The organism is Erysipelatoclostridium sp. MSK.23.31, from assembly GCF_019125875.1.
Classification (GTDB): Bacteria; Bacillota_I; Bacilli_A; order Erysipelotrichales; family Coprobacillaceae; genus Thomasclavelia; species Thomasclavelia ramosa.
Map to the genome: position 1 here is coordinate 1 of NZ_JAHOCB010000003.1, position 57,671 is coordinate 57,671.

The 57,671-nt window shown below is 30.9% G+C and carries 66 protein-coding genes (1 of these 66 running past the window's edge); 46 read left to right on the plus strand and 20 right to left on the minus strand.

All coding sequences use genetic code 11. From position 1 onward, the window contains the following. Positions 1-392 precede the first annotated feature (392 nt). The 7 genes from KSU54_RS02405 to KSU54_RS02435 all read left to right on the plus strand — a co-directional run bounded on the left by KSU54_RS02405 (position 393) and on the right by KSU54_RS02435 (position 6,907). The gene (locus KSU54_RS02405; RefSeq protein WP_117792512.1) at positions 393-1,238 is read left to right on the plus strand and encodes an aldo/keto reductase; all 846 of its coding nucleotides are present in this window, start codon (positions 393-395) and stop codon (positions 1,236-1,238) included. An 80-nt stretch (positions 1,239-1,318) separates the two neighbouring features. Beyond that, positions 1,319-2,164 (plus strand): aldo/keto reductase, encoded by an 846-nt coding sequence (locus KSU54_RS02410; protein WP_117792514.1) that lies wholly within the window; start codon positions 1,319-1,321, stop codon positions 2,162-2,164. Between the two features lie 16 nt (positions 2,165-2,180). After that, a complete protein-coding gene (locus KSU54_RS02415) occupies positions 2,181-3,050 on the plus strand; it encodes an aldo/keto reductase (RefSeq protein WP_008792201.1) in 870 nt (289 codons plus the stop codon). 28 nt (positions 3,051-3,078) lie between these two features. Then, on the plus strand, positions 3,079-3,495 hold the full coding sequence (locus tag KSU54_RS02420; RefSeq protein ID WP_008792200.1) for a flavodoxin family protein: 417 nt from the start codon (positions 3,079-3,081) through the stop codon (positions 3,493-3,495). A gap of 17 nt (positions 3,496-3,512) precedes the next feature. After that, positions 3,513-4,487: an aldo/keto reductase gene (locus KSU54_RS02425; protein ID WP_008792199.1), complete on the plus strand. Its 975-nt coding sequence runs from the start codon at positions 3,513-3,515 to the stop codon at positions 4,485-4,487. Positions 4,488-4,489: 2 nt separating this feature from the next. After that, positions 4,490-5,362 carry an alpha/beta hydrolase gene (locus KSU54_RS02430; RefSeq protein WP_008792198.1) on the plus strand — a complete coding sequence of 291 codons (873 nt, stop codon included), beginning with the start codon at positions 4,490-4,492 and terminating at the stop codon, positions 5,360-5,362. Positions 5,363-5,500: 138 nt separating this feature from the next. Beyond that, complete coding sequence (locus KSU54_RS02435) at positions 5,501-6,907, plus strand: ROK family protein (protein WP_003538800.1); 1,407 nt, start codon at positions 5,501-5,503, stop codon at positions 6,905-6,907. A gap of 87 nt (positions 6,908-6,994) precedes the next feature. On the opposite strand, the gene KSU54_RS02440 is transcribed toward KSU54_RS02435, so the two are convergent. Then, complete coding sequence (locus KSU54_RS02440; RefSeq protein WP_009008695.1) at positions 6,995-7,393, minus strand: MerR family transcriptional regulator; 399 nt, start codon at positions 7,391-7,393, stop codon at positions 6,995-6,997. 114 nt (positions 7,394-7,507) lie between these two features. On the opposite strand from KSU54_RS02440, the gene KSU54_RS02445 reads away from it, so the two are divergent. Continuing rightward, complete coding sequence (locus tag KSU54_RS02445) at positions 7,508-8,125, plus strand: flavodoxin family protein (protein ID WP_003538789.1); 618 nt, start codon at positions 7,508-7,510, stop codon at positions 8,123-8,125. Positions 8,126-8,173: 48 nt separating this feature from the next. Here KSU54_RS02445 and KSU54_RS02450 read toward each other — a convergent pair whose 3' ends face one another. Then, positions 8,174-8,605, minus strand: coding sequence for a metal-dependent transcriptional regulator (locus KSU54_RS02450; protein WP_003538787.1), 432 nt, complete (start codon positions 8,603-8,605; stop codon positions 8,174-8,176). A gap of 99 nt (positions 8,606-8,704) precedes the next feature. Between KSU54_RS02450 and KSU54_RS02455 the strand changes: the two genes are divergently transcribed. The 9 genes from KSU54_RS02455 to KSU54_RS02495 all read left to right on the plus strand — a co-directional run bounded on the left by KSU54_RS02455 (position 8,705) and on the right by KSU54_RS02495 (position 16,803). After that, positions 8,705-8,962, plus strand: a complete 258-nt coding sequence (locus KSU54_RS02455) for a FeoA family protein (protein ID WP_003538785.1) — start codon at positions 8,705-8,707, stop codon at positions 8,960-8,962. Next, the gene (feoB, locus tag KSU54_RS02460) at positions 8,949-11,090 is read left to right on the plus strand and encodes a ferrous iron transport protein B (protein ID WP_009008696.1); all 2,142 of its coding nucleotides are present in this window, start codon (positions 8,949-8,951) and stop codon (positions 11,088-11,090) included. The genes KSU54_RS02455 and feoB overlap by 14 nt, the downstream gene beginning before the upstream one ends. 141 nt (positions 11,091-11,231) lie before the next feature. Further along, complete coding sequence (locus KSU54_RS02465) at positions 11,232-11,852, plus strand: SAP domain-containing protein (protein ID WP_009299531.1); 621 nt, start codon at positions 11,232-11,234, stop codon at positions 11,850-11,852. Beyond that, positions 11,849-12,262: a peptide deformylase gene (locus tag KSU54_RS02470; protein WP_009299532.1), complete on the plus strand. Its 414-nt coding sequence runs from the start codon at positions 11,849-11,851 to the stop codon at positions 12,260-12,262. Before KSU54_RS02465 ends, KSU54_RS02470 begins: the two co-directional genes overlap by 4 nt. A 66-nt stretch (positions 12,263-12,328) precedes the next feature. Beyond that, positions 12,329-12,487: a hypothetical protein gene (locus KSU54_RS02475; RefSeq protein ID WP_162147734.1), complete on the plus strand. Its 159-nt coding sequence runs from the start codon at positions 12,329-12,331 to the stop codon at positions 12,485-12,487. Positions 12,488-12,592: 105 nt separating this feature from the next. Further along, positions 12,593-13,048 carry a GNAT family N-acetyltransferase gene (locus tag KSU54_RS02480; protein ID WP_029481720.1) on the plus strand — a complete coding sequence of 152 codons (456 nt, stop codon included), beginning with the start codon at positions 12,593-12,595 and terminating at the stop codon, positions 13,046-13,048. Positions 13,049-13,428: 380 nt separating this feature from the next. After that, entirely contained in the window at positions 13,429-13,626 is a 198-nt protein-coding gene (locus KSU54_RS02485) for a PH domain-containing protein (protein ID WP_084506078.1), read from the plus strand. Positions 13,627-14,150: 524 nt separating this feature from the next. Beyond that, positions 14,151-14,825 (plus strand): PAQR family membrane homeostasis protein TrhA, encoded by a 675-nt coding sequence (gene trhA / locus KSU54_RS02490; protein WP_003538775.1) that lies wholly within the window; start codon positions 14,151-14,153, stop codon positions 14,823-14,825. A 1,126-nt stretch (positions 14,826-15,951) separates the two neighbouring features. Further along, positions 15,952-16,803, plus strand: coding sequence for a DMT family transporter (locus KSU54_RS02495; RefSeq protein ID WP_003538772.1), 852 nt, complete (start codon positions 15,952-15,954; stop codon positions 16,801-16,803). A 127-nt stretch (positions 16,804-16,930) separates the two neighbouring features. On the opposite strand, the gene KSU54_RS02500 is transcribed toward KSU54_RS02495, so the two are convergent. Both KSU54_RS02500 and KSU54_RS02505 read right to left on the minus strand, forming a co-directional pair. Continuing rightward, positions 16,931-17,533, minus strand: coding sequence for a Gfo/Idh/MocA family protein (locus tag KSU54_RS02500; protein WP_054322470.1), 603 nt, complete (start codon positions 17,531-17,533; stop codon positions 16,931-16,933). After that, complete coding sequence (locus KSU54_RS02505) at positions 17,533-17,883, minus strand: Gfo/Idh/MocA family protein (RefSeq protein ID WP_117792516.1); 351 nt, start codon at positions 17,881-17,883, stop codon at positions 17,533-17,535. The genes KSU54_RS02500 and KSU54_RS02505 overlap by 1 nt, the downstream gene beginning before the upstream one ends. Positions 17,884-17,985: 102 nt before the next feature. On the opposite strand from KSU54_RS02505, the gene KSU54_RS02510 reads away from it, so the two are divergent. Further along, positions 17,986-18,576, plus strand: a complete 591-nt coding sequence (locus KSU54_RS02510) for an HdeD family acid-resistance protein (protein ID WP_003538769.1) — start codon at positions 17,986-17,988, stop codon at positions 18,574-18,576. A gap of 150 nt (positions 18,577-18,726) precedes the next feature. Beyond that, positions 18,727-19,593 (plus strand): YwqG family protein, encoded by an 867-nt coding sequence (locus KSU54_RS02515; RefSeq protein ID WP_117792518.1) that lies wholly within the window; start codon positions 18,727-18,729, stop codon positions 19,591-19,593. On the opposite strand, the gene KSU54_RS02520 is transcribed toward KSU54_RS02515, so the two are convergent. Together KSU54_RS02520 and KSU54_RS02525 are read right to left on the minus strand one after the other, a co-directional pair. Further along, the gene (locus KSU54_RS02520) at positions 19,590-20,003 is read right to left on the minus strand and encodes a hypothetical protein (protein WP_003538767.1); all 414 of its coding nucleotides are present in this window, start codon (positions 20,001-20,003) and stop codon (positions 19,590-19,592) included. The genes KSU54_RS02515 and KSU54_RS02520 overlap by 4 nt on opposite strands. 11 nt (positions 20,004-20,014) lie before the next feature. Further along, positions 20,015-20,857 (minus strand): AraC family transcriptional regulator, encoded by an 843-nt coding sequence (locus KSU54_RS02525; protein WP_008792191.1) that lies wholly within the window; start codon positions 20,855-20,857, stop codon positions 20,015-20,017. Between the two features lie 261 nt (positions 20,858-21,118). Here KSU54_RS02525 and KSU54_RS02530 point away from each other — a divergent pair, with 261 nt between their 5' ends. The 7 genes from KSU54_RS02530 (at position 21,119) to KSU54_RS02560 (ending at position 29,248) form a co-directional block, all read left to right on the plus strand. Then, positions 21,119-21,466, plus strand: coding sequence for a cupin domain-containing protein (locus tag KSU54_RS02530; protein WP_217746660.1), 348 nt, complete (start codon positions 21,119-21,121; stop codon positions 21,464-21,466). A 21-nt stretch (positions 21,467-21,487) separates the two neighbouring features. Beyond that, on the plus strand, positions 21,488-22,072 hold the full coding sequence (locus KSU54_RS02535; RefSeq protein ID WP_008792190.1) for a histidine phosphatase family protein: 585 nt from the start codon (positions 21,488-21,490) through the stop codon (positions 22,070-22,072). 83 nt (positions 22,073-22,155) lie between these two features. Further along, positions 22,156-23,166 carry an aldo/keto reductase gene (locus KSU54_RS02540; RefSeq protein WP_022007732.1) on the plus strand — a complete coding sequence of 337 codons (1,011 nt, stop codon included), beginning with the start codon at positions 22,156-22,158 and terminating at the stop codon, positions 23,164-23,166. A 101-nt stretch (positions 23,167-23,267) separates the two neighbouring features. Next, positions 23,268-24,785, plus strand: coding sequence for a GGDEF domain-containing protein (locus KSU54_RS02545; protein WP_003538760.1), 1,518 nt, complete (start codon positions 23,268-23,270; stop codon positions 24,783-24,785). Positions 24,786-24,879: 94 nt separating this feature from the next. Continuing rightward, a complete protein-coding gene (locus tag KSU54_RS02550; protein ID WP_117792520.1) occupies positions 24,880-26,433 on the plus strand; it encodes an ABC-F family ATP-binding cassette domain-containing protein in 1,554 nt (517 codons plus the stop codon). Between the two features lie 84 nt (positions 26,434-26,517). Continuing rightward, positions 26,518-27,597 carry a glycosyltransferase gene (locus KSU54_RS02555; protein ID WP_009008706.1) on the plus strand — a complete coding sequence of 360 codons (1,080 nt, stop codon included), beginning with the start codon at positions 26,518-26,520 and terminating at the stop codon, positions 27,595-27,597. 256 nt (positions 27,598-27,853) lie between these two features. Next, positions 27,854-29,248: an exosporium glycoprotein BclB-related protein gene (locus tag KSU54_RS02560; protein ID WP_217749031.1), complete on the plus strand. Its 1,395-nt coding sequence runs from the start codon at positions 27,854-27,856 to the stop codon at positions 29,246-29,248. A gap of 536 nt (positions 29,249-29,784) precedes the next feature. Here the strand turns inward: KSU54_RS02560 and KSU54_RS02565 are convergent. After that, on the minus strand, positions 29,785-30,423 hold the full coding sequence (locus KSU54_RS02565; protein ID WP_009008709.1) for a bifunctional 4-hydroxy-2-oxoglutarate aldolase/2-dehydro-3-deoxy-phosphogluconate aldolase: 639 nt from the start codon (positions 30,421-30,423) through the stop codon (positions 29,785-29,787). 214 nt (positions 30,424-30,637) lie between these two features. On the opposite strand from KSU54_RS02565, the gene KSU54_RS02570 reads away from it, so the two are divergent. The 3 genes from KSU54_RS02570 (at position 30,638) to KSU54_RS02580 (ending at position 32,493) form a co-directional block, all read left to right on the plus strand. Beyond that, a complete protein-coding gene (locus KSU54_RS02570; RefSeq protein WP_117791970.1) occupies positions 30,638-31,231 on the plus strand; it encodes a recombinase family protein in 594 nt (197 codons plus the stop codon). A 322-nt stretch (positions 31,232-31,553) separates the two neighbouring features. Further along, positions 31,554-31,826: a hypothetical protein gene (locus KSU54_RS02575; RefSeq protein ID WP_009008711.1), complete on the plus strand. Its 273-nt coding sequence runs from the start codon at positions 31,554-31,556 to the stop codon at positions 31,824-31,826. Positions 31,827-32,271: 445 nt separating this feature from the next. Next, a complete protein-coding gene (locus tag KSU54_RS02580) occupies positions 32,272-32,493 on the plus strand; it encodes a hypothetical protein (protein WP_003538743.1) in 222 nt (73 codons plus the stop codon). A 40-nt stretch (positions 32,494-32,533) separates the two neighbouring features. Here KSU54_RS02580 and KSU54_RS02585 read toward each other — a convergent pair whose 3' ends face one another. Continuing rightward, a complete protein-coding gene (locus KSU54_RS02585) occupies positions 32,534-33,877 on the minus strand; it encodes an APC family permease (protein ID WP_117791971.1) in 1,344 nt (447 codons plus the stop codon). A 199-nt stretch (positions 33,878-34,076) separates the two neighbouring features. Here KSU54_RS02585 and KSU54_RS02590 point away from each other — a divergent pair, with 199 nt between their 5' ends. The 10 genes from KSU54_RS02590 to KSU54_RS02635 all read left to right on the plus strand — a co-directional run bounded on the left by KSU54_RS02590 (position 34,077) and on the right by KSU54_RS02635 (position 42,131). Then, positions 34,077-34,634: a DNA-3-methyladenine glycosylase I gene (locus tag KSU54_RS02590; RefSeq protein WP_009008714.1), complete on the plus strand. Its 558-nt coding sequence runs from the start codon at positions 34,077-34,079 to the stop codon at positions 34,632-34,634. A 52-nt stretch (positions 34,635-34,686) separates the two neighbouring features. Further along, on the plus strand, positions 34,687-35,415 hold the full coding sequence (locus KSU54_RS02595) for an arginase family protein (RefSeq protein WP_009008715.1): 729 nt from the start codon (positions 34,687-34,689) through the stop codon (positions 35,413-35,415). A gap of 9 nt (positions 35,416-35,424) precedes the next feature. Then, complete coding sequence (locus tag KSU54_RS02600; protein WP_003538735.1) at positions 35,425-35,997, plus strand: SOS response-associated peptidase; 573 nt, start codon at positions 35,425-35,427, stop codon at positions 35,995-35,997. 221 nt (positions 35,998-36,218) lie between these two features. Next, a complete protein-coding gene (locus tag KSU54_RS02605; protein ID WP_008792179.1) occupies positions 36,219-36,827 on the plus strand; it encodes a 4Fe-4S binding protein in 609 nt (202 codons plus the stop codon). Positions 36,828-36,830: 3 nt separating this feature from the next. Further along, on the plus strand, positions 36,831-38,372 hold the full coding sequence (locus KSU54_RS02610) for an ABC transporter permease/substrate-binding protein (protein ID WP_117791972.1): 1,542 nt from the start codon (positions 36,831-36,833) through the stop codon (positions 38,370-38,372). A 9-nt stretch (positions 38,373-38,381) separates the two neighbouring features. After that, entirely contained in the window at positions 38,382-39,125 is a 744-nt protein-coding gene (locus KSU54_RS02615; protein WP_022007453.1) for an ATP-binding cassette domain-containing protein, read from the plus strand. Between the two features lie 133 nt (positions 39,126-39,258). Beyond that, entirely contained in the window at positions 39,259-39,726 is a 468-nt protein-coding gene (locus KSU54_RS02620) for an RNA polymerase sigma factor (protein ID WP_009299539.1), read from the plus strand. Next, positions 39,719-40,918 (plus strand): hypothetical protein, encoded by a 1,200-nt coding sequence (locus KSU54_RS02625; protein WP_117791973.1) that lies wholly within the window; start codon positions 39,719-39,721, stop codon positions 40,916-40,918. Before KSU54_RS02620 ends, KSU54_RS02625 begins: the two co-directional genes overlap by 8 nt. Before the next feature lie 29 nt (positions 40,919-40,947). Beyond that, the gene (locus KSU54_RS02630) at positions 40,948-41,589 is read left to right on the plus strand and encodes an HAD-IA family hydrolase (RefSeq protein WP_003538729.1); all 642 of its coding nucleotides are present in this window, start codon (positions 40,948-40,950) and stop codon (positions 41,587-41,589) included. After that, the gene (locus KSU54_RS02635) at positions 41,589-42,131 is read left to right on the plus strand and encodes a GNAT family N-acetyltransferase (protein ID WP_217746578.1); all 543 of its coding nucleotides are present in this window, start codon (positions 41,589-41,591) and stop codon (positions 42,129-42,131) included. The genes KSU54_RS02630 and KSU54_RS02635 overlap by 1 nt, the downstream gene beginning before the upstream one ends. Here the strand turns inward: KSU54_RS02635 and KSU54_RS02640 are convergent. From KSU54_RS02640 to queD, 7 genes are all read right to left on the minus strand, one after another. Further along, on the minus strand, positions 42,088-43,188 hold the full coding sequence (locus KSU54_RS02640; protein ID WP_226814492.1) for a trans-sulfuration enzyme family protein: 1,101 nt from the start codon (positions 43,186-43,188) through the stop codon (positions 42,088-42,090). The two genes, KSU54_RS02635 and KSU54_RS02640, sit on opposite strands and share 44 nt — an antisense overlap. A 99-nt stretch (positions 43,189-43,287) precedes the next feature. Then, positions 43,288-44,313: a zinc-dependent alcohol dehydrogenase family protein gene (locus KSU54_RS02645; protein ID WP_009008719.1), complete on the minus strand. Its 1,026-nt coding sequence runs from the start codon at positions 44,311-44,313 to the stop codon at positions 43,288-43,290. 176 nt (positions 44,314-44,489) lie between these two features. After that, positions 44,490-44,966, minus strand: a complete 477-nt coding sequence (queF, locus tag KSU54_RS02650) for a preQ(1) synthase (RefSeq protein WP_003538725.1) — start codon at positions 44,964-44,966, stop codon at positions 44,490-44,492. A 2-nt stretch (positions 44,967-44,968) separates the two neighbouring features. Then, entirely contained in the window at positions 44,969-45,652 is a 684-nt protein-coding gene (gene queC / locus KSU54_RS02655) for a 7-cyano-7-deazaguanine synthase QueC (protein ID WP_009299541.1), read from the minus strand. A gap of 11 nt (positions 45,653-45,663) precedes the next feature. Next, positions 45,664-46,230: a GTP cyclohydrolase I FolE gene (gene folE / locus KSU54_RS02660; protein ID WP_008792172.1), complete on the minus strand. Its 567-nt coding sequence runs from the start codon at positions 46,228-46,230 to the stop codon at positions 45,664-45,666. A gap of 1 nt (position 46,231) precedes the next feature. Further along, the gene (queE, locus tag KSU54_RS02665) at positions 46,232-46,894 is read right to left on the minus strand and encodes a putative 7-carboxy-7-deazaguanine synthase QueE (RefSeq protein ID WP_022007458.1); all 663 of its coding nucleotides are present in this window, start codon (positions 46,892-46,894) and stop codon (positions 46,232-46,234) included. Further along, entirely contained in the window at positions 46,891-47,313 is a 423-nt protein-coding gene (gene queD / locus KSU54_RS02670; RefSeq protein WP_009008721.1) for a 6-carboxytetrahydropterin synthase QueD, read from the minus strand. Before queD ends, queE begins: the two co-directional genes overlap by 4 nt. A 274-nt stretch (positions 47,314-47,587) precedes the next feature. Between queD and KSU54_RS02675 the strand changes: the two genes are divergently transcribed. Continuing rightward, on the plus strand, positions 47,588-49,240 hold the full coding sequence (locus tag KSU54_RS02675) for a Na/Pi cotransporter family protein (RefSeq protein ID WP_003538720.1): 1,653 nt from the start codon (positions 47,588-47,590) through the stop codon (positions 49,238-49,240). A gap of 25 nt (positions 49,241-49,265) precedes the next feature. Here KSU54_RS02675 and KSU54_RS02680 read toward each other — a convergent pair whose 3' ends face one another. The 3 genes from KSU54_RS02680 to KSU54_RS02690 all read right to left on the minus strand — a co-directional run bounded on the left by KSU54_RS02680 (position 49,266) and on the right by KSU54_RS02690 (position 49,954). Then, positions 49,266-49,598: an AAA family ATPase gene (locus KSU54_RS02680; protein WP_167309564.1), complete on the minus strand. Its 333-nt coding sequence runs from the start codon at positions 49,596-49,598 to the stop codon at positions 49,266-49,268. Between the two features lie 84 nt (positions 49,599-49,682). Then, positions 49,683-49,823 (minus strand): hypothetical protein, encoded by a 141-nt coding sequence (locus tag KSU54_RS02685; RefSeq protein WP_167309565.1) that lies wholly within the window; start codon positions 49,821-49,823, stop codon positions 49,683-49,685. Further along, positions 49,820-49,954 (minus strand): AAA family ATPase, encoded by a 135-nt coding sequence (locus tag KSU54_RS02690; protein WP_199414787.1) that lies wholly within the window; start codon positions 49,952-49,954, stop codon positions 49,820-49,822. The genes KSU54_RS02685 and KSU54_RS02690 overlap by 4 nt, the downstream gene beginning before the upstream one ends. A gap of 190 nt (positions 49,955-50,144) precedes the next feature. Here KSU54_RS02690 and KSU54_RS02695 point away from each other — a divergent pair, with 190 nt between their 5' ends. Continuing rightward, positions 50,145-50,912 carry a 4Fe-4S binding protein gene (locus KSU54_RS02695; RefSeq protein ID WP_008792168.1) on the plus strand — a complete coding sequence of 256 codons (768 nt, stop codon included), beginning with the start codon at positions 50,145-50,147 and terminating at the stop codon, positions 50,910-50,912. A 151-nt stretch (positions 50,913-51,063) separates the two neighbouring features. Beyond that, positions 51,064-52,035, plus strand: a complete 972-nt coding sequence (locus KSU54_RS02700; protein ID WP_003538716.1) for a Gfo/Idh/MocA family protein — start codon at positions 51,064-51,066, stop codon at positions 52,033-52,035. Positions 52,036-52,730: 695 nt separating this feature from the next. On the opposite strand, the gene KSU54_RS02705 is transcribed toward KSU54_RS02700, so the two are convergent. After that, positions 52,731-53,369, minus strand: coding sequence for a hypothetical protein (locus KSU54_RS02705; protein ID WP_009008723.1), 639 nt, complete (start codon positions 53,367-53,369; stop codon positions 52,731-52,733). Beyond that, positions 53,366-54,073, minus strand: coding sequence for a LytTR family DNA-binding domain-containing protein (locus KSU54_RS02710; protein ID WP_003538714.1), 708 nt, complete (start codon positions 54,071-54,073; stop codon positions 53,366-53,368). Before KSU54_RS02710 ends, KSU54_RS02705 begins: the two co-directional genes overlap by 4 nt. Positions 54,074-54,295: 222 nt before the next feature. Between KSU54_RS02710 and KSU54_RS02715 the strand changes: the two genes are divergently transcribed. From KSU54_RS02715 to KSU54_RS02730, 4 genes are all read left to right on the plus strand, one after another. Next, positions 54,296-54,883 carry a cytidylate kinase-like family protein gene (locus KSU54_RS02715; RefSeq protein ID WP_003538713.1) on the plus strand — a complete coding sequence of 196 codons (588 nt, stop codon included), beginning with the start codon at positions 54,296-54,298 and terminating at the stop codon, positions 54,881-54,883. A gap of 167 nt (positions 54,884-55,050) precedes the next feature. Beyond that, positions 55,051-55,773, plus strand: a complete 723-nt coding sequence (locus KSU54_RS02720) for a Cof-type HAD-IIB family hydrolase (RefSeq protein WP_117791974.1) — start codon at positions 55,051-55,053, stop codon at positions 55,771-55,773. An 18-nt stretch (positions 55,774-55,791) separates the two neighbouring features. Next, positions 55,792-56,457 carry a Crp/Fnr family transcriptional regulator gene (locus tag KSU54_RS02725; RefSeq protein WP_226814493.1) on the plus strand — a complete coding sequence of 222 codons (666 nt, stop codon included), beginning with the start codon at positions 55,792-55,794 and terminating at the stop codon, positions 56,455-56,457. A gap of 174 nt (positions 56,458-56,631) precedes the next feature. Next, positions 56,632-57,671: the 5' portion of a glycoside hydrolase family 1 protein gene (locus tag KSU54_RS02730; RefSeq protein ID WP_003538710.1), read on the plus strand. Its footprint extends 304 nt past the window's final position; 1,040 of the gene's 1,344 nt are visible here — the first part of the coding sequence; its start codon is at positions 56,632-56,634; the stop codon falls past the right edge of the window.

Consider the following 57,671-nt stretch of genomic DNA (forward strand, 5'->3'; position numbering starts at 1 on the left):
AAATATAAGAAAACTGGAGCAGGATATATTTCCCCTCCAGTTTTAGTATAGAGCCGTTTGAAAGAGACCTCTTTTTTTATTTAGTGATATTTTAAATTAATAACATTAAGTTTTTATTGACTTATAGTTAACTCTAAGATTTATACTATGTTTAAAGATAAATAAGGTGAGATGGAAATTTTAATTATTTAAAAAACCATATTTAACTTTTTATTCTTATCGATACAAGTGCATAATTTATAGTGCACTGTTAATCAGATAAAGATTTTTAGTATATAAACTAAATATATTTAAATGTAAAAGATTATGATTGAATCTTGAATTTAAAAATCAAATTATTAAAACAAGATTATTGAGACTAAAAATATATGGCTAGAATAGGGGGAAAAATAATGGAATATATAACTTTAAATAATGGTGTAAAAATGCCCATGGCAGGATTTGGAGTTTTCCAAATCAAGGATAAAGAAGAATGTGTAAGGGTTGTCCTGGAGGCAATTGAAACTGGGTATCGTTTAATTGATACAGCACAGTCTTATGGTAATGAAGAAGCTGTAGGAGAAGCAATCTTAAAAACTAATGTACCTCGAGAAGAGTTGTTTGTTACAACAAAAGTCTGGATTACAAACTATGGCTATGAAAAAGCTAAGGCATCGGTGGAGGAATCTTTAGAAAAGATGAAACTCGATTATATTGACCTAGTATTATTGCATCAGCCTTTTAAAGATTATCATGGTGCTTATCGGGCTTTAATTGATTTATACAAAGAAGGAAAAATTAAAGCGGTTGGTGTATCTAATTTTTATCCGGACCGTTTAGTAGATTTATGTTTAGATACAGATGTTGTTCCTGCAGTGAATCAGGTGGAAGTAAATCTATTTCATCAACAGAATCAAGCATTAGAATATAATCAAAAATATGGTGTTCAATTAGAAGCATGGGCACCGTTTGCAGAGGGAAAGAAGGGAATCTTCACTAATGAAACATTAATGGAAATTGGTGAAAAATATAACAAATCAGTAGGTCAAGTAATTTTAAGATGGTTAGTCCAAAGAGGAATTGTGCCATTAGCTAAAACGGTGAGAAAAGAAAGAATGTTAGAAAATATTGATATTTTTGATTTTCAATTAAGTGAAGAAGATATGAAAACTATTACAAATATGAATAAAGATACGAGTTCATTTTTCTCTCACTATGATCCAGCAACTGTTGAGATGATCTGTGGTTTAAAAAGATAAATTATTAAAGCAAGATGAAAGCTAGATAGCTTTATAGTGAACTAGTTAGAATCTACAATATACTAGGAGGTAAAATATTAATGAGAATAATTGAATTGAGTAATGGTGTGAAGATGCCGATCATTGGTTTTGGAACAATTGGACAGTTTGGTAAACAAGTAGAAGATAATGTTTCTTTTGCTTTACAAAATGGGTATCGTTTGATCGATACAGCTAATCGCTATACTAATGAAAAAAGTGTAGGTAGAGGTATTAGTAAAAGTGGATTGGATAGAAAAGAAATTTTTATTGAGACAAAATTAGCTCCGACGTTTTATGAAAAAAGTAATGCTGTTGAGCAAACATTAGAACGGTTGGGAGTTGAATATATTGATCTGATGCTGTTGCATCACCCTTTAAATAATTATATTGCGGGTTATCAAATGATGGAAAAAGCTTATAAGGAGGGGAAAATCAAAGCACTAGGGTTATCTAATTTTAAGGTTGAACAAATTCAAGAAATTTTGGATATTTGTGAAATTAAACCAGTAGTAATGCAAATTGAATGTCATCCTTATTATCCGGCTGAAAAGGTAAAAGATTTTTGTTTTGAAAAGGGGATTATTCTACAATCATGGTATCCTTTAGGGCATGGTAGTAATGAATTGTTAAATGAACCGTTATTTAAAGCATTAGCAATTAAATATCATAAGACAACGTCTCAAATTATTTTGAAATGGCACACGCAAATGGGGTTTAGTGCAGTACCGGGAAGTAGAAGTGCTAATCACATTTTAGAAAATATCGAGTTATTTGATTTTGTACTAACAAATGAAGAAATGCATGAAATAGCAAAACTAAATAAACATTGTCCATTTTATCAAATAACTGAAAAATCACAGCATATACTGGCAACAACAATTCCAGATGTTGACGGTGAGGAATAATAAGGGGGATAAGATTATGGAATATATTATTTTAAATAATCAAATAGAAATGCCAATTTTAGGTTTAGGGGTATTTCAAGTACCGGATAAAAAAGAATGTCAAGAAACTGTATTTCAAGCAATTAAAGCGGGGTATCGATTAATTGATACAGCAGCTTCTTATATGAATGAAGATGCTGTAGGAAATGCTGTTAAGCAAGCTATTGAAGCGGGAATCTGTACGAGAGAAGAGCTGTTTATTACATCAAAATTATGGGTGCAAGATATGCGAACATATGAAACAGCAAAACAGGGAATTGAAAATTCATTGAAAAAAAGTGGATTGGAATATTTTGATTTATATTTACTTCATCAAGCAATGGGAGATTACTTTGCTGCATGGCGGGCTATGGAAGATGCATATCATAAAGGAAAGTTAAGAGCTATAGGTGTTTCTAATTTCTATCCAAATATATTAACGAATTTTTGTGAAATTGTAGAAATTAAGCCAATGGTTAACCAGATAGAACTGCATCCATATTTTACTCAGGAGCAAGCAATAGAGACAATGAAATATTATGATGTTGTTCCTGAAGCATGGGCACCATTAGGAGGCGGTAGATATAATCCTTTTGAAGATGAGATGTTAAAAGGAATTGCTGAAAAATATCATAAGACAGTGGGTCAAGTATTACTTCGGTGGAATATTCAAAGAGATGTTGTTGTAATCCCTAAATCAACTCATATAGAGAGAATTATTGAAAATATTAATGTATTTGATTTTGAGTTGAATAATGATGAGATGAAAAAAATTTCATCCTTAGATATGGGATATAGTGGTTCACGGGCTAAACACTTTGAACCTGATTTTGTAAGGATGGTTGTTCATAGGAAAATCCATGAATAAAAAATAGATTATTAAAGGAGTGAAAAAAATGAGTATATTATTTATTAACGGAAGTCCTAATAAAAATGGTAATACGGTTGCTTTAAGTGAGCAATTTCTAAAGGGTAAAAATTATCAGACATTGCATTTAGTAGATTATAAGATTTATAGTTATGGTCAGCATTTTACAGATGATCAATTTGATGAAGTTGTTTTAGCGATGAGTAAAGCTGATACAATTGTAATTGGCTCACCGCTTTATTGGCATAGTATGTCTGGAGCTGTTCGTAATCTATTAGACCGGTTTTATCAACATGTTGATGAAAGTTTATTAAAGGGTAAAAACATGTATTTTATCTTCCAAGGTTATGCTCCAACGAAACAACAATTGGAAGCAGGGGAATATACAATGCAGCGTTTTGCAAATTTATATGGAATGAATTATCGTGGGATGATTACTGAATAAGAAAGGATAATGCTATGATGATAAAAAGACAGTTAGGGAAAACGAATATGTATGTCAGTCCGATAGGATTAGGCTGTATGGGATTTTCTCATGCTTATGGCTTAGCTGAAGATAAAGAGAGAGCAATTCAAACTATTAAGCAGGCTTATAAAATGGGTTATAATTTTTTTGATACGGCTGAATGTTATACTGGTGAGAATACTGATGGAACTATTTCTTATAATGAAGAGCTTGTAGGTGAAGCATTAAAGGAGGTAAGAGAACAGGTTGTTATTGCAACTAAATTTGGAGTTGAACATAAAGGGGACCATTTAGAATTAGATTCCTCACCAGAAAAAATATATGCATCGATAGAAGGATCATTAAAGAAATTACAGACTGATTATATTGATTTATATTATCAACATAGGATAGATCCTAAAGTTGAACCTGAAGTAGTGGCTGGAGTTATGAAGGAATTGATTGCAGCGGGTAAAATTAAAGCATGGGGAATTTCGGAGACAACAGAAGAATATTTAAGAAGAGCACATGCTGTTTGCCCAGTTACAGCTATTCAAAATAGATATTCAATGATGGCTAGATGGTATGAAGATTTATTCGTTGTTTGTAAAGAGTTAGGAATAACTTATGTAGCTTTTTCTCCAATGGCTAATGGATTACTTTCAGGGAAATTTACACCAGATTCTACCTTTGAAAAAGGGGATTTTAGAAATAATATGCCTCAATATCAAAAAGAAGGGTATGAAAAAGCAAAAAAATTATTGAATTTGTTAAAAGTATTATCAGAAAAGAAAAATTGTACTATGGCTCAACTTTCAATAGCATGGATGCTAAGAAAAAAGGATTTTATTGTGCCTATCCCGGGAAGCAGAAAATTAGAACGTTTAGAAGAAAATTTTAGAGCAGGGGAAATTGAAGTTACAATTGATGAAATCAAAGAAATTGATGCTTTATTAGATACAATTGATTTTGATGTCTTCGGCGGACATTAAAAATGAATATAAGTGAAAATACTACTATTCAAGAAGTATTAGAACTTCCAGCCTTTAAAACATGGGGAAGGTTACTATTTCCAATCAATAGACCGATAGCTCTAAATATGACGATTAAAGAATTAAGTTCGTCTAAAATTTATTTATGGTATAATTATATAGATGTGAATAAGACAATTGAGATTATAAATACACTCAATCACGATGCTCAAAATCATTCAATATTTTATAACATTTATTCTAAAGAAGAATTATTAAATGATGCTTCAAAAAGAGATGTAGGATTGTTCTTTTTTAAAGGAAGTAAAGATGCGCCTTTTGCAATATGCAATGCTGGTGGTGGTTTTGTATATGTAGGAGCAATGCATGATAGTTTTCCACATGCTTTAGAGTTAAGTAAGCGTGGGTACAATGCTTTTGCTTTGATTTATCGTGTTGAGCATCCGTATGAAGATTTAGCTAAGGCTATTTCGTTTATATATAATAATGCGAATATGCTGAAAATAGATAAAAGACACTATTCACTTTGGGGTGGGTCAGCTGGTGCTAGAATGGCAGCAGTATTGGGAAATAAAAAGTTTTTATCTTCATATAGTGAAATTGCTGTCCCTTCAGCCGAAGCTGTCATTATGCAGTATACAGGGTATGATTATGTTTCAAATGAAGATGCTCCAACTTATGCATGTATTGGAACAAACGATTATATTGCAGATCATATTCTTATGAAAAAACGGTTAGAGCACCTAAATAAATTAAATATTCCAACTGAGTTTCATTGTTATAAGGGTCTATCACATGGATTTGGCTTAGGCACAGGAACAATAGCTGAAGGTTGGATAGATGATGCCATTTACTTTTGGCAAAGACAATCGTAAATATGTTGAATAAAAAAGACTTTACAATTAAGTTAATTAATATTGTATCGTCTTTTTATTTGGTCATAAAGATAATGTTATTTGATGTTCATTATTATGGATGTTAAAATAAAATTATAAAGAGAAAAGAGGGATAAAATGACTGAAAAAAAGGCGGTTTTTGATTTTAAAGGTTGGATTCGAGAGCATCATAATACTCCATATGAGATTCGTTTAGAAAACGATGATCTTATTAAATTAGTAACTGAATACGGTGAGGCATCGATTCAATTTACAGTAATTGAGGAATATACAATCGTTGAATTTAGTATTGTTTCAAATAAGGATCATTCTGTTAAATTCTATCTTCATTTTGAACTCAATGATGAAAATCATGCAAAGCAATTATATGATGAGATGGTTGAAACATTGATTGGGTTAAAAGAAGAAAAAACTTTGCGTGTTTTATTATCATGTTCGGCAGGACTTACAACTTCCATGTTTGCTGATAATTTAAATTCTGTAGCAGGAATGTTAGGGTTAGATTACCATTTTGATGCAGTATCTTATATGAGTATTTATGAAGAAGCAGAAAAGTATGATGTAATTTTAATTGCACCACAAATTGGGTATATGCTCAAACGTTTAAAAGAGAGTATCACAGAAAAGCCGGTATTACAAATACCAACATCGGTATTTGCTTCGTATGATGCTTTAGCTGCTTTAAAGTTTATTCAAAGTGAGCTTGAGATTTTCCGCCAAGAAAAAAGTAATGAGCAAGCGCATGAATGTACCCATTGTGCAGAATATGAAAATCGTATCTTATCAATTGTTATTTTGATTAGTAGAGAGCAGACACGTATTTATTATCGGTTAAATGATAAATGTGAAATAATTGATAGTAACCTTGTCATTAAACCTACAATGAATATATACGATCTCTACGATATTATTGATACCATTTTATTAAAACATTCTTACATTGATATGATTGGAATTGCGACACCGGGTATTGTTAAAGATGAAAAGCAGTTGAAAGAACCAACAGATGGAAGAACTATTGATATAAAAGCTGATTTTGAAGATAAATATGGAATTGATGTTTTTGTTTATAATAATGCAAATGCAGCAGTTGTAGGTTTTTCTTTAGAACATCCAGAGTATGATAATATTATTTTCCATTCACAGCCATTTGGATTTGGGGTAGGGGGACAAGGAATAATTTCTAATGGTAAAGTAATTAGAGGGAAAAATGGTATAGCAGGTGAGATAAGATATTTTATCCGACGGATGCAATTATCTGATGATGTTCATAAACTGGCTTGGACACAGCATGGAGCCGTAGAGCTCGTAACAAAATCGTTACTTCCAACTATTTCGCTCATTGGACCCGAAGCTGTAGTGATAAGTTCACCAATGACACCGGATATGGATGAAGTAAAAAATGTGCTATCCTCTTTTATTGATAAAGAATTTTTACCTGAATTTTATTATATTAAAGAAGCCAGCTCTTATATGTTAAGCGGAATTACAAAATTATGTGTTGATTTTATTGAAGAAGAGTAGGATATTTCTAATATAGAAATAAGTCTTTATCTTTTAGTGACAAAAGATAAAGACTTATTTTCTTAAAGTGGTAATTATCAAAGCTATTTACTCATTTATTTCAATAAGATTACTTGTGTACCTGCATTTTCCTTCAAGTACGTCATCGTAAAAGCGTTGTTTATTATCGATATATTCAATACACTCATTTATTTCTGCAATTCTTTTTAACAAATGTTCTTTTGTTTGGCTAAGCATATCTTTACGTTGGGGAATTGAAGTTGGCCCTTGTAAACAATAATTCATATATATTTTTATTTCACTTACGCCTAATCCACATTTTCTTAAACATTGAATTCCTTTTAACCAGGCAATATTTTTCTCATCAAAATTACGATAATTATTTTTATCTCGTTTTACATTAGGAACAAGACCTTCTTTACAATAAAACTTTAATGTTTCATAATTCATACCAATTTCTTTACATACTTCTTTCATCGTACACATAATAAATACCCCTATTTTTGATTTATTTTAAAAAATTATTGACCGGTAGTAACTACCGAGTATTACAATATAATTGTAAGATAAATAAAAAGAGAAATCAAGGAGGATAGAAAAATGAAAGTTATTTTAATTAATGGAAGTCCAAATGCTAAAGGATGTACGTATACAGCCTTAGAGGAAGTATCAAAAACCTTAAAGAGTGAAGGGATTGAAACTGAGATTATTCATGTTGGTCATAAAGATATTCGTGGATGTATCGGTTGTCGTCAATGTAAGACGAAAGGGAAATGTGTATTTAATGATATTGTTAATGATATTGCACCAAAATTTAAAGAATGTGATGGCATTGTTATTGGTTCACCAGTTTATTTTGCGTCGGCAAATGGAACCTTAGTATCATTTATTGATCGGTTATTTTATAGTATGACTGCTGATAAAACAATGAAAGTTGGGGCGGCTGTAGTTAGTTGTCGTCGAGGGGGTAATAGTGCTACATTTGATGAATTAAATAAATATTTTACTATTTCTCAAATGCCGATAGCCTCTAGCCAATATTGGAATATGGTACATGGTAATTCACCAGAAGAAGTACAGCAGGACCTTGAAGGACTACAAACGATGAGAACTCTTGGTAAGAATATGGCTTTTTTAATTAAAAGTATTCAATTAGGTAAAAAGGAATTTGGATTACCGGAAAAAGAGGAGCATAAATTCACTAATTTTATTCGATAAAAAGTAAGACGACAGTATGGTAATGGATTTGTTCCCATATTGTTGTTTTTATTGTAGATTGTGAAGTTCTTTAGTAAGCAAGGCCAAATTATCAATTGTTTTTTTATTAAGAAAGTGTTCAATTTTCTCAACTTGTTCTAGTTCGTTATGACTGTTATTGAGTAGACAGAGAAAGTTATTTAATACCTGATGACGATATATAAAATATTCACCCCATTGTTTACCTAATTCAGTTAACGTGATAATTCCATATTTTTGATATTCTAAAAAGCCTTCTTGACTTAATTTAGTTACCATTTTAGAGGCGGATGAGGGTCTAACATTAAGATTATTGGCCAATTCGTTGATTCTAACGAAGGGTTGTTTTTCTTTTAAGCGAATGATCATTTCTAAATAATCTTCCATTGAAGAAGTTAAGTTACTGTCATTATTCAATTGATAGCCCTTGAAAGTAAAATAGGCATTTTCATCGTTATTCATTTTTTTCTCCTTTTTAGTAACGCTTTACTAGTAATTTAATATTATAGTATTAGGAAACAAAGTTTCCTTAATCTAATATACGATGAGGAGAAATTTATTATGATAGAAAATAGATGTTTAAATGATTTACAAATGGGTGAAGTAGGAGTGATTACTTCATTAATGGCACAAGGGAGTATTAAAAGAAGACTTTTAGATATTGGCTTAGTTGATGATACGGAAGTACAATGTATTTTGAATAGTCCAAGTCAAGATCCTAAAGCTTTTTTGATCAGGGGTGCAGTAATTGCTTTACGGAATGAAGATTGTCAAAATGTTTTAATTAGAAAAGATGATGTGAATTATGGGCTTAACTAACAAATCTACAGGAATTAATGCAAGTGAGACAAAGTTAGTAATAAAAAAACAAAGTAGAAATGATAAAGTTGTTGCCATTGCAGGTAATCCTAATGTTGGAAAAAGCACTGTTTTCAATGGGCTAACAGGCCTTCATCAACATACTGGTAACTGGCCTGGTAAAACAGTTACTAATGCTCAAGGCTATTGTCGAGGAAAAGAAAATTCATATGTTTTAGTAGATATTCCTGGGACATATTCATTATTAGCACATTCAGCGGAAGAAGAAGTAGCACGTAATTTTATTTGCTTTGAGCATCCAGATATAATTGTTGTTGTATGTGATGCAACTTGTTTAGAACGTAACTTAAATTTAGTAATTCAGACAATTGAAATTCATACAAATGTAATAGTTTGTGTTAATTTGTTAGATGAAGCTAAGAAAAAAGGAATTGATATTGATCTTGAGCAATTATCATCTTGCTTGGGAGTTCCTGTAATTGGGATTACTGCCAGAAAAAAGACAGATTTGCATAAAGTTATTGATTCTTTAGATCAAGCAATCGATAGACCAGTTAATTACAAATCCTTAAAAATAGCTTATAGTGATATTTTATTACAAGCAATAAGAATTGTTGAGGAAGTATTGCAAAAGAAAGTAACTACTTCTTTAAGTTATCAGTGGCTTAGCTTAAGATTGATTGAAAACGATCCTTCCTTAATGATTGAAATGTCAAATCAATTAGGACTGGATTACGATGATCAAGAGCTTAAAGAAGCTATCGACCAAGCAAATGAATTATTAGCACAACATGATATAAATAAGGATAATTTACAAGACAAGATTGTTGTTTCATTTATTCACAGTGCTCATTTGATTTGTCAAAAAGTGGTTCACTATCAAAAGCAAGATTATAATCAAAGGGATCGTCAGATAGACAAGATTTTAACAAATCGCTGGACGGGGTATCCAATCATGATTTTATTACTTGCTTTAATATTTTGGATAACTATAACAGGGGCAAACTATCCATCGCAGTGGTTATCGGATTTCTTATTTGGATTAGAAGTACCTTTTAATCAGTTCTTTCATTTTATTGGGACGCCGTTATGGCTTAGTGATATGCTTGTATCTGGGGTATATAGGGTGTTAGCTTGGGTTGTAAGTGTTATGCTGCCACCAATGGCAATCTTTTTTCCATTGTTTACTTTGATGGAAGATTTAGGCTATTTACCAAGAATTGCTTTTAATCTTGATCATGCATTTAAAAAATGCAGCGCTTGTGGTAAACAAGCTTTAACGATGTGTATGGGATTTGGATGTAATGCTGCTGGAATAGTAGGATGTCGGATTATTGATTCACCACGAGAGAGATTAATTGCAATGATTACTAATAATTTTGTGCCATGTAATGGTCGTTTTCCAACCTTGATAGCAATCTTAACAATGTTCTTTATTGGAACCGAAGCAACTATGCAAAATTCTCTATTATCAGCAATATTTTTAACAATGTTAATTGTTTTAGGAATAACTATGACTTTGATTATTTCAAAGTTATTATCTAAAACTATATTAAAGGGAGTCCCATCTTCATTTACTTTAGAATTACCACCATATCGTAAACCTCAAGTTGGCAAAGTGATTGTTAGATCAATTTTTGACCGAACATTATTTGTTTTATCTCGAGCTGTGGTAGTAGCTGCTCCTGCTGGTCTTATTATTTGGTTAATGGCAAACATTAGTGTTGATGGTATGACAATTTTAAATATTACTTCTAATTTTCTGGATCCCTTTGCTAAATGCATTGGTCTAGATGGCGTTATTTTGTTAGCATTTATTTTAGGGTTTCCCGCTAACGAAATAGTAATTCCTATCATGATTATGGCATACCTCGCTAGTGGTAGTTTGATTGAAATGGATAATTTAGTAATGTTAAAAAGTTTATTAGTAGAAAATGGCTGGACGTGGATCACTGCAATTAATGTAATGTTATTTTCATTAATGCACTGGCCTTGTTCGACAACACTTTTAACAATAAAAAAAGAAGCTAATAGTTGGAAATGGGCGATTGTATCTTTCTTAGTTCCAGCTGTAACCGGAATCATAATCTGTTCTATCTTCACTATGTGTGCTAATCTGTTTATCTAAATGATTTTTAATAATAATGAAATTGAACCTCTTAGTTGGATTTCCAACTAAGGGGTGAACTATATAAAGATGATATATGGTTTTATTGAGATAAGTAGCTATAGATGATATGATATTAAAAGACAGGGGTGGAGAATATAAATGACACGTCCAAATTTTAATGATATTCAAAGTTTTGATGAATTTAAACAGTATTATTGGTATCGTGATGAACTAAAACAAATTTGTAAAGAACACGGAATTACTCATACAGGTACTAAAACGGAACTGAATGATAATATTAAAGCCTATTTTAATGGTGAAATAATTAAATCAGTAAAACGAATGAAAATAAGGAAGCAAGATGTGCCTTTAACCTTAGAAACAAAATTATTAGAATGTGGCTTTGTTCTTAATGGACGTTTTCGTGAATTCTTTGGCGAAATTACAAAAACACCTAATTTTAAGTTCACCGCAGATATGGCAACTGCATTGAGAAGGGTTCGAAGTGAGGGGAATGTTAATTTCACGCTCAAGGATCTTTTAGATGTGTATTATGGAAAAAGTGATTATGCTAAATATGATAATTCAGCTTGTCAGTGGAATCAGTTTTTAAAAGATTTTTGTCGTGATGAAAATAATAAAATTTATTATAATAAATTGAAAGCTGCTTCGATATTGTGGAAGGTTATTAGAGATCAGCCAGGAAAGAAAGTATATTCAGCTTCATTATTAAAGAAACATCAAGCTTTGCTAAGACAATATAAAGGGGAAAATAAATGATAAGAGAAATAGTTAGTGATCAATTTAGACTAAGTCAAAAATCACTTCCAGCTGCTAAAGAGGATTTACCGGTTGTTCAAGATTTATTAGATACGATTATAGCTCATGCTACAGGTTGTGTAGGAATGGCAGCTAATATGATTGGTATCAATAAAAATATTATCATTGTAAACGATGATGGTAATTATTTAGTAATGTTAAATCCAGAAATTATAAAAACTATGGGACGTTTATATGAAACAGAAGAAGGATGTCTATCACATATTGGAGTGAAAAAGACAAAGCGATACGAAAAGATAAAAGTAGCATATTATGATGTTGATTTCAAAAAGAAAATAAAAACTTTTAGTAATTATACAGCTCAGATCATTCAACATGAAATAGATCATTGTAATGGAATTTTAATTTAATTAAAGAAGTAAAAGGAATGATATAATTGCAGTTTACTATATAAATATTTAATGGTAATTTTAAATATGATTATGCGCCAAAATGATGATGGAAGGATTATTGTAATTCATTCAGTTGTAATGAAAGATATTTCAGCATATTCTGTTATTGGAGAGAATTCGGCTCATTTTAGACAAGAATGTTTTGGTAATGAAATGATCGAATTGTTGGGATGGTTAAAATGATAAGATTATGAATAAGAAAAACTATGTGATCTCTCCCTTTATTACGTAAGGAAGATTTAGGTGAAGTAAAAAAGAGAGTTTATAAAATTATTAATGGTGAAATCGATGGAAATTAGAAAATATCAGTCTTCGGATTTAAAAGTAATTTGTGAATTGTTTTATGAAACGATCAATACAATAAATAGATATGATTACAATAATGATCAAATCAAAGTATGGTCAAATCGGAGTAATTTTCTGCTGACTCAAGATGACTTTTTTAACTCTATGTATACTCTTGTAGCTGTTGAAAATGAAAAGGTTTTGGGTTATGGTAATATTGATAAGAGAGGTTATTTAGATCATTTATACGTACATAAAGATTATCAAGGAAAACAGATTGCAACAAAGCTATGTGATAAGTTAGAACAGTATTGTAAAGATGTAAAAAGTTTAACAGTTCATGCTTCCATAAGTGCTAAGCCTTTTTTTGAAAAAAGAGGATATAAAGTTATTAAAGAACAGTCAGTCAAAGTAGATAATGTTTATTTAACTAATTATTTGATGGAAAAGACTAGATAATTTGATTTAGCAGTTTAAGATGCCGTTAGGCATCTTTTAATTCGTGATAGATTATTGATTATGAGATAATATAATTAGATTGAGGATATGGATAGTGATTGTCTTTGTTTTAGAATTAACTAAGGATGGTAAAGTAATCAAGCAAGGTAATTTTACTTACAAAATTAGAATATCTTTGTTTTGTTATGATTAGCAATATATACTTATATCGATAAAGGAGTAATTTGAAAAATGAGAATTTGAGTCAAATGGTCTTTTTAAGATATATTTTTATGATGAAGAATCGTTAAGTGATAGAAATGATGAATCAGCTAATTAGGGTGTTATAATAAATTAAATTGTTTAAAGACTATTTTAATCAGGATTAAAAGGAAAGGGGGATTACTGAAGATTTTGCAATTTATTATCAACAAATTATAAGAATAGAGAAAAGTCGTGATGCAATTGCATCATCAGCTAATTCTTTGGATCGGCTCAATATTGTTACAGAGCAAAAAGATTTTTATATTTCTTTACAAAATAATGATCTATTTATTAGTCAAATTAGAAAATTTAAAAGAGAGTTACAGTATAAATAATTTTAATAAAGAAATTAAAATAGTAGAAAATCTTCAAAACAGTTATATATTTGAGGACAAGACTGGGATATGGAATAAAAATAGGGGAACTTTTATATTAGTGCTTATCATAGAAATTTAAATGATTTTATTGAAAACTATTTGTTGAAGGATGAAAATAAATCAAACTGTTTAAACAAATACAAAAAGCTGGTTATCGCTATTGTGGAATTCAGCATGGTAATTTTAATTATTATTTATTTTGCGGGGACGGAACACATATCTTTTAGCTGTATACATTGTCATAATAAAGTTAGAAAATATGATTATTTAGTTTAATTTGTTAAATATCTAAATATTTTATAGCAGTAAGCTAAAAATGGATAATTAAAGATTTTTAGCAAAACAATATTTTTGCAATCGACAGGCAAATACTGTGACTAAGTTTGGTTTTATCAAAGAAATTTATAAGAAGTTATTATATGATGTTCTTGAAATTAACATGAAATAGGGCTATATTCATACATATAGATTGGGGGTATTCAATGAAACGAACAAAATTAGATGATCGAGTATTACCCGAATATACTCGAGGTGAAGAAATTTTTAATATGGTTACTCATATTGTAGGTGGAGTTTTTGGAATTGCCGTATTAGTACTTTGTATTGTTTTTGGAGTATTGCGCCATAACAATTATGGTATAGCTTCAGGAATTATTTATGGAATATCAATGATCTTGCTATATACAATGAGTAGTATTTATCATGGGCTTTCCCCAAATACTAAGAGTAAAAAAGTGTTTCAAATTATGGATCACTGTTCAATTTTTGTATTGATTGCTGGTACTTATACACCTATTGTGTTGTGTTCGATAAGACCAGTAGATTCATTTTGGGCTTGGATGATCTTTGCTGTTGTTTGGGGCTGTACGGTTCTAGGAATCATTTTAAATGCAATTGATATTGAAAGTAATGAAAAGTTTTCAATGATTTGTTATTTAGCGATGGGCTGGTGTATTATCTTTAAATTCAATCTATTGCCGGAAGCTATTGGATATAATGGAATTTGGTTACTTGTGGCTGGTGGTGTAGCTTATACGATTGGTACCGTTTTTTATGGTTTGCAAAATAAGTATCGCTATATGCATAGTATTTGGCATTTATGGATCTTATTAGGAAGTGTGTTACATTTCTTATGTATAATTTTATATGTTATTTAAAAGGTATCATTTTAAAAATGATGCTTTTTTTACGATAATATAGAGAAAATGGGGCTAAAGAGTATCATAATAGTGTGGTATTAATAATTCAATGAGGAGATGATAGGTATAAATCTATTTTATCCATCAATTATTAAGTTTGCTCGTTTTAAAATGCAACCAAAAAGTAATGATATTTTTACTATTCTCGAAAATGTCCACTAAGTAGTTGATATTCCTTATCAAGATGACAGGAATCATAATCATTTACTAGATATTTATTATCCTTAATCCACGACTAAGCCATTGTCTATGATCATTGATGTTCACGGTGATGCCTGGATTTATGGTGATAAAGGAGTAAATAAAAATTTGTAGTTATGCTAGCTGCTAAAAATTTTACTGTTGTGAATATAAATTATACTCTAATACCACAAGCCTCGTTGAAGCAGTAAGTTCAGGAAATTATTATGACTTTAAAGTTTGTTGCTAAAACAAAGAATAAATATTTTTGGAATATTGATCAAATTATTTTTACTGAGTGATTCAGCTGGTGGGCATTTAGCAGGATTGGTTTATGTAATCATAAAACAGCCTGAGCTCTGTAAAGTATATAATGTTCAGCCACCAGAAATTATGATTAGAGAGTTTTGTTACATGGTGGAGATGATTTAATAAGTTTTGACTAACAGTAAAAATTTTGTTTATCAGTAGGTTAGTGTTATGGTTCAGGGAGTTAACAATGAAGATTCAGACATATATCGAAAAGCTTGCCTTATTGATGTAATTGATAGTTACCGCCACTTTCAACACGTATTATTAGTAGTGAGATAACTTACATTTTTAGTCAATAAAGGCTAAAAATGTATTGAAGGCTTATAACTGGTATGTTTGAACCGTGTGTTGCTCTAAGGAAAACATTTAGGACATGTTTTTGAAGTTCTGTATCCTGAATATCTTGAAACTCAGTCAACGATTGAACGAATTAAATATTTTATTAATAACTAATTATAATGAAGGTTTTTAAGTAGTTATTGGCCTTGCATTTTAGTTTAGAAAATGGACAGCGATGATATAGGTGGTTTATCTTTTTTTCTTGTTAAAAATGAGCTAAACTATTATTAACTATAAATAGGAGGGGAAAGTGATGAAAAAAGAAGTTGGATTATTACATTTGGCTGTTATGTTATTTGGCTTAGCCGGAGTAATTGGAAAATTTGTCACACTACCAGCTATTTTGATTACCTTTGGACGAGTATCTTTTTCTTCAATTTTTCTATTAATAATAATTTTAATAAAAAAAGAGAAAGTTAGATTGAGTAATAAAAAAGATTATATTCTAATCATCGCTGCTGGTATTGTTATGGCACTTCACTGGTTCACTTTTTTACAAGCAATTCAATTATCAACTGTTGCAATTGGAACAATTACTTTTTCAACTTTTCCACTTTTTGTGACTTTTTTAGAACCGCTAGTATATCATGAAGAGCTTAGAATAAAAAATATAATGATTGCGCTAACAATGTTTGCTGGGGTAATAATTACAATTCCAGAGTTCTCACTTAACAATCAAATAACACTGGGAATCTTTATTGGATTAATCGGATCTTTAAGTTATGCGGTGTTATGCTTGATGAATCGCTATTTTGCAGGTAAATATACAGGGAGAACGATTTGCTTATATGAACAAGGAATTGCTGCGATTATATTATTACCGTCATTGCTGATAGTTAAAGCTTCAATAACAAAACTTGATTTATTTGCGCTTATTTTTCTAGGAGTTATATGTACGGCTGTTGCTCATAGTATTTATGTCAGTAGTTTAAAGAAAGTAAAGGTGCAAACTGCAGGAATAATATCGGGAATGGAGAGTGTGTATAGCATTATTTTTGCGATATTTTTGTTACATGAGATTCCTGGAGTAAAGGAACTGCTTGGAGGAGTGATTATTTTGGGGGTGGCTTTTTATGCCACTGTTACTAATAATAAAAAGTTTTAGTTCTAATTTGAAATGAACTTCCATTATTTGGATACCCAATGATGTGTACCCTCTTTACTGGACAAATCAGTAAGGAGGGTACACATTACAAGTAATGGAGGTTCATTTTATTATGGCAAAGATTCTTTTATTTCCATTTTTGATATAACTGTTCAACAAGTTTAATTGTTTCAATAGTTTTTTCTTTATTCATGATAGGACTTTCTAATCGACCATTATTAATACATTGATGAATATGTTCAATTTCATAAACAAATTCACTTTGATAAGGAAAATCATAATGACTATGACTGCCATCATCGAGATAAAGATCTAACTGATTAGATTTCCAATAATTAGGAACAACGATATAACCTAGTTCTCCATAAAAAACAGCTTCATTTTTTAATGCCACATTCATAGCGATTGTTGAAGAAGCAAGAATACTATTATTTATCTTCAATTGGAAATTACATATTTCATCTGCTCCAGTAGAGCACTTGATACATGTACCATCAATTGTTAAATTTGGATGATCAAAAAGATATTGGAGATATTCAATTGTATAAGTAGCACTTCCATAAAGAGCACCACCACCTAACGATAGATCATACATCCAGTGATCGTAAGTAAAGCGACCTGGAAACCCAGCCTTAAATTCTAAGTATTTAATTTTTCCGATTATCCCACTATTGATTAATTCTTTAACTTTACTTGTTGTGGGAAGATAGAGAGCCTTTTGTGCTTCTATTAAAAAACAATTATTTTTTTAGCTAATGTGAATAATTCTTTAGCTTCTAAGACAGTTAAAGCAAAAGGTTTTTCTACAATAACATGTTTATGGTGTTTTAGAGCTTTTTTGCAGTTTTCATAGTGTTGACTGTTAACTGTAGGAATATAAACAATATCAATATTATTTGCACAAAGCAATTCATCATAACTGCCATAATAATTTTCAATGTTTAATCGTTTTGCTGCTTTTTTGGCAGTTTCTAAATTTCTTGATGCAATTGCTTGAACATAGCTATCTTGGCTTTCTCTAATCCCTGCAATAAAACGATCAATGATTGAAGCAGTGCTTAATATACCGTATCTGAACATAATAAACCAATTATAGTATAGGATTTTTTAGACAAAAGGACAAATTTGTTTATATTATTTTATTTTTTGAAGACTATAATATAAGTATAGAAGGTGATAGAGATGTTAAGATTTAATGATGATTTTGATTTTCGAAGTGAATTTGTTGGAAAGTGGAATAAAAAGATTCACTCATTAAGAGTAGCAGGAATTATTGTTGCTATTTTAATGATTATTTGTGCTATTCTATGCATGATTTATCCAGTAAAATCAGTTACTATAATTGGTACGATTGCAACCGGGTTAATTCTTATTTTAGGAATTTATCAGATCATTGATTATATAGCGGCACCACCATTATTTCGTGGTCCAGGTGGCCTTGTAAGCGCTATTTGTAATTTATTAATTGGTCTTTTGTTGATATGTTCACCAATTGAAATGACAATTAATACATTTGCTTTTATTTTTGGATTTATTTTAATGGTTTATGGGCTTAATAAGTTGAGTTTTGCTCATCAATTAAGCTTTTTTGGAATTGAAAGTTATGGTTGGGTTATATTTACGGGTATAATCAATGTTTTAGCAGCTTTAGCATTTATTATTGCGCCATTGATGTCAACCGTCGTATTAAATTATATTGTAGCTGCTTATTTACTTGTTGGTGGTATTGCTTTATTGGTCGAAGTAATTGCCATGCATGATTTAAAATTATAATTTTTAGATATTTAAAAAGCATTTCGGTAATCGGATTATAAATTATCGAGATGTTTTTTGTTTGCTTGTTTTTAAGAAGGTGCTAAAATTAAATAAAGAAATGATAATGGAAGCTGCTGTTTTATGTTTTAGTGAAAGGAGTGATGGTGAGTGTTTGATTTTTTTAAAAAGAAAAAAGATCCAGTCGAAGAGTCAGGAAAACTAGAAATGAATAAAGAAATGTTTTTAAGTACGATGAAGGTGATTACAGACTATACTCAAAGAGATGTTATTAAAATTGAATTAAGTAATGATGAGTGTAGTATTTTTGATAGTAAATTTGGGGGATTACCATACTTAGGAGTAGATGACGAAGTACCATTAAGTACAGATAATAAACAATTACGATTGCTGGGGCAAATTAATTTTGCTGATTTACCGATGAATAGTTATCAATTAGAAGCAAGGTTATTGCAATTTTGGGCTATGGATAATGATCTTTATGGTTTAGATTTTGAGAATATGATATCGCAAGCAGAAAGTCGGGTTATTTATTATTCAAGTATTGATAAAACTGTATCTGAAAGTCAGATACTTAATAAATATCATCCTGAAGGTGAGGGTTATTTTCCAATAGTTGATAACTTTAAGCTGCATTTTATTGGTGGCGAAGAAGGAATAAGTATTGGTGATTATCATTTTGATGGTTTATTTACACAAGAATGGAATAACTTATACCCAAATAATTTAATTTCATCATATTATGATTTACCGGATGAAATTTTGTATGAGGATGAATTTAATGAATTTAGCGGTTTTGGGCATAAAATGTTTGGATATCCTGCATTTACTCAAGAAGACCCCCGCAGTAGTGAAAAGTACGATGATTATATTTTATTACTACAAATTGATAGTGTAGGTATTGGTGATAAAGAGATTATGTGGGGGGATAGTGGTATTTGTAATTTCTTTATAACAAAAAAAGACTTAGAGAATAAGAATTTCTCAAAAGTCTTGTATAATTGGGATTGTTATTAAAATCGATGTTCTATTGCTTCTAAGACAGCTGTTAAATCACGAATATAAGCAGCTTGCTGTTTTTTTAAATATCTTTTGACAAAGGGTTTCATGAAGAATTTTTTAGGTGTGATATTTTCTGTAAAATCAATTGAAGTAATACCATTGTGAGATGAAAATAATCCTATCCAGTGACCTTTCATATTACTGTTTTCCATACTGAATTCATAACGCTGGTAGGGTCTAAAACAGGTAATCGTAAAAGTTGTTGGATAACCATTTTTAGTGTATTCGATAAATTGCTCTTGTGATTTGATAATTTCCAGTTTTGAAAGATCACTGCGCCAAGTATAATTATCTAGGGAAGTAACAATATTCCAAATAGTTTTTATATCGTTAGGAAAAGAGGCCTTAATATTTGTAATTACCATAACATAACTCCTTATTTTTTTATAATTGGTAACCAGTATTCGTAAATGGCATCATTTGGATCGGCTTTTAGATAAACTTCTATATCTGGGATATTAGCATATTCATATCCGGAAGTAGGCAACCACTCTGTAATAACACGACGCTGAAGCTCTTGAAGAGTTCTATTTGTTCCGTGACCAGAAAAGATGGCCCAGGTAGCGCTGCCGATATGATATTCTTCAAAATTTTGATTATGATTAGTTGAACTAACAGCAATGAAATAACGCCAGTCTTCGTGTTGATGAATATTGACTCCTAATAATCCTAGCGGAGTCTGATTATTAAGTCGATAAAGTTGGTTAAGGGTTCCATCATTTAATGCTTTGTCCCATTGCTTAGGGATTTGGACAAAGTTTTCTAGTAATTCTTTACTTAAAAGAGAGCTGATTCCTAGGATTTTAAAGCTATCCTTTTTTTCAATTCTAAAACTTAATTCATCAAGACCTTGAATTGAAAAGGTAAATTTTAGAGCTGGGAATGACTTGATTTGAACATTTTTCTTTCTAACAAGTGAGGGTGCAATTCCATGAACTGCTTGGAAAGCACGGTTGAATGCGGTTGGTGATTCATATCCATATTTTAAAGCTATATCAATGATTTTGTCTTCTCCTGTTTGTAAATCAACTGCAGCTAAAGAAATACGTCGTTTGCGAATATATTCTGATAATGAGATATTAGTCATGTAAAGGAAAGTTTTTTGAAAGTGATAACTAGGGCAGCCAGCTATTTTAGCGAGCTGCTCATAATCAATTTTTTCTGTTAAATGATTTTCGATATATTCAATTGTTGTATTTAGCCGTTCAATCCATTCCATTTATGTTACCCTCTTTATTATAACTTCTTATTAATGATCAATCCTCGCTTTTTATATAAATAAAAAGCGAGATTACACTTTTTATTTTATCTTGACTTAGAGCTAACCACAAGATTTATTCAGGATTTAAATGATTTAGAGTATCTTAATAAGATAGTAAACTATCATTTTAAAGTGAAGCAGTATCGTTAATCGCTTTATTTAACTTTTATGCTATAATATAAACATATCTTGGGAATAAATATTGATAGGAGGTAAGATATGAGCGATATATTTATTAAAAATATTCCCCATGAACAAATAACTACATTAGCATCGCAAGTGGAAGTTCAAGCGGGACAAGTAGTTAGTAAGACACTAGCACAAAATGATACTTTAAGTATTACTATTTTTTCTTTTGATAAAGGTGAAGAAATTGGAACGCATGGCTCTAGCGGAGATGCGATGGTAACCGTGCTAGAGGGTGTTGGAAAGTTTACAGTTGATGGTCAAGAATATGTCTTAAAGCGTGGTGAAACATTAGTTATGCCGGCTAATAAACCGCATTCTGTATATGGTCAAGAAGCATTTAAAATGTTATTGGTTGTGGTTTTTCCACAAATAAAATAGTAAAAATAGGAGACTGATCGGGTGAAGAAGACTCTATATTTAATGCGTCACGGGCAAACGCTATTTAATGCTCGTAAAAAAATTCAAGGGTGGTGTGATGCCCCTTTGACAGAGTTAGGAATTAAACAAGCTAAGATAGCAGGAAAATATTTTAAAGACAATAACATCGTTTTTGATCATGCTTATAGTTCAACTTCTGAGCGGGCGTGTGATACTTTAGAGTTAGTCTGTGATTTACCTTATCACCGAGTCAAAGGACTAAAGGAATGGAATTTTGGAATATATGAAGGTGAAAGTGAAGATTTAAATCCGCCGCTGCCATATGGTGATTTTTTTGTCAATTATGGCGGTGAAGGAGAATTACAGATGCGCCAAAGAATTGCTGATACATTATTAGAAATTATGCAGAAGGAAGATCATAAAGTTGTGCTTGCAGTTTCTCATGGTGGGGCATGTCGTGGTTTTATGAGATATTGGCAGGAAACTAGTCAAGTTGACCAAAAAGGCGGCTTGAAGAATTGTTGTATTTTAAAATTTGAATTTGAAGATAATGAGTTCAGATTATTAGAAATTATTAATCATAATTTTGATGAAACGAAAGGTTAAAACCTTTCGTTTTTTACTTGACTTAAAGTTTACTCAAGGGAGTATAATAAAAATAGGAAATGTCGAATTGTAGGAGGATGAAAATGGAAACAGTAAGATTGGGGAGAACAAATATTGTTGTTAATCGAAATGGTTTTGGGGCTTTACCTGTTCAACGAGTGAATATGGAAGAAGCAAAAGTTATTTTAAAGAAAGCATATGATAATGGAATTACTTTTTTTGATTCTGCTCGGGCTTATAGTGATAGTGAAGAAAAGATTGGTGAGGCTCTTAGTGAGGTACGCCAAAAAATTTATATTTCAACAAAAACGATGGCAACGACAGTAACGGATTTTTGGAAGGATTTAGAAACAAGTTTATCGTTATTAAAGACAGATTACATTGATATTTATCAATTTCATAATCCGTCGTTTTGTCCTAAGCCAGGGGATGGATCAGGTTTATATGAAGCTATGCTAGAGGCTAAGAAACAAGGAAAAATTAGATATATTGGTTTAACCAATCATCGTTTACATGTAGCAAGAGAAGCTGTTGAGTGTGGTTTATATGATACTTTACAATTTCCTTTTAGTTATTTGGCTTCAAAAAAGGAAGAGGAACTAGTTGATTTATGTAAAGAAAAAGATGTTGGTTTTATTTGTATGAAGGCTTTGTCAGGTGGTTTAATAGACCGTTCTGATGCGGCATATGCGTATTTAGCGCAGTTTGATAATACATTGCCGATTTGGGGAATTCAAAAAGAATCAGAGTTAGATGAATTTATTGAGTATAATGATAATCCACCAATTATGAGTGAAGAAATCAAAGCGATAATTGCTCATGATCAAAAAGAGTTATCTGGTGAATTTTGTCGGGGTTGCGGATATTGTATGCCATGTCCAATGGGAATAGAAATTAATCAGTGTGCTCGAATGTCTTTGATGTTACGACGAGCTCCTAGTGCAGGCTGGTTGTCAGAACATTGGCAAGAAGAAATGAAAAAAATAGAAAATTGTATTAATTGTGGCAAATGTATGTCGCATTGTCCGTATGGATTAAATACACCTGAATTGTTGAAAAAAAATTATGAAGATTATAAAACATTTTTTAAATAATTAGATATACGATTCCTAGTTAAAACTAGGAATTTTTTAACCAATATTAGAACTATCTTATGTTATAATGAAATTAAAGTGCTTAAAGAAAGGAGAAATTAATGCGTGAGATAGATCGTTTAGTCGAAGAAATCCGTCATTTACAGTTTGATGATATCGAGAAAATGTATCAAAAATGTTTGCAGTTAAAAGAAATAGCACTAGAACAAAAAGATGATTACATATTATGTTTAGCTAGTAATTACATAATCGATTACTATTATTCTTGTAAATCGCAACAAGAAACAGTTAAATTAGCGAATGAGATGTTGGCTCTAAATGAAGAAAAAGGGTATCCAGATTTATTGATGCAGGCTTACAACCTATATGCTATTGCAGTATGTAATAATGATTATTCTCTTGCTACTGGTTTTTATCTCAAAGGATTGAAGTTAGCTGAGCAGTTAAATGACTATATAATGAAAGCAAAATTTAACTGTAATTTAGGAGATGTTTTTGTTAATTTAGGTCAATTTGATTTAGCGTTACCTTATTTTTTAGAATCGCTTGAACAGATCAAAAAGATTTCTCCTAAACTGCCGGAATATAAAATAAAACGTTTTGTGTTATGTTATCTTATTATAATTTATTGTGAAAAAAGAAGATTGGATCAAGCGATTGCTCTAATGGAAGAAAATAAGGATTTATTTAATGATACTTCATTTGATCCGATTGATCGGTTATGGCAAGCATTAAAAGCATTAATTTGCTATGGGCATGGTGATGTAGCAAAAGCTTTAGAGTTTATTGATAATATATTAGGGAATGAGATTCATGGTTTTCGTGCAAATGAAGCAATTTATTTTATTCATCATATTTTATTGTATATTACTTTTGCAATCAAGGATAAGGAGCGGACAAAATGTCTTTATCTTTTATTAAAGGAGAATGATTTTGGTAAAACTGGAATGCGTTATCAAATTGAAATGTTAGAAATGAAGATAAAGTATTGTATTGTTTTTGAAGAAAAAGAACAGTTGCCTAAATTATATGAACAATATTATTATTTGATGCATGAAAATCAAAAAGAAAGTATTGATTTTTGTTTAAATAGTGTTTTATATAAAATTGAACTATTTAAAGCAATGGAAGAAAAAAAAGATATCGTTAAGGAGTCTAGACTAGATGATTTAACTAAGATTTATAACCGACGATATTTTCATTATAAATATAGTGAGTTTAAAAATAAAAGTCGACTATTAGGAATTATTATTTTTGATTTGGATCATTTTAAAGAATACAATGATAGTTTAGGTCATTTAACTGGTGATCAAATATTAAAGGATTTTGCTGATAGTTTACAACAAGATGATGATAGAATAATTTCTTGTCGTTTTGGCGGTGATGAATTTATTTGTATTTGTGTAGATTGTAATGAGCAAATGATAATTAGTTTTATTGAACAAGTTTATAGTAAATTTGAGTTATATGGGTATGATAAAATCACTATTTCATCTGGATATTATAATTCTTTTAGTAATTGTTTATCTAAAGAGGAATTAATTAATAATGCAGATTATTATTTATATTATGTTAAAGAGAATGGAAAGAATGGATACTATGGCTTTTCAATTGAGTGATTGTTTAGACTCGACAGTTAGTAATTTTAATGTATAATATAGTTGAATTAGGAAGATGATAATCTTCCTTTAATATTGCAAGTTGAGGTAGAAAATGAGTATATTAAGTGTGGAAAATGTCAGTCATGATTTTGGTGGAAGAACTATTTTAGAAAATGCAAGTTTTAGATTATTAAATGGCGAACATATTGGTTTAGTAGGTGCTAATGGTGAGGGGAAATCTACTTTTTTAAATATTATTACTGGTAAGATTGCTCCGGATTCAGGAAAGATTGAATGGTGTAAAAGAATTTCAACAGGTTATTTAGACCAACACACAGCTTTACACCCAGGAAAAACTATATATGAAACATTACAAGATGCTTTTAAATATTATTATGATCTAGAAGCGGAGATGTTATCGATGTATGAACAAATGGCTGATTGTGATGATGAAACGATGAATCAGTTGATGGAAGAAGTTGGTGAAATTCAAGAAATTTTAGATCATGGCGGGTTTTATACAATTGATGTTAAAATCAAAGAAGTTGCAGGTGGTCTAGGGTTGAATGATATTGGTTTAGATAAACCGGTTGATGCGCTATCTGGTGGGCAACGTTCAAAAGTTTTACTAACTAAATTCTTATTAGAGAATCCAATGATTTTAATTCTTGATGAACCAACTAACTATTTAGATGAGCAGCATATCAATTGGTTAATCAATTTTTTAAAGAATTATGATAATGCTTTTATTTTAGTCAGTCATGATGTTAGTTTTTTAAATCAAGTTATTAATATTATTTATCATTTAGAAGATGGTGTATTGACTCGTTATAAAGGTGATTATGACTACTATTTACAACAAGTTGAATTGAAAAAACGTCAGTTAGCTGCTGATTATCAAAAGCAGCAAAAAGAAATTGCTGATCTTGAAGATTTTATCGCACGTAATAAAGCACGGGTAGCTACTCGTAATATGGCTAGTTCACGACAAAAGAAATTAGATAAGATGAATCTTATTTCTAAACCAAAGGAAAAAATAAAACCGACTTTTTCTTTTATAGAAGCTAGAACACCAGGTAAAGTATTATTTGATTGTAAGGATTTAGTGATTGGATATGATAGTCCTTTAACGAAAGAAATGAATCTTGTTTTTGAAAGAAATAAGAAAGTTGCTATTAAAGGTGTCAATGGTTTGGGAAAGACAACTCTACTAAAGACGCTGATTGGGATGCAAAAACCTTATAGTGGAACAGTAGAAAAAGATCCATTTGTTGAAATTGGTTTTTTTAAACAAGAAGAATCTGCAGTTTCCCAAACTGCATTAGACTATTTGTGGGAGGAATTTCCAGATCGAAACAATGGTGAGATTAGAGCTATGTTAGCTAAGTGTGGTTTAACAACTGATCATATTGAATCTTTAATGAAAGTTTTATCGGGTGGAGAAAATGCCAAAGTTAGATTATGTAAGATTATGAATCGTGAAGCTAATGTTTTGGTGTTAGATGAACCGACAAATCATTTGGACGTTGATGCTAAAGATTCTTTACAAAGCGCAATCAAGGCTTTTAAAGGAGCTGTTATTTTAGTTAGTCATGAACCGGAATTTTATTTACCAATTGTTGATGAAGTAATTAATTTAGAAGAATGCTCAACTAAGATTATTTAGAAATGTTCTTTATTTAGAACATTTTTTGTTTTAAATATTTTCACATTTTAAGGGTTGTTGACATATATTATAGTGGTGAAATATATGATAACTATTAGTGTGTGTATGATCGTAAAAGATGAGGAAATGGTATTAGAGAGAGCTTTAAAATCGGTTGAAAGGATTGCAGATGAAATAATCATTGTGGATACCGGATCGACTGATCGAACTAAAAAGATAGCATTGAAATATACTGATAAAGTATATGATTTTGTATGGTGTGATGATTTTGCTAAAGCAAGGAATTATTCATTTTCAAAGGCAACTATGGATTACTGCATGTGGTTAGACGCGGATGATATTATTTCAGATAGCGATCAAGAAGGTTTGATTAATCTTAAAAAAACTTTATCAAAAGATACTTCTGTAGTTATGATGAAATATAATGCAGAATTTGATCAGAATAATAAGCCGACATTTACGTATTATCGTGAAAGATTATTAAGAAGAAAGGATAATTTTTATTGGGAAGGATTTATACATGAAGTAATAAGTCCTAGAGGTAAGGTGCTTTATAGTGATCTTGCAATTACACATAGTAAGGTGAAAAATAGTGATGTTAATCGTAATTTAAGAATATTTAGAGAAAAATTGAATGAAGGGGTAATGTTTAGTCCACGAGAAATTTTCTATTATGCTCGGGAGCTGTTTTATCATCAATTGTATCAAGAAGCAGTAGCTGAATTTAAAAGATTTTTAAATACCAAGAAGGGATGGAAAGAAAATAACATTTCTGCCTGTCAATTTTTAGGCTATTGTTTTTACAATCTTGGTGATATGCAAGAAGCAATAACCTGGCTTTTAAATAGTCTTTGCTATGATTTGCCAAGAGCAGAGATATGCTGTGATTTAGGTAAGTATTTCTTTGAATTGAAGCAGTATGAGCAATCTATCTATTGGAGTGCAGTAGCATTATCGTGTGAGCGTGATGATACATCTGGAGCATTTATATCTCCAGATTGTTATGATTATATTCCCTATATGCAATTATGTTTATGTTATGATAAGCTAAGTAATTATAAAACAGCAAAATATTACAATGAATTGGCAGGAAAATGTAAACCAAATGATCCATCATATTTGCATAATAAATTGTATTTTAATCGTATTGAAAATGATGAATAGAAGTAAAAAAAGATTTAAAAGGGACTAATCCTTAATAAAGGAGTAAGTCCTTTTATTATAATATGATAAACTATTATTTTTTATAAGGCGTTAAGGGTATACGATTTACATATGTATCTAGTAACTTTTTTATTTAGATAATTACTTTAGAAGTTTAATGAAAAAATTAGTCTTTTATTTTTTATGAGATTATTGACACAGTAGTTATTAAAATATTTGCGTATATTATATTAGATCACATAAAGGAGGTGATAAGATGAAAGACTGTAATTATAATGGTTGTATATGGTGTCCATGTTGCCGATGCAGGCCACCAATTATTATTAGATGTCCAACCGGACCGACCGGAGCAACAGGAGCGACAGGGCCAACCGGACCAACCGGAGTAACAGGCGTGATAGGACCGACCGGAGCAACAGGAGCGACAGGGCCAACCGGACCGACCGGAGCAACGGGAGAAGACGGAGCAACAGGAGCGACAGGACCAACCGGACCAACCGGAGCAACAGGAGAAGACGGAGCAACAGGACCAACCGGACCGACCGGAGCAACGGGAGAAGGCGGAGCAACAGGAGCGACAGGACCGACTGGAGCAACGGGAGCGACAGGACCAACCGGACTGACCGGAGCAACGGGAGAAGATGGATCAACAGGAGCGATAGGGCCAACCGGACCGACTGGATCAACAGGAGCGACAGGGTCAACCGGACCAACCGGAGCAACAGGAGAAGACGGAGCAACAGGAGCGACAGGGTCAACCGGACCGACTGGATCAACAGGAGCGACAGGGCCAACCGGACCAACAGGAGCAACAGGAGCGACAGGACCAACCGGAGCAACGGGAGAAGACGGAGCAACAGGGCCAACCGGACCGACCGGAGCAACGGGAGAAGACGGAGCAACCGGACCGACCGGAGCAACGGGAGAAGACGGAGCAACAGGACCAACCGGAGCAACAGGACCAACCGGAGCAACAGGAGAAGACGGAGCGACAGGAGCGACAGGGTCAACCGGACCGACTGGTACAAATGGTGCAAACGGAGATAGAGGACCGACAGGACCAACTGGGATAACAGGAGCAACCGGAGCAACAGGGTCAACCGGACCGACTGGATCAACAGGGGCAGCTGGAGCTTCAGCAATAATACCATTTGCATCTGGTTTACCTGTATCTTTAACAACTATTGCTGGTGGTTTAGTAGGTACCCCTGCATTTATAGGGTTTGGTAGCTCAGCACCAGGAATATCAATCATTGGTAATACAATTGATTTAACCAATCCATCTGGCACGTTAACAAACTTTGCTTTTACAATGCCAAGAGATGGAGTCATCACTTCAATCGATGTATTCTTTTCAACAACAGCAGCATTATCATTAGTGGGAAGTACAATTACGATTGAAGCAAAATTATATGAATCAATTGCTCCAAACAACACTATGACTGTAGTGCCTGGAACAACTGTAACATTAACGCCTTCACTAACAGGTGTAATTTCTATAGGAACGATTTCTAAGGGAATATTAACTGGCTTAAATATTAATGTTCCGGCGGGAACAAGATTAATGCTTGTTTTAACTGCACGGGCATCTGGATTGAGTTTAGTCAACACTGTTGCAGGTTATGTAAGCGCAGGTGTAGCAATAGACTAGCTAAAAAAGGAGTCTCTAATAACTTATAATAAAAAATATAGTTTTTGTGAAATGTAATATTTATGATTATAGGTATCTCGCAGTTAAAAAGTTCTTATTAAAATGAAGTGCACCCCAAAGTTTGATATATACTTGGAATCTTGGACATGTATATTCAAATGAAAGGGGTGCATCTTAATATGTAAAAATTATTTAAATAATTCGTTTATAAAAATATTTTTAAAATCATAAAAAGTGTTTTATAGATAAGAATATAAGACTATGTCAAGTATTATACTATTTAAATAATTACAATCAAATTAAAGGGAGTAGTTTCTATTCAATTCAGAAATTACTCCTTAATTTATATTAGTATTTAATTTATTGCAGAAATCTTTTATTTCTGCAATTGATAAGTTTGATTACACAAAGTGTTAGATAGCCGCAAAAAGTATTTTTATTTTGAATTATTAGTAATATTGGGAGTTCTCTTATAATCTAATTTTATAACAAAATATTAAATAATAGTTTTTTATTATATTATTGAGATATAAGAATTATTTTCTAGTTTTAGTATTTACATATTTTTGTGCAATTTCTTTGATTGTTTCAAATTGACCTTTAGCTGCCAGTTTGTTTAACTCTCCTCCAATGCCAATAGCATCAATACCAGCATTAAACCACTCAGCTGCATTATTTAGGTTAACACCACCAGTTACCATTAAGGAAACATACGGTAAGGGCCCTTTGATTGCGTTAATATAGTTAGGACCAAAAGCACTTCCTGGAAATAATTTGATAATTTCACAGCCATATTCCATAGCAGTAATGATTTCTTTAATGGTCATACAGCCAGGAATATAAGGAATACCATAGCGATTACAAATTATAGCAGTTTCTTGATTAAAAGCTGGTGATACTATATATTTAGCTCCAGCCATAATAGCGTTTTTTGCAGTTGGTGCATCTAAAACAGTTCCAGCACCAATTAAAACAGTATTATTATTTTGATAATCACTTGATAATTGTTTAATAATCATGTCAGCATTATTGTTAGTATAAGCAATCTCAATAGCTTTTAAATTTCCTTTAATACAAGCGGTGGCTGTTTGGTGACCTTCTTCATAACTTGTTCCTCTAATTACTGCAACTACACCTTGTTTTTTTAATTCAATAATTGTATTTGATTTAGTCATAATTTTCTCCTATCTTGATATTTCCTGTTTTGATTTTAATAAATTATTTATTCATTAAAATCAATTTATAAAGTAATAATATTTCTAGCTAGTTAGTAACATCGACTTATTACTAACTTTTTTTACATTCAGTAATATAGATTTATCATAACTTGTTAATAATATTTATGCAGATATTTTTATAATACTGCATAAATTTAGGAGGTTTTAGTTTATGACAAATATTTATGGTTATGCAAGAGTTTCTTCAAAAGACCAAAATGAAGCAAGGCAAATTATTGCTTTATCACAATTTCCAGTAAAAAAGGAAAATATTTATATTGATAAGTTTAGCGGTAAGGATTTTGATAGACCCAAGTACAGTGAATTAATTAAAATATTGAAAGAGCAAGATATTTTAGTGATTAAAGAGATTGACCGTCTAGGCAGAAACTATGAAGAAATCTTAGAGCAATGGCGAGTCATTACAAAAGAAATAAAAGCAGATATCGTTGTTTTAGATATGCCACTACTAGATACTAGAACAAGAAAAGAAAATCTTACAGGGACATTTATTGCAGATCTAGTACTTCAAATTCTTTCATATGTAGCCGAAACCGAACGACAAAGTATCAAGCAAAGACAGCGTGAAGGAATCGAGGCTGCTAAAAAAAGAGGCGTAAAATTTGGTAGACCATGCATTCCTATTCCAGTAGAGTTTTATGATTTAAAGGAAAAATGGTTAAATAAAAAAATCACCTCAAGGGAAGCAGCCACTACTATTAATGTTTCTCAAGATACATTTTTAAGATGGGTTCATTTGAAGTGATGATTATTATGAAAATAGTAGACTTTATCGTTCAACAAATGTATAATGAAAATTGACAGATAGTACATCAAAATTAATCATAGTAGAAAGAAATTTGTGTTTTTTATAGTTTTTTCGTTAAAAATAAAGCTTTATCTTTTCGAATGAATAAGTCTACTTTATGCGGACGAATTTGTACTATGTGCAAGACAAGTATAAACACAATTTTACATTATTAGTACTAGAATTATTGAGGAGGGATGAACGAATAAATGAGGACACAGTTATGTTGTTTAATTATAAATTTGTTTATCTGCTTCTAAGCTGAAAGTAAATTCAATTAATGAAAAAGACTAAAAGTCTAGTTGGCAGAAAATACGGTAAATTACTCGTCTTGGCTGAAACAAATAAATTAGAAGCTCGATATAAAGTATGGGAATGTAGATGTGAGTGTGGAAAAATAACATTTGTTAATACAAAAAAACTGAAACGAGGGACAATCACTAATTGTGGCTGTATTCCTAAAAACAAGGCTAAAAAAGGACAGAAGTTTGGCGACTTATGGCAATTTCTCCAACAGAAAAAAAGAACACAGAAGTTAGTGAAACTGGGCTAATGCACGGGCAGTATGTCGGTTGTGGGTGTAGAAAAAAGAGATTACTGAAAGTGTTTATAATAATCTTCATTTAGTTGATGGTACATGTATAGAGTTTATTAACTCACAAAAATTAAAAAGAAATAATACTAGTGGAGCATGCGGTATTTATAAACTGAAAAATAATAAATATCGAGCTAGTATTGGTTTTAAAGGTAAACGTTTTGATTTAGGAACATATTCAAATTTCGAATCGGCTCTAGAGACTCGAAGAGAAGCTGAAGAGCTGGTTTATCAAACTTTTATTATTGCTTATAAACAGTGGAATTTAAAGGCTGCTGATTTACTCTGGTTCCAGCAAAATCCGTTTATTTTTGAAGTTAATAAGGTCAATGGGAAATTACAAATCAAGCGGAGTCAGGATAAAGAGAAGAAATAGATATATGACTTGAAAGGATGGTTAATTATGCAAAAAGATATTTTTGAAGATGCTGTAAAACTTATGCGGTGTTACTTTATTTCAGATTTACGGATTTTGAAGAAAGAAGTATATGAAATGCTGTATATTGTGGATTTTAAACAATATGATATACCGAATTTGCAGCAATTTTTTGCTTATGTTTTTGATCGAGAGATTTCAAGTTATGAAGATATAGAAGAATTTTTATGGAATGAATCAACTTTATAAATAATAAACCATCTCTTGATTCTAAGAGATGGTTTATTATTTAGTGATTATTTTTTTGATAGTAATATAATGAGTATAGAAAAAGTAAAATACAAAATATAATATAGAAAATAAATAGTTTATTTTGAATACCTCCAGATAGGATAATCAATGAGCCGATAGTTGCTAAAATCGGGCAAACTAAACCTTTAAATTTACTCTTAATTTCCTTATCAAGATACATTTTAAATACCCTTATATATAATAAAGTATAGAAGATATAGGATATTCCGATAGCTCCCTCAGATACATCACTATTATATAATAGGTTGTATTTAGTACATAAATAATGGACGAACATCCAAATCGTACAAATAATCAAGCTACAGATAGCTGAATTTAAAGGCATTTGAAAACGTTTATCGATTTTACGCAAATGTTTAGAAAAGGGAAACATATTTTTACGTAAAGATAATGAATATGGCATGCGAATATAGCCAATGACTAAACCATTAACAGTTCCAATAACCGAAATAATTATAAAAATGATAATCATTTTACTAAAGGCTGGACCAAATAAATTTTGTGCTGCCAAACTGACATGACGATCCCCCAAAGTCATAACTACTTCAGGTGTAACATAACATGAGATACCAATAAAGTATAAAACATAGATACTTAAAACGATTAATGGGCCTAGCATTAATGCTTTAGGCATATTTTTCTTAGCATCTTTTAGTTCATGAGATATAGAAGTTGTTACGATCCAGCCATCAAATGAATAGGCAATGGGACCAAGGGCAGAAATCCACCCAGTACCACTTAGTGTATTGATACTAGTATTTGCTAAACCATTAATAGGATCACCAAAAATAATTCCCAATATTCCTAAAATAAATAAGGGGAGTAGTTTTATTAGGGTTGTACTATTTTGGATAAAAGCACCAAATTTTGGTAAAAGAATATTGTAAACAAAACAAAGTAGTAAAAAGATATAACCAATTAAAATTTCAAATTCTAAACTGGCTTGTAAATTAAATAATATGTTTATATAAACTCCAATGACCCAAGCTACAACAGAAGTAATTGTAGGATAGTAAACAAAGGTTTGAAACCAGCCCATAGCACATGCAACTTTACGAGTTAAAAACATTTCAGCATATGAGATTAGCCCCCCAACTTTATCAGTGCGAGATGCTAATTCACCGATTGTAAGACAACCAAAAATGATTGAAATTGCGGCTAAGATAAATGATAGCACGCCTAGTGCAATACTGCCGTTTGTAGCAATTAAAACATTATCACTTTTAAAGAATATACCCGAGCCAATACAAATTCCAACAATCATTGTAATGGCTGTAAATAATCCATATTTTTTTGTTACATCATTATTATTGTTATCCATTTTAAATCTCCTCTAACATCTTGAAATATTGTACTAAAAACTAAACAATATTAAAAGTAATATAATTTATTATTTTAGCTGCTGGAAAAAATATTTAAAAAGTTAAATATGATGAATGAGTAATTTTAACTGGGATAGTTTTTTTTGTGTAATATTTGCTTATTCTTATAAGCATGATAAAATAGTTAAAAAGGAGAGAATGATGATGGTAAAAAGGTGTTCATGGGTAGATGAAAAGTCAGAAATTTATAAAAATTATCATGATCATGAATGGGGTGTACCGGTTTATGATGATGAAAAATTATATGAGATGTTCTTATTAGAAACATTTCAAGCAGGATTATCATGGATAACTATTTTAAAAAAACGAGAAGCTTTTAGAGTGGCATTTGATAATTTCGATGTAATTAAAATAGCTAACTATGATGATAAAAAAGTAATGGAGTTATTAGCAAATGAAAAAATAATAAGAAGTAAACGAAAAATTGGTGCAGCAATTAATAATGCTAAAATTTTTATAAATATTCAAACTGAATTTGGTAGTTTTTCTGACTATCTTTGGGGTTTTAGTAACCATCAAATTATTAAAAATAAGGATAATAATTTTAAAACAACAACGAAGTTATCTGATGATATTTCGATGGATTTAAAAAAAAGAGGAATGAGTTTTGTAGGCTCAATAACTATTTATTCATATTTACAAGCAATAGGTATTGTTGATGATCATGAATTAGAATGTTTTTGTTATAAGCATTAAATGGAGCTGGTTTTATGGGGTAAGTATTGTAAATGAAAGGAAATTAACTGTCATGGATTTTACTGGTATTTATGAGTTAGAAAGTTTTTATAAGCATAAAAATATTAATTGGATTGATTGTTTAGATATTAAGGGGACACGTGGTTATTGCAGTGAGGAGGCAAAAGCGAAGATCATTAAAAGAATAGGTGATTATCTGCCTGCAGGAATACATTTTATTGATTCAGGTAATTTTCATTATGTAAGTGAATTTTGGATAAGGAAGATAAATTATGATTTTATTTTAATAGTCTTTGATCATCATAGTGATATGATTAAACCGATGTTTGGGGATATTTTAAGCTGTGGATCATGGATCTTAAATGCTTTAAAAAATAATCAATATTTAAAACAGATCATTTTGATTGGAATTGCACAAGAACAAGTTGATTTAATCGATCCTAAGTATAGGGAGCGCGTTATTTATTTGTGTGATAATGATCTTGGTGATTTAAAAGTTTGGAAGATAATTGATGAACTTTTGAAACAATATCCTGTTTATTTTTCAATTGATAAAGATGTTTTAAGTGAACAAGTAGTCACGACTGATTGGCAGCAGGGGCAGATGCGGTTAATTGAATTTAAATTAATTTTAGCAGATTTAATTAAACGTGGCGATGTTATTGGGATTGATATATGTGGTGAATGTTGTAATGAAGTTGCCATGTTAAGTGAGATAAAAAATGATGATTCATTAAATGCGCAAATCTTAGAGTTTTTAAAATGTGAATTGGTAAAATAGGAGATTATTATGTGTGGCAGATATTTTTTAGAATTAAAAGCCTTGATGGAATTGGAAGAAAGAATTGACTATACATTTGAACGTGATTTATTAATTGCTAAAGATTATTATCCAAGTAATATTGTACCAATCATTATTGATCGAGATAATAAATTAGAATTAAAAAAGGCAAAATGGGGCTTTAGTACTTTTGATAATAAATTAATTATTAATGCGCGAAGTGAAACTTTATTGGAAAAACCATTCTTTAAAAAAGAAGTGATTACTCATCGTTGCCTTATTCCAGCTAGTGGCTTCTATGAATGGGACGGTCATAAACATAAGTTCACTTTTGAAAACGAAAAACGATCGTTATTGTTAATGACAGGAATTTATCGAAATGTTAACGGGCAAACAGAAGTGACTATTGTTACAACAAAAGCAAATAAAAGTATGTGTGAGATTCATGATCGAATGCCATTGATTTTAGAGGAGCATTTAAATCATGACTGGTTAGAAAATCGTCATATTGAAGCACTTTTAAGGACAGTACCACAGTCTTTGACGATTACTTCAGGTTTTTTGCAAAGTAGTTTATTTTAGGCATATGATTTGTTATTTTGATATTAGAACAGTATACTTATGGTGTGCCTAATACAATATTATAGAGTATAAGTTTGATTATTATTAGAGCTATAGCTATGAAGTTGTACACGACTAGCTATAGTTTTTTAGTTTCGTTAAAGTAACTAGGTTACAAAAAAGTGCCTTCTTTCATATAAAAATCAACTAGTGTATATTAAAGACGAGCGGAGGTAAGAGTGATGAAAGTTAATGATTATTTAAATGAACTTAGAAAAATAAAAGATGTAGCAATGGCAACTGTAGACAGTGACGGCTATCCACAAATTAGAATCATCGATGTAATGGCTGTGGAAAATAATAATTTGTATTTTTTGACTGCTCGGGGGAAAAACTTTTATCAAGAATTACTTGATAAAAATTTCGTTTCATTAGTTGCGCTAACAAAAGATTATGCATCGATTCGTTTAAAAGGAAAAGTTAAAAAAGTCAGTAATCAAAAAGAATGGTTAGAAAAAATATTTATTGATAATCCGAGTATGAATGAGGTTTATCCAGGTGATAGTCGTAATATTTTAGAAGTATTTTGTATTTTTGATGGTGAAATTGAAATATTTGATTTATCAAAAGTACCAATTGAACGTTCACAATATGATCTTTGTGATAATCGAATTTTTAATAAAGGATATCTGATTAGTAATAGGTGTATTGCTTGTGATCGCTGTAAGCGTGAATGCCCACAACAATGTATTAAAAGTGGAAGCAAGTATAAAATAATGCAAGATCATTGTTTACATTGTGGTTTATGTTATGAAAACTGTCCGGTGCGGGCAATTGAGAAAGTAGGTTAGATTATGTTAAGAGATATGCTATCTTTATTACAAGAAAAAGGGGATTTCTTTTTAAAATTATTAATTGAACATATGCAGATATCGCTAATTGCAATTATTATTGCGACTGTTATAGGCTTGATTTTAGGAGTAATAATCAGTGAATATAAAAAAAGTTCTAAAACAATTTTAGGAATTATTAATTTTATGTATACGATTCCCTCTATTTCACTATTAGGTTTTTTAATTCCTTTTTCTGGAATTGGTAATAGTACCGCAATCATTGCATTAAGTGTTTATGCATTATTACCAATGGTGAGAAATACATATACTGGAATTATTAATATTGATGATAATATTATTGAAGCTGCAACGGGGATGGGATCAACACGTTGGCAAATTTTATACAAAATCAAGTTACCGTTGGCACTTCCAGTAATTATGTCTGGTTTTAGAAATATGGTAACTATGACAATAGCATTAGCAGGGATTGCTTCTTTTATTGGTGCCGGTGGTTTAGGGGTAGCGATATATCGAGGAATTACTACCAATAACACGGCAATGACTTTGACAGGTAGTTTATTGATTGCAATACTTGCATTAATTACAGATATAGTATTAGGCTTTATTGAAAAGTTATTTACCATTCGAAAAGCTACTTTAAAATCTAAAAGAAAGTATGGCTTAGTAGTAATTGTGACAACTTGTGCAGTCTTGATCATATCAATGATTTCAGGCAATCTTAATCAAACAGTAACTTTAAATATTGCTACTAAGCCTATGACGGAGCAATATATTATTGGAGCAATGTTGAAAGAAATGATTGAACAAGATACGGATATTGAAGTTAAGATTACTCAGGGAGTAGGAGGAGGAACTTCAAATATTCAACCAGGAATGGTTAGCGGTGAGTTTGATTTATATCCTGAGTATACGAGTACGGGTTGGAATACAGTTTTAAAACATGAAGGTTTTTATAATGAAACAATGTATGAACAGCTAGTTAAAGAATATCAAGAAAAATATCAATTTACCTGGACAGGGCTGTTAGGGTTTAGTGATGCATATGGTTTAGCAGTAAGAAAAGAGATTGCTGAGCAGTATAATTTAAAAACTTACTCAGATTTAGCAGGAATATCTAATCAATTAGTTTTTGGAGCTGAATATGATTTTTATGAAATTCCTGAGGGTTATGATGCACTATGCCAAAAATATAATTTTACTTTTAAGAATACTATGGATTTAGACATTGGTTTAAAATATCAGGCAATAAATGAAGGTAAGGTTGATGTCATGGATGTCTTTACAACCGATGGTCAACTATCAACAGCAAATGTTGTTGTCCTTGAAGATGATCAACAATTCTTTTCAACTTCGATGGGGGCCTTAGTTGTACGCAATGAAATTCTTGTACAATATCCAGAATTAAATAATGTTTTTGATAAACTTACTGGTATTCTCAATGAAACAAAAATGGCACAATTGAACTATTTGGTTGAAACAAAAGGACAAGATGCTGAAGATGTGGCTCACGAATTTTTAGTTAGCATTAATTTAGTGAAATAGGAGGAACATATGGATACAGCTATTGAATTTAAACATGTAAAAAAGGTTTATGGTGAAAAAGTAATTATTGATGATTTTAATCTAAAAATTACACCTGGTGAGTTTTTAACTGTAGTTGGTAGTTCAGGGTGTGGAAAAACCACTATTCTAAAAATGATCAATGGTTTAATAATTCCTGATGAAGGACAAGTTCTTGTACATGATCAATGTACACAGGCAGTTGATTTAATTGAATTAAGAAGAGGAATTGGTTATGCAATTCAAGGAAGTGTCTTATTTCCGCACATGACAGTAGCTCAAAATATTGCTTATGTGCCTAACTTATTAAATAAAAATGATAAAAAAAGAACTTATGAAGCACTATCAAAATGGATGAAAATAGTAGGGTTAGATGAAGAGTTAATTCATCGATATCCTAGTGAATTAAGTGGTGGGCAGCAGCAACGAGTAGGGATTGCTAGAGCACTAGCTGCTTCCCCAGATATTCTTTTAATGGATGAACCATTTGGTGCTGTTGATGAAATCACACGGTCTACTTTACAAGATGAGATTTTAAGAATTCATCATCAAGAAAATATCACGATTATTTTTGTAACACATGATATTAATGAAGCTTTGAAATTAGGTAGTCGGGTTATGGTAATGGATCAAGGTAAAGTCGTACAATTAGCATCACCAAGAGAAATTTTAGAACATCCTAAAACAGAATTTGTTAGAAAATTAGTTCAGCGTAAAGACGATTTTCTTCAATAACAGCCTTTTGGGCTGTTTTATTTTACTAAATCGATAAAAAAGTAAAACAATCGATTATAATGAAAGTATAAAAAATAATTATTAATGCACCCGTTGAACGTTTTTAATCGTATTCATAGTGGAAGGGATCGTTATGGAAAAAGAAAGATATGAAGAAGTTGTATATCAGTATAGTGACATGGTTACTAGAATTGCTGTTATGAATGTTAAAAATTATGATGATGCTAAGGATTGCTATCAAAATGTATTTATGAAATTATACTGTTACAACAAGAAATTTGAAAGTGAGGAACATTTAAAAGCTTGGTTGATTAGGGTAACTATCAATGAATGTAAAGATTATCAAAAACAATTTTGGAAAAGGGAAATTGATATTGATAAGTTGATTTTAGGTCAAGAAGATCAGCGTTTAATTATTCTACCAATTGTAATGAATATGCCAAGTAAATATCGTAATGTTTTATACTTGTATTATTATGAAGGATATTCAACTAATGAAATTGCATCTATTTTAAAAGAAAATCACAATACGATAAAATCACAATTAATTAGGGGAAGAAAATTGTTAAAGAAAAAGTTGGGAGATGATTTTTATGAATAAATTTAATGAATTTGACTTAATAAAAACTCCTAGAAACTGGATCGATGAAGTGACTGCAACTAATTTTGAACCGACAAAAAGAGCGAAGGTGATTAGAATTAAGTATATATTTGCAATTTTTTTAATTGTTATGACAATAGGAATTTCTTCATTGGGAATTACTTATGCATTTTCTGATTCATTTCGTACTTGGTTGAGTCAGCGATTTAGCAGTAATTTGAAAATTAGTTCAGCTCTTGAATTTTCTTCAATCAACAAAAATACTCCCACATTAAAACTAGATTATGGGCATTGGCGTACTGAAAATGAATTTTTTGGAATCATTGATGAGGATTATAATTTTCTTAAAGTTTTTACGTTAGAAAATGAACAAATAAGAGAATGTCCTATTAATGAGTATTACGGGAGTATAGCTGGTCATGAATTCAGTTTTAAATATGCGGATTATCAAGAGCGAATAGTTGCATTTGATTTTAATGGATGTATATATAGTGTTTTGCCTAAAATTATTAATAATGATATTTATGTTTGTGTCGATATTAATGATGGAGAGCAGCGTGCTTTAAATATTGCTAAGATTAATTTAGAAAGTAAGCAAATAAGTTTTATTACTAATGATAATATTTCAGTAAATCCAATTACTTCACCACAACAAACTAATATTTTAATTAATAAGAGTGATCAGGGGTGGGAAAATTATAATATTGAAACTGGAGAAACCAATCTCATTAAAAATATCGATCCATATATGCATAGTAATTGTATTACTTTTATTGATGAACAGACTGTTGTTACTTATGATGAAAATGGACATTCTTATTTAATTAATATTTTAACAAATGAAGTTAGAACGTTAGATAAATATCCTTTGGAAGGAACGATTGTCAATATTGAATATAGTGATGAAACGATTAAGTTAACAAATATTATTACAGGCGCTGTTTCAAGAATTGATTATCATTTTTATGGTACTAATTATATGGGAACTTATTGTAGCATAGATTATCTTGTTTTATTTAATAATGAAAAACTTTATCTTTATGATATTGAAAGTAATCAGTTAGTTGATTTGGATCCACAAAAAGAATTAGATGAGCAATTAAAAGAAGTAATGATCATTGATCAAAAACATTTATTAATTACTACAGATAAAAGGGCATATATAGTTGCTAATGTAGGGAATAATGGATAAAATATAAGTTAGTGTAGTGGAGGACTTATATGAATAAAAAATATATTTTGTTTGATTTAGATGGAACCTTAACTGATCCGATGAAGGGGATTACTAAATCAGTACGTTATGCTTTAAATTATTATGGAATCGAAGTTAATGACTTAAATGATTTGTTACCTTTTATTGGACCACCTTTAAGAGATTCTTTTCAAGAATTTTATGGTTTTGATGCTTTAAAAGCCGAAGAGGCAGTAGTTAAATATCGCGAATATTTTTCAACCAAGGGAATTTTTGATAATAAAGTATATCCGGGAATTGAAGTGTGTTTGCAAACTTTGAAAGATCAGGGAAAAGTATTGTTAGTTGCTACTTCAAAGCCAGAAAAATTTGCTAAAGAAATTATAGAACATTTTGGTTTAGCTAAGTATTTTGATTTTGTTGGCGGTAGTGAGTTTAATGGACGAGAAAAAAAGGCTGAAGTAATTGATTATGTTTTAACAGCAAATATGATTGATAAAGATGAAGCGATTATGGTTGGGGATCGAAAGCATGATGTGATTGGAGCCCATGAAAATGATTTACCTTGTATCGGAGTGTTGTATGGTTATGGGACAAAAGAAGAATTGATGGCTTGTAATAGTGATTATTTAGTTGCGGACATTAATGCATTGCAAGAATTACTTGGATAATGGAAGAAATTACTGTTTATTCTTTGGACTATTATCAAATGTCCAAAGAAATAAAAAGAGAAATTGTACATCTTTTACATGTTGTTTGGCCTAGTGATGATTGTAATGATGCCCATAACGAAGAACTTACAGTGCAGTCATTCTATATCATGAAAGATAATCAGGTTGTTAGTTACGGAGCAGTTCTTCGGATGGAAACAACGATAGATAATGAAAAATATCAAATTGGTGGATTGAGTTGTATTGCTACCTTGCCAAATTATCGTAGGCAGGGATTAAGTTCAAAAATAGTTCAAACAGCGACTAAATGGATTGAGGATAATTTAGATTTTGGAATTTTTACGTGTAAACGAGAGCTTGAAGATTTTTATGCTTGTAATGGCAAATGGCAGGTGGCAAATAATGTTGTTTTAATTGCTAATCGTGATAATAATGCTCTATCTAGTAATAAACTTGCAGTTATTGTACTAATACGTCTTTTTTCAAATAAAGCTCAAGTTAATGGACAAAAAATTTTAAATGCGAGAATTTATCTGGATTAATCTCATTAATATTGTTTCCTTTATAAACTGACATTACTAAACTTTCAAAACCACCCCAACTATAGGCTAAAGTAAAATGTTCTAATGAATCGATAAAACGTTTAATGATTTCTGGATTTGCATCTTTTAAGACAACCCCTAATAAACTACCATATCCTTTAAGATATTTATGAGCAAGTTCGCTTTGTTGCTCTCCGTTACAAAGAGGATGATAAATTCGTTCGATTCGAGGATCCTCTTGTAGAAAATTAATTACTTGTTGAAGTGTTTCTTGTTGTGATTTTAGACGAACCGGTAATGTTCTTAGACCACGAAGTGCTAACCATGCATTCATTGGTGACATCGTTGCGCCTAGTAAAACTTGTCCAAATTCAACTATTTCATCAATAATTTTTTTGCTGGAAATTACGACTCCACCGACTATATCACTATGTCCACCAATATATTTGGAACATGAGTGAATAACAACATCAATTCCATGAACTAATGGATTTTGTAATAATGGTGTTGACCAAGTATTATCGATTATCGTGAAGATACCTTTATCTTTGCTAAATTTACTGATTAGTTCTAAATCTAACATCTCAAATTTTTGTGATGATGGACTTTCAAAATAGATGATACTGGTATTGTTTTTGACATAATCAAAGATTTCTAAAGTATCACTGACATCAATTTTAGTACTTTCGATTCCAAATTTTGATAATTGTTTGATTAATTTAACTGATGAGCCATAGACTGTATTAACAATGATAATGTGATCACCAGCTTTTGCTAAGGTTAAAATTGATGCTGAAATAGCGCCCATTCCTGAGGCGAACATTTGAGCTGCTTCGCCTTTTTCTAAACGTGCTAATTTTGTTTCTAGTAAATTAAGTGTTGGATTCCCGTCCCGTGTGTATGTATAAGCAAATTCTTCTTTAGCATTCACTTTCACATAGTGGTCAAAATTTTTAAATTTAAATGATGATGTTAAAACAATATCTGGACTAATTGGACTATAGTTGTCGAAATCTAACTCATCAACTTCTAAACATACATTTTCAATATCTTTCATATTCGTTCTCCTTACAGTTAAATCTTAACCGACAAAATGGCGAATGTCCATTTTTTTTCATATATGGCAAAAAAAGAATGTACATAAAATTGTACATTCTTATTGCCATGGGTTAATAATATATTTACCTTTATTTCTTAATTCTGGTTTTGAAAGAATATCGGCTAATTTATCTAAACTGCAAATATCACAAACCATTGAACTAACATCGATTTTTTTACTATTGATTAAGTCTAAAGCTCGTTGTTGAGTATATGGGTTGATGAAAGAAGCTTTAATTTCAATTTCCTTTTGGAAAATTTCAAATGGTTTGATAGCCACTTCATCATCAGGTTTAGTTAGCCCAAACATCATTACTACAGATTTATTACCAGCTAAGCTGATTGCTTGTTTAATTGTTGCAGGTAGACCAGCACACTCGATAACAGTGTTGATACGATGAATTCCTTTATCAGCTAAAAGAGCTGGAATATTGTCATTGATTGGATCGACGGTTAAAGTAGCACCCATCTTAAGCCCCATTTCACGTTTAACAGCAACTGGCTCTGACAAGATAATTTCATGAGCACCAGCTAATTTTGCTAATTGAACCATTAACAAACCAATCATGCCACCACCAATAACAAGAACTGTACTAGCCGGAGTAATGTTGCACATGTCAAGACCATGTAAGCAGCAGGCAACTGGCTCGGTCATTGCCCCTTCTTCAAATGATGTTGTATCGGCTAGTTTATATACTTGAGATTCGTTGACTGCACAATATTGGGCAAAACCACCATCCCGTGTTGTTCCGATGCCAATCATATCTTCACAAAAATGACCAATACCACTACGACAATAGTAACAAGTTCCGCATAGTTGATTAGGATCCACACAGACACGATCACCAACTTTTACATGTTTTACTTCATGTCCCACAGCTTCGACGATTCCAGCAAATTCATGTCCTAAAATAGTAGGAGGAGTAGTATTTGCTGCTCCTTTATCACCCTCATAAATATGGACATCAGTACCACAAATTCCACAGGCCATAACTTTGATTAATACATCTTGATTACCTAATTGTGGCATTTCTACTTCTTCAACCTTAATATCATGTTTTCCGTAAAATACTGCACTTTTCATTTTTCTTCCTCCAGACATCTTATATAAAATAGTTTTATAAAAGTATTTAATGTAAGTATAAATGATGATTAATATGATGTCAACGGTTTTAAAATATATTATTTTTTTGAGCTAACTCTTTGATGTAAAGTTGAAAACAAATTAGAGACCTTGAAAAAGGTCTCTAATAATTATATTTAACGATTATCAATTTTCTCAGGATATAAATCATGATTAGCTAAACGGTTGAAAGCAATGGTTTCCCACTTTGTTTCTGGTTTTCCATAATTACAATATGGATCAATTGAAATACCTCCACGTGGTGTAAATTTTCCCCAAACTTCAATGTATTTAGGATCCATTAATTTAATCAGGTCTTTCATAATGATATTCATACAATCCTCGTGAAAATCACCATGATTCCTAAAACTGAATAAATACAGTTTTAATGATTTACTCTCTACCATCTTTTGATTAGGAACATAACTAATATAGATAGTAGCAAAATCAGGTTGCCCTGTAATGGGGCATAGACTAGTAAATTCAGGGCAATTAAATTTTACAAAATAATCATTTTCAGGATGTTTGTTATCAAAAGTTTCTAATACTTCAGGGGCATAATCATCTTTATAAACAGTGTTTTGATTACCTAATAAGGTTAAATTTTTTGTCATTTTTATTCTCCTAATAATGGATCTTTGATTCCATTTTTCAAAAAAGCATTTTGGCGGTCAATACAAGTACCACATGTGCCGCAAGGGGTATCATTTCCTTCGTAACATGACCAAGTTAATTGATAAGGTACGCCTAATGAAAGACCGATTTTAACAATATCTGCTTTGGTCATTTCAACAAAAGGGGCTTTGATTTCCAATTGATGGCCACTGCCTTCATAAATAGCTTGGTTCATCGCATTATTAAAAACTTTACTACAATCAGGATATGCGCTTCCAGCTGCATCATCACTATGAGCACCATAATAAATAATATTACAGCCTTTAGAAAGGGCAATGCTAGCAGCGCTAGATAAAAATAAACCATTTCTAAAAGGCACATAAGTAGAAACAGGATTGCCATCTGTTTTATTTAATTGCTCATTGTACGATTCGTGGGGAATCTCATTATCTGAATGTTGTAGTAATGAGCAATTACTATAAGTGAAGATTTTTGCTAAATCTAAATACAAGTGTTCAACTTGATAAAATTGGGCAATTTTATTTGCGGCTTCTATCTCTTTGGTATGTTTTTGACCATAACTAATTGAAAGAGCAACTACATTGTCCTTTCCGTGTTCTTGGATTGCCAGTGCTAATGCAGTGGTGGAATCAACTCCACCACTAAATAATACTAATGCTTTCATCTTACTACTCCTTAATGTAAATAAATTTGCAGCTTACTATCAGTTTTAAAACGACCGGTTAGAGTACTTGTGACAGTAGTGCTATTAACTTTTTTGATTCCACGAGATGACATACAGCTATGTTTACCTTCAATGATTACAGCGATATCTTTAGAGTTTGTTACTAGACTAATAATTTCAGCAATATCTGTTCCGATTCGTTCTTGAAGTTGTAGACGTCTCGCTGCCATATCAGCAATCCGTGCAATTTTACTAAGACCAATTACTTTACCACAAGGAATATAAGCAACCGTAACTTTCATGTCATACATTAAAGCGAGGTGATGCTCGCAATAACTAAAGATATCAATATCCTTGATTACAACAACCTCTTGATTATCGAAGTCTAAATCGTCAACAAATGTTTTATCAAACATCGTTGCAATTTCTAGATTACTATAGTTCATTCCAGCAAAAACTTCGCCATACATCTTCGCCACTCGTTTAGGCGTATCTTTTAATCCTTCGCGTTCTGGATCATCACCTAAGGCTTTAAGAATACCGTAGATGTGTTCCTCTATTTTTTTAGTATCAATCATTTTAGACACCTCTTTGATTAATATCCCAAATGAATTTGTGCATTTGTAGTTGCATATTAATACCATTTAGATGATGTTTGACCATATAATCGACGATCATCCGTGGTTCAATCTTACCAAAGACTGGGCTAAAATAAACTTTGGTACGATTGACAAGGTCATAAGTATCAATTATTTCTTTTGCTTTATTTAAATCACTGAGATTGCTAACTACAAATTTAACAACATCATTTTTAGTCAAATATTGATAGTTATTTAAGCACATTTCATTTTCCATTGTACTGCTAGGTACTTTATAATCTAAAGTAAAGATTGGTCGAGTTTCTTTAATAAAGGGTTTAATATCAATACTACCATTAGTCTCAATTTCAACACTAAAACCATTTTTAAGCAGTAAATCAATTAAATAATCAATATTTTGTTGAAGTAATGGTTCACCACCAGTTAAAGTGACATTAACGACTTTATTTGCTTTTAAATAATCTAGGATATTTTGAGCACTTAAAAGTTCATAATTGCTATTTGAATCATTAGCATACCTAGTATCACAATAACTACAATTTAAATTGCAATAATGAAAACGAATAAAGGCGGCTAATTGACCTGCACGACTTCCTTCACCGTTAATACTAATAAATTTTTCAACAACCTTATAATTATTCATAATTTACCTCGATAACTTGCACAGTTATTTGGGGTTTCATATACATCAAGACAATCAACTAAATAATTTTTACTTAAAGCCTCGTAAATATACTTAGCTAAATTTTCAGCAGTTGGACGAAATGGTAAGTTGATTATTTTGAAATTTTCATCGATCAGTGCTTGGTATAGTTTTTCTGATAAACTGCCTGTTTCAATAATTAAAGCATGATCAAAACTATCTGCGATAATTTTTAAATCTTTTTTTAAATCTCCAAAATCAGTTACCATTCCTTTATTTTGGGGATCTTCTAGCAGTTTTTCACTTTTGATAGTTGCAATGACTTTCCAGCGATGACCATGAATATTAGCACATTTACCATGATAACCAGCTAAAAAATGTGCACTATCAAAACTTTGTTCCGTTTTTAAAAAATACATCTTTCCTCCTTCTATACCATCAAATAAAAAAGCAGGCTCACTAAAAAGCCTGCTTAAAAACAACATAAAAAGCATAGCCCTAGTTTTGTTTATAGACAGGATGGTACAAATGAACTGTCTATAGTAATAGTATCTTAAATTGGAGGATTGTCAAGAAAATTGAATAAACTTAATAAAATGCGTAAAAATATGTAAAGAAAAGTTAAGAATTTGTTAACAATCTTTGCAGTATGTAAATTTTATGTTAAAGTAACCGTGTAACAGGGGGAATAAGATGGAACTTACAGATTTCTTTGCTATGTTTGGTGGTTTAGCGCTATTTTTATACGGGATGACGATGATGTCAAATGGTCTCGAATTAGCAGCTGGAAACAAAATGAAAACAATTTTAGAAAAACTTACGACGAATCGCTTTCTAGGCGTTGGAGTAGGAGCAGTTATTACTGCAGTAATCCAATCATCATCTGCAACTACAGTCATGACTGTTGGGTTTGTTAATGCTGGGTTGATGAAATTGGAAAATGCGGTTTGGGTAATTATGGGTGCTAATATCGGTACTACAATTACAGGTCAATTGATCGCAATTGATATTACAGCTTTAGCACCAGTTATTGCATTTGTCGGTGTTGCTTTAATTGCTTTTTTCAAAAGTAAAAAACTTGATGCAATTGGTGGTATTATTGCGGGACTCGGAATTCTCTTCATGGGAATGGAAATGATGTCTAGTGCGATGGTACCGCTTAGAAGTTCACCGGAATTTGTTAATCTTGTCACTACGTTTGAAAATCCATTAATCGGTATTTTAGTTGGTGCTGGATTCACAGCGATAATTCAAAGTTCTTCAGCTTCGGTTGGGATTTTGCAAGCTTTAGCGATGAGTGGCGTAATTACTTTACCATCAGCAATATATGTATTATTTGGTCAAAATATTGGTACATGTATTACTGCCGTTTTAGCTAGTATTGGAACAGGGCGTAATGCAAAACGTACAACGATCATTCATCTTTCATTTAATATTATTGGAACGATCGTCTTTGTTTTTATTAGTATGTTAACACCGTTTGCATCATTTATGCAGTCATTGACGCCAACAAATATTCCGGCACAAATTGCTAATGTACATACGGTATTCAATGTTGTTACAACATTATTATTGCTGCCATTCGGGGCGCAGTTAGTTAAATTGTCATATTTGGTTTTACCTGAAAAAGAAGGTTTTGAAGATAAATTATCTGTTAAGTTCTTGGATAATAGTATCTTTACCAATGATTATCACATTGGAACTAGTGCAATCGCTAACACACAATTATTTAATGAAACACAAAATATGTTAAATATAGTTCAAAAAAATGTTCAAAGAGCTTTTGATTTAATTATTAAGTATGATGAAAAGACACATGAAAAATTATTAAAAGATGAACAATATATTGATTATTTAAACAAAGAAATTATTCAGTTTACAACCAATGCTATTTCTAATGAATTTCCAATCGATGATTCTAAATCAATTGGCTTATTCTTAAAAACGGCTGGAGATTTAGAACGAGTTGGAGATCATGCGGTTAATATTGCTGAACGTGCTGAGAAATTATATAGTGAAGATGAACATTTTTCAGATGAAGCGATGAGAGAAATTAAAATTATGAATGACCTGACAAGAAATATCTTAGAGGAATTAAATGTCTTAAATCGCGATGAACTTCATAACATTGTTGAAAAAGTTGATGTTATTGAAGATAGTATTGATATTACAACACATGAATTTTCACTTAATCAGTTAAGACGTTTGCGAGATAAAAAATGTACGCCGGAACATAGTGCATTATATACAGAAACATTAATTGATTTTGAAAGAATTGGTGATCATGGTTTAAACATTGCCGTTGCTTTTGATGAAATAAAAGATGATTTAACAGAAATGGCTTAACTAGCTGCTTATGCAGCTAGTTTTTTTATAAAAATAAAATCATATTGAAAGGGTAGATGATCTTATTTAATAATTTATTTAATAGACCGGCACGATTATTAATAAAGAGTTCTGTTATTTGATAACTCTCAGTATCTTGATAATCAATAGGTGTTATCTCTTTTGAGTCAAAATTAAGTATTTTTGCCCCAGGGATTCCTAATAGGATCGGTGAATGACTAGCAATAATAAACTGTGAGCCCTGCTTTGCTAATTCATAAATAGTAATTAATAAAGTTAGCTGGCGCTGGGGTGATAATGAGGCTTCAGGTTCGTCAAGAATATATAGACTATTCTGATTAAAACGATTTTGAATCAATGTTAAAAAACTTTCACTATGTGATTGCTGGTGTAATGATTTACCACCATAATAGCGATAGGGATTAAAAACATTTTTTTCATATCATTCTAATTGTGTTGCGACATTATAAAAACTTTCTGCCCTTAAAAAGAAGCCTTCATCAGGACGACGATAACCACGATCAAGGATTATTGCATGATGCAAAGATGAATGAGTATTGTTAGTGTGAAAATTAAAGTTCAAAGTTCCCCCCCCTCAGGGTTAAAGCCATATTTAATAGCGATTGCTTCTAATAAAGTGGATTTTCCTGTGCCGTTTTCTCCAACAAAAAAGGTAATCGGATTATCAAAAATCAAAGTATTTAATTGTAGCAATTGTATTTAGATAACTGTTTCGCTCGATTAAATCATGATCAATAGTTATACGATTTATAAAATAGGTACTCATTTCATCACCTCTAGTTTAATCATAATACAATTTATTGTGATAATCTATTTTTAATTAATAGATAGTACATATTTTAATGATATAATAAAAGAATAAATAAAGGTGGGAGGATATATTATGAAGATTGATCGGACATATGCAATTTATTTTTCACCAACTTACACTTCCAAGAAGTCAGCTGTTAGTATTGCTCGTGGACTTGAGGGAGAGTTAAGTGAAATTGATTTAACACTAGAAGAAACGATTCCAGAGATGACATTTAGTCGTCATGATATTGTAGTTTTTGGTTTTCCGGTTTACGGTGGAAGAATTCTTCACGAGGCTTTGGAACGGTTAAAATCATTTCGGGGTGATCATACATCATGTGTAATTACTGTTACATATGGAAACCGTCATTATGATGATGCATTATTAGAATTATTTAATACTGTTAAGGAGCAAGGATTTATTCCTATTGCTGGTGCAGCTTTAGTGGGTGAACATACTTATGGTCAAATTCAAGTGGGTCGTCCTAATCGTGATGACTTATATCGTGATGAATTGTTTGGTAGTTTGGTGCGGCTAAAAATTAAAGATGATAATTTTTCATTTGTTTCAGTACCAGGGAAATACCCATATAAAGAAGGAGGAACTGGGGGAAAATTTCGCCCAGAAACTAATGAACAGTGCAGCGGCTGTGGGGTTTGCGTCAATATGTGTCCTACAAATGCTATTGATATAGAAGATTGTAAGACAATTAATAATGATTGTATTGCTTGTTTTAGATGTATTCGTATTTGCCCAGTCCATGCTAAGAGTATGAATAACAATCAAGAATATCAAACATTTGCAGAAAGTTTTAGCAAGAAACTGGCAACACCTAGGGAAAATGAATACTTTATTTAAATTTTTGAGTTTTTTATTAAGCTTTAAGAGATTTTAAAATGTCAGAAAGATAGGCTTTTATGAAACTGGTGAGAAAATTATTTTCTTGCTAGTTTTTCTATTTGTAATCTATGTATAATATATCTATGAAGATTAGACGGAGGAAATAATAATGAAAAAATTAAATTGGGGAATTATTGGCAGTGGTGTAATTGCTAATGAAATGGCTCAGGCTTTGTTGGATGTAAATGGGGAGATATATGCGGTTGGACATCGTGATATGAATAAAGCAATTGATTTTGCAATGAAATATAAAATTAAAAATGCTTATGGAAGTGTTGAGGAATTATTAAATGATCCTGATGTTGATGTTGTTTATATTGCAACACCCCATAATAGTCATTATGAAATCATGAAACAGGCTGTAGCAGTGAAAAAGCATGTTTTATGTGAAAAAGCAATTACTGTAAATGATCGTCAATTGGAAGAAATTGTTGCTTTAGCTAAGAAAAATAATGTTGTTGTACAAGAGGCTATGACAATTTTTCATATGCCGCTATACAAAAAATTAAAGGAAATGGTTGCTGCAGGAGTAATTGGAAATGTAAAAATGATTCAAGTCAATTTTGGCAGCTGTAAAGAATATGATGTTAATAATCGTTTCTTTTCAAAAGAATTAGCTGGTGGGGCATTATTAGATATTGGTGTTTATGCAACAAGTTTTGCCCGGTACTTTTTATCATCAAAACCTAATGTTGTAATTACAACTGCTGATTATTTTGAAACTGGGGTTGATGAACAATCAGGAATCATTATGAAAAATCAAGATGGTCAAATGGTTGTAATGGCTCTAACAATGCGTGCAAAACAACCGAAGCGTGGGGTCATATCAGGAGAATTGGGGTATATAGAAATTAATAATTATCCGCGGAGTAATCAAGCAACGATAACTTATACTAAAGATGGTCATCAGGAAGTCATTGAATGTGGTGATGATAAACAGGGGCTACAATACGAAGTTATTGATATGCAAGATTATATTATAAATAATCTTGGTGAATATGAATTACAGTTAACTCGGGATGTAAGTTCACTGCTAAGTCAAATTCGGACTCAATGGGGAATGATTTATCCATTTGAATAATTTAACATTTAAGAGGGGATGATGATTAAGAATTATTATGCATGATTAGTGTACTGATTTTTGCTGATATTTTCATTGTTACATTTATTAGTGTGGCACTTCAACATCAAATGAAAGCTCTAAAAATATATCGACTTATAAAAAACAATTGTTAGTTTTAGATAGCAGTGATAATTTTTGGAATGAGGAACGAATAAAAAAAGTAGAAAACCGTTATTATGCGATTTAAATGTCATGGTCAAATCAAGATCATGAAACATTAAAAGATTATTTGCCCCCACATTGTTAGAAAAATGGGAAACTAAGAAGGAACGTATAAAAAAGATTAAATTATTGGATATGGTTGTTGAACTATACGATAGAAAATGATAATGAGGATTGTTTGTGGACTTATATTGAGGAGAAAATAGAGTAATTACGTGTGAAACAAAAGCTTTTGTAGAATACTGGAAATTTATAAGAAATAGTAATAATATATGTTTAGATAAGTTTGAAAATTGATTGGAAAGAATTGTTATGAAAAGTTCAAATCAAAATTTGAATATAGTAATAGGGTGTTTGAAAAGGTGCTATTTAATTATAAAATTTATCAATTTTGTATAAGTAGTCTTGGGAAAACTGTGAGCAGGATAGTTTTATGATATATTATTTAAATTTTGAATAATAAAGAATAGACGTGTGAAATATTCGCACGTCTATTTATATAGATTTGGTTTGATTATTTTGTTATGAATGATGCGTTCAATATATTCATATACAGTAATACTGCGATCGTTCATTGCTAAAACTAAATGGTAGGGATCTTTAAAGTCTTTTACATGACTTTTAAGAAGATTAGCTAACTCAATAATATGCTCATTATTTGAAGTTAAATCTGTTTTAATAACCATCTGTTCATTAATCTTAAAATAAATTGGATGAGCGACTTCACTTCCAAATGAGTGTATTCTAAATGTTTGATTATACCATCCAATTTCACATTTTTTAATATCCTTAAAGGCAATTTTATCTTGATACATTTCTTTATTAAAAAGCGTATTAATAATTAATTTAAGGATATTAAAATAACTTGTTGATTTATAATAATATATATATTGATTATCATATCCATGCTGGCGGTAAAATAACGCTCTTACAGTGAAGATGAAGTAAGTGATAAAGAAAATTATTCCAATTGTAATGATGGCTGGAGCCCAATAAGGACTATTTAAATTTTTGGCCCAAGTACTTTTAGCTGCGAGTAAGACAATGATCAGCATGATACTCCATAAACCAGCTAATAATAATAAAGATAAGATTTTTTGTTTAGATGCTTTTGTAGATAGTGTTTTCATTTTTTTAGTTTCCTTTCTGTAAAAGAAATAGCATGTTTTTTTAACACTACAAGTAAATCTTGATATCTTCTTCTTGAAATAGCAATATCTTTATTTTCGTAGTTTTTCATAATTACATTTTCACTGTTTAAAGTAATTAATCTAAAGATATTGATAATTGCTGAACGTGAGATTTTAAAAAAGGTTTTTGGAAGCATTTTTTGTAGATATTCAAAGTTTTGAATAAAAATGCGATATGTTTTGTCTAATGTGTTTAGATATGTCATGCGATTTAAATATTCAAAATAAACAATATCATTTGTTTGGGTATTGACGATGCCCTGATCACTTTTAAATAGTAGTAATTTTCGTTTATCAAGATAATCGATGATATCTTGAATTGCTGGAACAAATTTCGCTTTAATATCTTGATAGCGCAGATAGCTGGAAATATTAATACCTACTGCATCGAAAATAGTTGAACCGTCTTTTGAGATAATTAGTACAAGCATATCATTATTATTTTCAATTAATGTTTTAGCATAATTGATTCCTTGATTATCAAAAGAATCTTCAATAATACAGAAATCCATTTTTTTTGTAAATAACATTTCCTTATCATGAATCTCAATGATACGATATTCACTGTCAATATTTTTAATGATTAGTTCCTTTAATTGTTTGATCACACTATTATCAACAACCATTAATCCAATTTTTTTCATTTAGAAATCTCCTTTATTACTTGCAGTTATCTTTTACACCTTTATTATAGGGGCTTACTTTTAGTATATTTTAATTATTGTATGAATGGTATAGTTTATTGTATGAATGGTATAAAAAATATCTTTTGGACAATAAAATTAGTGATTTCTCATTACTTTTCGCTTGTAAAGTAGTAAAATTAAAGTATAGATAATGACTAAGATTAGGAGGAGGTGCAGATCATGCGCAAGAACATTATTACAATTAGCCGTGAATTTGGTAGTGGCGGTAGAACAATTGGTAAAGAGGTAGCAAAACGATTAAACATACCTTTTTATGATAAGGAATTAATTGAAAAAGTAGCTCGAGAGAGTGGATTAAATGTGAATTATATTGAAGAACATGGTGAATATGCACCATCTAGTAATCCTTTTGCTTATGCTTTTTTAGGTCATTATATTGATGGGATGTCAATGAATGATTATATTTGGATGATGCAAAGAAAGATTATTTTAGAATTAGTGCAAGAAGGACCATGTGTAATCGTTGGGAGATGTGCAGATTATATTTTAAGAGATCGAGATGATTGTTTTAATGTCTTTATTTGTAGTGATCTTGATAAAAAAGTGGAACGGATCGTCAGATTATATGGGGAAACAGATGAGAAGCCTGAGAAACGTTTAGCTGATAAAGACAAAAAAAGACGAGCAAATTATAAATATTATACTGATCAAGTTTGGGGGTTAGCGCAAAATTATCATTTATGTTTAAATAGTGGTGAAATTGGAATCGATAAATGTACTGAGTTGATTGTTGATTTAGTTAAATAGTAGTTAAGAGAAAGTAACTATTACTTTCTCTTTTTATGAATTGAAGGATTACATATGCTATACTGTATTGGAAAACATTATAATAAAAAGACGATTATTTTATTATGTTAAGAACTAAAAGATAAAATAATATGAGGATAAGTAGATGATAAAAGCAATTTTTTGATATTGATGGAACACTATTGGATCATGATACACACTTAATGCCATCTAGTACTTTTGAAGCATTAAAAAAATTACGGAAGAATGGAATTAGATTATTCGTTGCTACTGGGCGGCCACCTAATAATCTTAAAGTGATTCAAGATTGTTTCGAGTTTGATGGTTTTCTCACAAGTAATGGACAGTATTGTTTTAATCATGAAGTGGTTATTCATGAAAAATATATTGAAAGAGAAGATATTAGAAATTTATTACCATATATTAACAAAAATCAGATTCCCGTATTATTTGTAGAAATAAATGGTAATTATAGTAATATCCAAAATTATCGTCTTGATGAAGCTGCTAGATCACTGAATAAAGAGGGCTATCCCATTAAAGCTGTTAATGAAATAATTGAAAGTAAGATAATTCAACTAATGGCATATATAGACGAGACTAAAGATAGTGAACGATTATCATATATGCCTAATTGTAAATCAGCACGCTGGACATCGCTCTTTGCGGATATCATCCCTATTGATGGCGGAGAAAATAAGGGAATTGATCAAATGATAAAGCACTATCAAATTAATTTAGGTGAAGTAATGGCATTTGGCGATGGGAATAATGATATTGATATGTTAAAACATGTTGGAGTTGGTGTTGCTATGGGGAATGCTAATGATTTTGTTACTGACACGATTAATGATGATGGCATTTTTAAAGCATTAAAAAATTTGAATTAATTTGAAAGGGTGAAAATGATGGAGCAAGAATTAACAAAATTCTTAACTTTTTGGGATCATTTAAATGAAAACGAAAAAGAGTTATTAAAACAAAATGCCACTCTTCAAACTTATGCTAAAGGCATAACAATGCATCGTGGTAGTGATGATTGTTTAGGTGTGGTTTTAGTGAGAAAGGGTCAATTGCGGACATATATGTTATCACCAGATGGACGTGATATTACACTATATCGTTTATTTGCAGGTGATGTATGTATTCTTTCGGCATCATGTGTTTTAGAAACGATTACATTTGATGTTTTTATTGATATTGAAGAAAATAGTGAAATCATTACAATCACGGCAACTTTATTTCAACAATTGGCGAAGCAAAATATTTATGTTGAAACATTTGGGTATAAAATGGCAACCAATCGTTTTTCTGATGTTATGTGGGCGATGCAGCAAATTTTATTTATGTCTGTTGATAAACGCTTAGCTATTTTTCTTAAGGAAGAAGCTGAAAAGAATAATTCTTTAGAGTTAAAAATTACTCATGAACAAATCGCTAAATATATGGCGACGGCTCGTGAAGTTGTAACTAGGATGTTAAAATATTTTAGTCAAGAGGGTATTGTAAAAATATCACGAGGAAAAATAACAATAGTTGATAAACATAAATTAGATAAACTAACTATTGGTTAATTATGGAATAATCATTATGATTATTCTTTTTTATTCAAGTTAATTAATTTTTTTTCAAGTAATTATGAATTGAAATTCAAGCTGACATTAAAGATAATAAATCTATATCAGTAATAGTAATTTGTTATATAAAAAATAGCTATACTGCTAGAAATAGAATGGGAGGAAGAAGTAATGTTACGAAAAGATTTTTTATGGGGTGGGGCAGTTACAGCTCATCAAAGTGAAGGTGGATATACACTGGATGGTAAAGTACCAGCGGTTTGTGATTTAACAGTTACCGGTGAATATTCTGATTTTAAAGACGGAATCGATAGTTACCATCGTTATGAAGAGGATTTTGATTTATTTCAGGAAATGGGATTTAATGCTTATCGTTTTTCACTTGATTGGTCACGTTTAATGAGCGATGAAGGAGTATATAATGAAAAAGGATTTGTGTTTTATGAACATTTTATTGATGCACTGCTTAAAAGAGGAATTCAACCAATTCCAACTTTATATCATTTTGAAATGCCAGCATTTTTATATGAGAAGTATAATGGATTTTATAGTCGCAAAGTAGTCGATATATTTGTAGAACTGTGCAAAAAGATTGTTGATCGTTATCATGATAAAGTTGAAAATTGGATTATTTTTAATGAACAAAATGGAATTTTACAGAAAGGGCCAAAAATGTTTTTTGGGGCAGTTTGTCCGGATGGAGTTGATACTCAAACGTTTGATAATCAAATTATGCATAATACTTTGATTGCTCATAGTCTTATTAATGAATATATTCATCAAAAAGGTGGTAAGGTTATGGGAATGGCGACAGTGGTTCAAAGTTATCCAGAAACTTGTCATCCTCTTGATACACTTGAAAGTATGAAGGCTCAAAGTGAAGCTTATGTTTTTTTAGATGTTTTTGCAAGGGGACATTATAATTCATATTATTTTGCAAATATGAAAAATGAAGGAACAATGCCTGAAATCTTAGATGGTGATTTAGAAATATTAAAGAAAGGGATTACGGATTCACTATCTATTAGTTATTATATGTCGACAATTTCACATTATGGTGAGGAGAGTCTAACAAATATTAATGATGTTGTAATTAAAAAGAATCCTTATTTGGAAATGTCAGAATTTGGCTGGACGATTGATCCAACTGGTCTTAGAATTACTTTAAGACAATTGTATGATCGTTATGAAATGCCAATATATATAGTGGA

Excerpts from the sequence above, each read along its gene's own strand:
- KSU54_RS02405 (WP_117792512.1), top strand. The coding sequence starts at position 393 with ATGGAATATATAACTTTAAATAATGGTGTAAAAATGCCCATGGCAGGA.
- KSU54_RS02410 (WP_117792514.1), top strand. The coding sequence starts at position 1,319 with ATGAGAATAATTGAATTGAGTAATGGTGTGAAGATGCCGATCATTGGT.
- KSU54_RS02415 (WP_008792201.1), top strand. The coding sequence starts at position 2,181 with ATGGAATATATTATTTTAAATAATCAAATAGAAATGCCAATTTTAGGT.
- KSU54_RS02420 (WP_008792200.1), top strand. The coding sequence starts at position 3,079 with ATGAGTATATTATTTATTAACGGAAGTCCTAATAAAAATGGTAATACG.
- KSU54_RS02425 (WP_008792199.1), top strand. The coding sequence starts at position 3,513 with ATGATAAAAAGACAGTTAGGGAAAACGAATATGTATGTCAGTCCGATA.
- KSU54_RS02430 (WP_008792198.1), top strand. The coding sequence starts at position 4,490 with ATGAATATAAGTGAAAATACTACTATTCAAGAAGTATTAGAACTTCCA.
- KSU54_RS02435 (WP_003538800.1), top strand. The coding sequence starts at position 5,501 with ATGACTGAAAAAAAGGCGGTTTTTGATTTTAAAGGTTGGATTCGAGAG.
- KSU54_RS02440 (WP_009008695.1), bottom strand. The coding sequence starts at position 7,393 with ATGTGTACGATGAAAGAAGTATGTAAAGAAATTGGTATGAATTATGAA.
- KSU54_RS02445 (WP_003538789.1), top strand. The coding sequence starts at position 7,508 with ATGAAAGTTATTTTAATTAATGGAAGTCCAAATGCTAAAGGATGTACG.
- KSU54_RS02450 (WP_003538787.1), bottom strand. The coding sequence starts at position 8,605 with ATGAATAACGATGAAAATGCCTATTTTACTTTCAAGGGCTATCAATTG.
- KSU54_RS02455 (WP_003538785.1), top strand. The coding sequence starts at position 8,705 with ATGATAGAAAATAGATGTTTAAATGATTTACAAATGGGTGAAGTAGGA.
- feoB (WP_009008696.1), top strand. The coding sequence starts at position 8,949 with ATGGGCTTAACTAACAAATCTACAGGAATTAATGCAAGTGAGACAAAG.
- KSU54_RS02465 (WP_009299531.1), top strand. The coding sequence starts at position 11,232 with ATGACACGTCCAAATTTTAATGATATTCAAAGTTTTGATGAATTTAAA.
- KSU54_RS02470 (WP_009299532.1), top strand. The coding sequence starts at position 11,849 with ATGATAAGAGAAATAGTTAGTGATCAATTTAGACTAAGTCAAAAATCA.
- KSU54_RS02475 (WP_162147734.1), top strand. The coding sequence starts at position 12,329 with ATGATTATGCGCCAAAATGATGATGGAAGGATTATTGTAATTCATTCA.
- KSU54_RS02480 (WP_029481720.1), top strand. The coding sequence starts at position 12,593 with ATGGAAATTAGAAAATATCAGTCTTCGGATTTAAAAGTAATTTGTGAA.
- trhA (WP_003538775.1), top strand. The coding sequence starts at position 14,151 with ATGAAACGAACAAAATTAGATGATCGAGTATTACCCGAATATACTCGA.
- KSU54_RS02495 (WP_003538772.1), top strand. The coding sequence starts at position 15,952 with ATGAAAAAAGAAGTTGGATTATTACATTTGGCTGTTATGTTATTTGGC.
- KSU54_RS02505 (WP_117792516.1), bottom strand. The coding sequence starts at position 17,883 with ATGTTCAGATACGGTATATTAAGCACTGCTTCAATCATTGATCGTTTT.
- KSU54_RS02510 (WP_003538769.1), top strand. The coding sequence starts at position 17,986 with ATGTTAAGATTTAATGATGATTTTGATTTTCGAAGTGAATTTGTTGGA.
- KSU54_RS02520 (WP_003538767.1), bottom strand. The coding sequence starts at position 20,003 with ATGGTAATTACAAATATTAAGGCCTCTTTTCCTAACGATATAAAAACT.
- KSU54_RS02525 (WP_008792191.1), bottom strand. The coding sequence starts at position 20,857 with ATGGAATGGATTGAACGGCTAAATACAACAATTGAATATATCGAAAAT.
- KSU54_RS02530 (WP_217746660.1), top strand. The coding sequence starts at position 21,119 with ATGAGCGATATATTTATTAAAAATATTCCCCATGAACAAATAACTACA.
- KSU54_RS02540 (WP_022007732.1), top strand. The coding sequence starts at position 22,156 with ATGGAAACAGTAAGATTGGGGAGAACAAATATTGTTGTTAATCGAAAT.
- KSU54_RS02545 (WP_003538760.1), top strand. The coding sequence starts at position 23,268 with ATGCGTGAGATAGATCGTTTAGTCGAAGAAATCCGTCATTTACAGTTT.
- KSU54_RS02550 (WP_117792520.1), top strand. The coding sequence starts at position 24,880 with ATGAGTATATTAAGTGTGGAAAATGTCAGTCATGATTTTGGTGGAAGA.
- KSU54_RS02555 (WP_009008706.1), top strand. The coding sequence starts at position 26,518 with ATGATAACTATTAGTGTGTGTATGATCGTAAAAGATGAGGAAATGGTA.
- KSU54_RS02560 (WP_217749031.1), top strand. The coding sequence starts at position 27,854 with ATGAAAGACTGTAATTATAATGGTTGTATATGGTGTCCATGTTGCCGA.
- KSU54_RS02565 (WP_009008709.1), bottom strand. The coding sequence starts at position 30,423 with ATGACTAAATCAAATACAATTATTGAATTAAAAAAACAAGGTGTAGTT.
- KSU54_RS02570 (WP_117791970.1), top strand. The coding sequence starts at position 30,638 with ATGACAAATATTTATGGTTATGCAAGAGTTTCTTCAAAAGACCAAAAT.
- KSU54_RS02575 (WP_009008711.1), top strand. The coding sequence starts at position 31,554 with ATGAAAAAGACTAAAAGTCTAGTTGGCAGAAAATACGGTAAATTACTC.
- KSU54_RS02580 (WP_003538743.1), top strand. The coding sequence starts at position 32,272 with ATGCAAAAAGATATTTTTGAAGATGCTGTAAAACTTATGCGGTGTTAC.
- KSU54_RS02585 (WP_117791971.1), bottom strand. The coding sequence starts at position 33,877 with ATGGATAACAATAATAATGATGTAACAAAAAAATATGGATTATTTACA.
- KSU54_RS02590 (WP_009008714.1), top strand. The coding sequence starts at position 34,077 with ATGATGATGGTAAAAAGGTGTTCATGGGTAGATGAAAAGTCAGAAATT.
- KSU54_RS02595 (WP_009008715.1), top strand. The coding sequence starts at position 34,687 with ATGGATTTTACTGGTATTTATGAGTTAGAAAGTTTTTATAAGCATAAA.
- KSU54_RS02600 (WP_003538735.1), top strand. The coding sequence starts at position 35,425 with ATGTGTGGCAGATATTTTTTAGAATTAAAAGCCTTGATGGAATTGGAA.
- KSU54_RS02605 (WP_008792179.1), top strand. The coding sequence starts at position 36,219 with ATGAAAGTTAATGATTATTTAAATGAACTTAGAAAAATAAAAGATGTA.
- KSU54_RS02610 (WP_117791972.1), top strand. The coding sequence starts at position 36,831 with ATGTTAAGAGATATGCTATCTTTATTACAAGAAAAAGGGGATTTCTTT.
- KSU54_RS02615 (WP_022007453.1), top strand. The coding sequence starts at position 38,382 with ATGGATACAGCTATTGAATTTAAACATGTAAAAAAGGTTTATGGTGAA.
- KSU54_RS02620 (WP_009299539.1), top strand. The coding sequence starts at position 39,259 with ATGGAAAAAGAAAGATATGAAGAAGTTGTATATCAGTATAGTGACATG.
- KSU54_RS02625 (WP_117791973.1), top strand. The coding sequence starts at position 39,719 with ATGAATAAATTTAATGAATTTGACTTAATAAAAACTCCTAGAAACTGG.
- KSU54_RS02630 (WP_003538729.1), top strand. The coding sequence starts at position 40,948 with ATGAATAAAAAATATATTTTGTTTGATTTAGATGGAACCTTAACTGAT.
- KSU54_RS02635 (WP_217746578.1), top strand. The coding sequence starts at position 41,589 with ATGGAAGAAATTACTGTTTATTCTTTGGACTATTATCAAATGTCCAAA.
- KSU54_RS02640 (WP_226814492.1), bottom strand. The coding sequence starts at position 43,188 with ATGAAAGATATTGAAAATGTATGTTTAGAAGTTGATGAGTTAGATTTC.
- KSU54_RS02645 (WP_009008719.1), bottom strand. The coding sequence starts at position 44,313 with ATGAAAAGTGCAGTATTTTACGGAAAACATGATATTAAGGTTGAAGAA.
- queF (WP_003538725.1), bottom strand. The coding sequence starts at position 44,966 with ATGACAAAAAATTTAACCTTATTAGGTAATCAAAACACTGTTTATAAA.
- queC (WP_009299541.1), bottom strand. The coding sequence starts at position 45,652 with ATGAAAGCATTAGTATTATTTAGTGGTGGAGTTGATTCCACCACTGCA.
- folE (WP_008792172.1), bottom strand. The coding sequence starts at position 46,230 with ATGATTGATACTAAAAAAATAGAGGAACACATCTACGGTATTCTTAAA.
- queE (WP_022007458.1), bottom strand. The coding sequence starts at position 46,894 with ATGAATAATTATAAGGTTGTTGAAAAATTTATTAGTATTAACGGTGAA.
- queD (WP_009008721.1), bottom strand. The coding sequence starts at position 47,313 with ATGTATTTTTTAAAAACGGAACAAAGTTTTGATAGTGCACATTTTTTA.
- KSU54_RS02675 (WP_003538720.1), top strand. The coding sequence starts at position 47,588 with ATGGAACTTACAGATTTCTTTGCTATGTTTGGTGGTTTAGCGCTATTT.
- KSU54_RS02695 (WP_008792168.1), top strand. The coding sequence starts at position 50,145 with ATGAAGATTGATCGGACATATGCAATTTATTTTTCACCAACTTACACT.
- KSU54_RS02700 (WP_003538716.1), top strand. The coding sequence starts at position 51,064 with ATGAAAAAATTAAATTGGGGAATTATTGGCAGTGGTGTAATTGCTAAT.
- KSU54_RS02705 (WP_009008723.1), bottom strand. The coding sequence starts at position 53,369 with ATGAAAACACTATCTACAAAAGCATCTAAACAAAAAATCTTATCTTTA.
- KSU54_RS02710 (WP_003538714.1), bottom strand. The coding sequence starts at position 54,073 with ATGAAAAAAATTGGATTAATGGTTGTTGATAATAGTGTGATCAAACAA.
- KSU54_RS02715 (WP_003538713.1), top strand. The coding sequence starts at position 54,296 with ATGCGCAAGAACATTATTACAATTAGCCGTGAATTTGGTAGTGGCGGT.
- KSU54_RS02725 (WP_226814493.1), top strand. The coding sequence starts at position 55,792 with ATGGAGCAAGAATTAACAAAATTCTTAACTTTTTGGGATCATTTAAAT.